This window comes from Streptomyces sp. CS113, assembly GCF_002188365.1.
Classification (GTDB): domain Bacteria; phylum Actinomycetota; class Actinomycetes; order Streptomycetales; family Streptomycetaceae; genus Streptomyces; species Streptomyces tendae.
The window spans coordinates 3970249-4027581 of the sequence record NZ_KZ195574.1 but is presented as its reverse complement, the minus strand read 5'-3'; the positions used below and the strand labels follow the sequence as shown (position 1 = coordinate 4027581).

The window sequence follows — 57333 nt, the reverse complement described above, 5'->3', positions numbered from 1 at the left end:
CCGGCGCAATCTCTCACGGCAGAAATGCCGCTGGAAATCGAATCGGCGAGGGCGGTGCGAAAACGGTAGGGCACGATCGGCGGTTGACCAAATAGTTGCCCCGCATTCCGAGCCAGAAGGATCACATCCGGAAGCCGTTGACACCCCGCGAGCGGCGAAGCTACAACACAACACCCCACGTCAAAGGGGGTCTCTGGTGCTGGGACCCGTGCGGGGATCCGGCCTTGCGCAGCACCCCGACCGCCTCGCTCACCGATTGAGCGCGGCGCAACATAGCCGACGATCGCCGGTTAACCAAACCGGCGAATGCACGCTACAACTGGAGCCATGGCAGCACGATCTCTGGAAATAGGACCCGCAGGAATACTGGCGGCTCGCGCCATCGAAATCCTCCGTACGGAACGCGGCCTTGGGCAGCGCCAACTCGCCGCGCGGTGTACCGCTTTGGGCCGTCCTATGTCCAACACGATGCTGTCCCGCATCGAACTCGCCAAGCGGCGATGCGATATCGACGACCTCGTCGCCATCGCCGAAGCCCTGCAGGTATCGCCCGTCGCACTCCTCCAGGGCCCGGGCGCCACCTGAGCCGCCCACGCATCCCCCCCGCCCTCGCGACCAGGAGCCGCCCCCTTGCACCGACCCACGCCCGCGCCCGTCCCCCACAGGCCGTCCGACGCCCCTCCACCCCGCCTCTACCGCCCCGAGGAGATCGCCGACACCCTCGGCTGCTCGTCCTGGTGGGTCAAGGACCGAGCGCGACGGCGTCTGATCCCGCACACCCGGGTCGGCCGCGCCTACCGCTTTACCGCCGAGCACCTCGCCGAGATCATCCGCCTTTACGAGGAGCGGCCGGCGCAGCCCGCGCAGACAGCCGCCCGGGCGACCGAGCCGCTCTCCGAGCCCGGTACGCAGACCGACTCCGCGCAACGTCGTCGCCCCGCCGTGGCGCCGGCGACTCGCCTGCGGGCCCGCCCGCCGCGTCGACAGCAGCAGTACAGCACTGTCGCGTGACCCGATCGCATCTGCAGTAGCCGAGGACAAGGAAGAGGGGGGCAGCGGGACTTGGGTTTCGCGGAGAAGCGAGGAAACTACTGGCGCGGCCGGTACAAGGTCGCGCCCGGCAAGCACAACACGGTCGTCGACAACAACGGCAAGGCGATCCGGTTCGCCACCAAGGGCGAGGCCAAACGGGCAGCGGCCGAGGCCGAGAACAAGTACCGTCGCGGCGACTGGCGCGACCCGGCCCTCGGCCAGGAGACCTTCGGCGAGTACGCGAACCGCTGGTACGAGGCCCAGGACCTGGCTGCCTCCACCATGCAGAACTACAAGCGCCACATCGAGGAGCACCTCCTCCCCGAGTTCGAGGACAAGGCACTCGCCGGCATCCTGCGCACGGACGTCGACCTGTGGGAGAAGAAGGAGAAGGCCCTCTACGCGGCATCCAGCGTCAAGACCTGGCGCTCGACGCTTCACCTGATCTTCGAGGACGCGATCGACGAGGGCCTGATCACGTCCAACCCGGCCGCTCGGCGGCGCGGACGGGGTAAGCGCGCCGGCCGCTCCCGAGACCGTGGTCCGGAGAAGGTGGTCACCGACGCGCTCGGCATCCTGCTGACCGCCGAGCGCGCCGCCCTCCTCTCGGGCCGTGACGACGAGTTCGTCGCCGTGGTCCTCAAGGGCTACACCGGCATGCGCTGGGGCGAGATCGTCGGCCTGGAGACCGCGTTCGTCCGCCCTGGAGCCGTCCGGGTCGAGTGGCAGCTGTACGAACTCGACACAGGGGAGTTGGTGCGCTGCCCGCCGAAGGACGACAGCTACCGCACCATCGACTCGATGGACTGGCTGTCCGCGCTGGTCGCCAACCACATCGCCCGCACGAAGCCCAAGCCGTGCCCCTGCCACGGCAAGACCTACGTCTTCCGAGGGCAAGGTGCGGCGCGCACGGGCGGTCACCAGGGCGCGAAGCTTGTCGACGTCGCCCGTCGTGCCGGCGTTTCGACCGGCACGGTGTCCAACGTCCTCAACCACCCGGAACGGGTCACCGAGGCCACGCGAGAGAAGGTCGAGCAGGCCATCGCGGACCTCCGGTTCGTCCGGGGCGGCGTCGTACCGGAGCATGCCGCCCACTGGCGCAGGAACGGTTTCGCAACCTGGCTGTTCACGCCGGCGGTCTCCGGCTGGTACCCGAAAAAGGCGCCGCAGGAGCCACGGCCGGTGCCCTTGCTCGGCGAGCCGTGGCCTGGCGTCCCGGCTCGGGGGCGAGGTGCCACCGACCGGGCCGACACCTGCTGGCTCCCGATAGCCAAGGGACTCACGCCCCACGGCCTTCGCCACACTCACCGGACGATGATGGAGGACCTGGGAACCGAGAAGGTGCTCATGGACGAACGCATGGGCCACATCGACGGCTCGGTCTCGGCACGCTACGCCCACGTCACCCCGGGCATGCGGCAGCGCCTCAAGCTCGGGCTGACCGAGCAATGGGAGTCGGCGCTCGACGCCCGACTGGCGCTGTCTCCGGCGTCGCCGGTGCGCGTGCTCAACGATCTCCTACGCGCTCGCGCGGTCGCCGTTCGGTAGGTCTACGTTTGCCCCGTAGCGTGCCTGCGGTGCAGTGTCATTGCCGCTGGGAGCGGCTTCGGGTCCGGTACCTGCGTCTTACCTCTTGACCTTCCGGGCTCGCTGCCGGGATACATGGCATCGGCGCGGTGATCCCCGTCAAGGCTCGCCCTTATGAGCCGCTTCCTTGTAGTGCTAGCTGTGCGGCTGGACGGCAAGGGCGGCCTGCTAGGGCACAGCGCTGCTCGAAGTCCGGCGGCACCCAGCCACGGCTGAGCAGGCGTGGATGTGCGGGAAACGCGGTGATCGCGGCGAGCGCGAAGGCGAGCGATGCCCACGGTGTCTGCACACGAACGGTGGTATGAGCGCCGTGTGTGTTCACGAAACTCGTCTGGAAAACATCAGCAGCTACGAGTTCGATCGACCCCAACGCGCGCCATTCAAGGTCCAGTTCACAGGCGTGGTTGGCGAAGTGCAGCCTTTGAAGGGTAAGGGTCACTTCGCCGGCCCCGTCCAGTACCCACCGGGGCTGGGCATCGTGGGCTGCTTGGCGACGGCGAGCGGCATTGCCGATCGCATTCGCTGCGAGGGTTCCGAGCACCACTCCAGGGTTGCCGAAGGCGAAGACATCGTTGCGCCTGTAGCGTCCATTGCCGAGAGCCCGCCAGGTCAGACGCTGTCCAGGTCCAACAGCGACGGCCCGGTCGCCGTGATGCAGTCGCGCCGTCGTGGCTACAACCGGCCGTCGGGCCACTTGCCCTTCGAGAATGTCGGCGAGGATGTCGCAGGTGTGCCAGAGGTACTCGTCCGGCGGAGACCATAAAGGCTGACCGGAGATCTCTGGCGGCGGCGCAAAGGGGTTGACCACTGCTGCTCCAACCTCCCATCGAGGGCCAGGGGCATGATTCGCGATCAAGCCTACTCAGGCCGCTCTGGGGCGACCGCAGAATCGATAGACGGGGGAGGCGGTTCTGAGTCGATCGCGGTTGCTGCTCCTCGCTCCTGTACCGCCTCTAGCCGTACTGGGCCGGTGTCCGGCCGGTACGATGCGCAGGCTGGGCAGTGGCCACACGATGGGGGAGGGACAATGAGGATCAAGGACCCGGAGTACCCGGCAGCGGTCGAAGCAGCCGTGGAGATCCTGCGCAAGCGAGCCAGGCAGGGACAGACCATCACGTACGGGGAGCTGAGCGCCGAATTGGCGGCACAGGGCTTCGACTCCATCCCGCCTCACCGCGGAGTCATGACCTACCTGCTCAAGGATGTCTGCCTTCATTGCAACGAAGACGGACGAGCACCGATGCTCTCGGCGATCGTGGTCAACAAGGCCAGCCGGGAGCCATCCGACCAGTTTTCCGACCTTGCCAGAAGCCTACCCTTCTCTCGGTCGGCGAACTGGAGCTGGCGGGACGAGCAACAGCAGGTATTCGCTCAGCATCGCGAGGAATGACGTCGGCCCTGGTCACTGGCTGAACCTCCCGCCGACCTCCAGCACCGTTGCCAGTGTCGTCGCCCAGAGCGAGCTTTAACGGTCGGCTGAGTTCGGGGCACGGGAGCACTCGAATTGGCCGAGAACCGGCGTACCCATGACCCCGGTCCACAACAACGGACCGCTATGCCGCTGACGAGACCTCGATACTCTCTACGATCCGCGGCGGCAGGACGGCACGTGCAGCGCCGCTTTCAGGGGAGGCGAGGTACTGCAAAAGCCCTACTGGCTGTTCCGGCCGGCCTAGGGGAACAGGTTCGACACGGCGCCACCCCCTGGCGGACGCCGCCTTGATCGCCGTCAAGTATGTGCTCTCGCTCATGCGGCCCAGCGTCCGTGCACGCATCAGCAGGGCAGCCAAAGACACCTGCCAACGTCGCTTCAGTTCGAAGAGGGTTGGCCACTCAACCCTAGTCGGCAGCTGGTCGTAGATGTCCTCGGCGGGCATGAGGAAGGCTGCCGCGAACTGGTGGGCCTGCGTCTCGACCTCTTTGACGCCCCAGATCTGCTCACCATGCAGTACGAGATGGGCCAGTTCGTGTGCGGCATCGAACCGGGATCGGGCGCGGTCGTCCTTGTCGGTGCCCAGAACGACGACAGGGTGGTCGGCGAAGGGTAGAGAGAAGGCATCGACGTCTGCGCTGTCGAGGGGAAGTCGGATCACGGCGACCCCATGTGCTTCCAGTAGCTCAACGACATTCCCGACCGGGCCCGAGGGAAGCTCCCATAGAGACCTGACGCGGGCGGCGGTCTGCTCGATCTCGGCTGCAGGGACGTCCAACCCGCTCACGGGAATCACGGGCACGTCGCTTGCGCAGAACCGCTGCGCGGCTGAGGCCCGGACGGCCAAGTCGTGTGCGACATGAGCGATCGCTCGGGCGCGGCGGCGGTCAACCACCGATGTTCGGCGCAGCGACCGGAAGAAGCCCTCGTGGCTCTCGGTCATCGCCTCGTGGAAAAACGCGGGGGGTACCGCGAGGATCTCGGCCAGAGTGCCGACGGACTCTGGGCTCGGGCGCGCCGCCCCGCTCTCGAACTGACTGATCGCGGCAGGTGTGAGGCCAGCCTCTCTGGCCAGCTGTGCCTGGGTCAGCCCGGCCAGCTCGCGGGCTGTTCGAAGTCGAGTGCGCTCGAACGCCTGCGTGCTCATCTCTCCCCTTGTCTGTCCTTGCTTGATCTCGGCCCCCACATCTTGGCGGATCGCGGAAGCCACGCACGCCCCAGGGGGCGCCACCGGCATAAGCACTACGATCTGAGTGTAGAAGGACGCGCGGAAAGTCGTGCTGTGATATTAAGTACTCTCGAAAGTGAAGATCCGGCTCGGTGGGCCGGATCTTCTGGGAGCCGTGGAGCCGGGGGCGGTTGAACTGACAGAGCGTTTCCAGATCTTGGCCTTGGACGGCGGCGGATTTCGCGGCATGTTCTCCGCAGCGGTCCTGGCCCGCTTGGAGGAAGATCTTGGCATCCGGATCGTCGATCACTTCGACCTGATCGCGGGCACCTCTACGGGTGGCATCATCGCGCTGGGTCTCGGCCTCGGGCTGTCGCCCCGGGAGATCCTCACCTTCTACACCGAGCACGGCCCGCGGATCTTCCGGGATCGCAGCCGGATGCGCGGTATCCGGCACCTGTTGCGGGCGAAGTACGGCTCCGAGCCCTTGAAGGCAGCGCTCACGGAGGTGTTCGGTGACCGAACCTTCGGGGAGAGCACGAAACGACTCGTGATCACCTCGTACAACGTCGCCGCCGATGATGTTTACCTGTTCCGGACCCCGCATCTGCCCACCCTGAAGCGGGACTGGCGCGAGAAGGCTGTGAACGTCGCACTATCCACCTCTGCCGCGCCGACCTACCTGCCCGGGATGCCGTTGGACGGAGCGCGCCTCATCGATGGCGGCGTGTGGGCGAACAACCCGACCATGGTCGCGCTCACCGAGGCGGTGGGGCCGCTCTCGGTTCCGCTCAATGCAATCCGGGTGTTCAGCCTGGGGACCACGATCGATGTCCGCAGCCGCCATCGCCGTTTGGACCGTGGCGGCATGCTCCCATGGGCTCGCGACGCCGTGGAGGTGCTTATGCGGGCACAGAGCGAGAGCGCCGCCAAACAGGTGAAGCACTTCGTCGGGAAGGCCAACGTGCTCCGCCTCAATCCGACGGTACCGACCGGCGCCGTCGCGCTGGACAAGGTCGACACCGAGACCCTCTATGGGCTCGCCGGCCATGTCAGCCGCGACGCTTCGCCCACCGTCCATCGCATGTTCTGCGATCACCGCGCTCCGGTGTTCGCGCCCTTCTACCCCGCACGTGAGGAATGACGTGGACTCGCTCGATGAGATGCTGTCGATGCTGCTCGACGGCGCGGTGGAGGTGCTCGACATCTCCCCCGAACTGCATGACAACGCTGTTGAACGCTACGAGGAGGTCGGCACCTGGCTTGCCGAGAACGGCAGCCCGGGGTGGCAGATTTATCCCCAGGGTTCCTTCCGCCTGGGCACCGTGGTGCGCCCAGGCACACCCGGTGGCGAGTACGACATCGACTTGGTCTGCCGCCTGCCCTTGCGCCCGGAGAGCACTACGCAAGAGCGGCTCAAGCAGCGGGTCGGCGATCAGCTGACTGCCTACCTTAAGTGGAAGCAGGACCGAGGCCACACCGACGGCCCGGAATCTATCGAGTCTCGCCGCCGCTGCTGGACCCTGGGATATCCGGGGTTCCACCTCGATGTCCTGCCCGCCATCCCGGACGAGGACCGCCCGCCCACCGGCATCCGCCTGACGGACAAGGATCTCTGGCAGTGGCAGCGCAGTAACCCCATCGGATACGCGGACTGGTTCCGGCGACGATCGGAGCTGTCCCGCCAGATTCTGGAGAAGCGACACGCCAACGTCGCGGACGTTCCCACCTGGCCAGTTCGCAGTCCGCTGCAACGCGTCGTGCAGATCCTCAAGTGGCACTGCATGATCATGTTCGCGGAGGACATCGACAACCGGCCGCCGTCGATCCTCATCACCACGCTCGCCGGACACGCGTACAGCGGCGAGGATGATCTGTTCACTGCCGTGCGCAGCGTGCTTGACAACATGCTGACCTTCATCGAGAGACGCGACGGCCAGTGGTGGGTGCCCAACCCGGCGCACAAGGCAGAGAACTTCACCGACAAGTGGAACGAGTACCCCGAGCGCCGGAAGGCTTTTCACGCCTGGTACGACGAGATCGCCACGACCGTGAGCGAACTCGCCGGCATGGAGACCAAGGGCCTGGACGCAGTCTTCGAGCGACTCGCAAAGTCCTTCGACCCCGCCCCCGTCCGCCGGTCCTACGAGCGCTACGCCGCCCGCGTGAGTGCATCCACCAACAACCGAATGGGCTCCACCGGACTGCTCTCCCCGACCACGGCTGGCCCCCGCAAGCTGAAGAACACCTTCTATGGCCAGCATTCCTCACCGCGCAATTAACCTCGGTCGGCAACTGGCCGCGATCAAGGCCGTCCTTCCCGAGGCTAAGGGAACGGTGCGGAGCGGTGAGCTCGTCTGCACGGTCTTCCTCCAACCCACCCCCGCCAGCAGGCGCTACACGGTACGGATCACCTACCGGCACCGACACCGACCGCGCGTGATGGTAATCGACCCGCCCCTGGCCCTGCACCCGCGTGCCACCGCCTTGCCGCATGTCTATGCAGGCGGCGACCTGTGCCTGCATCTGCCTGGGGAGTGGAAGGAGGACATGCTCCTTTCACGCACGATCCTGCCGTGGGCCTCGGAGTGGCTCCTGCACTACGAGGTTTGGCGGGTCGTGGGGCGCTGGACTGGCAGCGGCCACGACTATGCCGTGCCGCCGCCCGCTGAGCCCGACGATGGGGAGCAGCCGACCGTCGGGCGGCGTGAGCCGACCAGCTCCTGATCTCGAAGAGTGGCCGCCAGGGGAGCCGCATTCCGAAGTCGGCTCCCAAATGGCTCCCAGAATGGTCCCCGGAACCACTCAGGGGCCCGACCCGCTAAACGGATCAGGCCCCTGACCTGGTACTTCACTGTCGGGGTGGCGGGATTTGAACCCACGACCTCTTCGTCCCGAACGAAGCGCGCTACCAAGCTGCGCCACACCCCGATCGTCGCTGCTTGTCGCGGCGACGTCGTTTACTTTAGCCCACCGGTGGCCGGAGACGAAATCCGGTTTATCGGGGGCGGCGGAGCGGGTCCGGGCGGATGTGGTCCAGGGCTACGAGGAGTACGGCCAGGGCGTAGAGGGCGAGGCCGATGAGGAGGGCGTTGCCCAGGGCGATCTTGTAGCCGTGCTGGTCGACGTCGAGGAAGGGATAGAGGTAGCGGTCCTGTGAGCCGGGGAGGAGCAGCTCGCCGCGGGCCAGGGTGAAGGCGAGGTAGGCCAGGGGGTACAGGAGCCATACGGGGGCCTGGCGCAGGTGCAGACGGCCGGCCGGGGTGAGGAGGAGCCAGTCCAGGATCGCGGCCACCGGTACCGCCGTGTGGAGGATGTGGGTCGCGGCGGTCTGCCAGGCCATGCCGGTGTCGTCCTGAACGGCGAACGGGCTCGACGCGTGGCCCAGGAGCAAGTGGTGGACCAGGCCCGCGGTGACGACGTAGAACAGGGCCGCGCCCGTGAGGGCACCCGGCAGGGGGTGGTGGGCGGACCAGGCGCACCGGGCGGAGGCGAGCATGACCAGTGCCAGCAGGATGCCGCTCTGGATCGTGAAGTGGCTCAGGGCCGTGGTGGGCGCACCCCCGGCGAGCAGTTCGATCGCCACGCCGGTCAGGGCCAGCAGGGCGATCAGGCCGCGGAAGGCGGCGACCGTGCGACGGCGGGCCGGGATCAGCACGGCACGGGCCGGTACGACGGTGGGCGGGAGGACGACGTGGCCCGGAATCGGGGGGAGGTCCGGGATGTCCCGGGGTATCGGGGCTGTCATGGCCTCAACGTAGGCAGACCGGGCATAGCGGGCTATGTGGGTGAGCCGTGTGGGTTACGCGTCGGGCCAGGCAGCCCCGGCTTGCTGGTGACCGCTTGGTTCCTCCTGGTGCTCCCTAGTGCCCCCGGGGCCCCCGGGACCGGTCAGTTCTCCCGGCCCACCAGCGTCAGCAGCGTCGCCTCCGGGGGGCAGGCGAAGCGGAACGGGGTGTATCGGTTCGCGCCGCAGCCGGCCGAGACGTGGAGGTAGGACGTGTGGCCCCCGGACGTGTGCGTGGACAGGCCCTTCACGCGGTCGGTGTCCAGGTCGCAGTTGGTGACCAGGGCGCCGTAGAAGGGGATGCACAGCTGGCCGCCGTGGGTGTGGCCTGCCAGGACCAGGGGGTAGCCGTCCGCCGTGTAGGAGTCCAGGACACGCAGGTAGGGAGCGTGGACCACGCCCATCGAGAAGTCGGCCGCGCCGGACGGGCCGCCGGCCACCTCCGCGTACCGGTCTCGCTTGATGTGCGGGTCGTCCAGTCCCGTCAGCTCGACCGACACACCCTCGATCTTGAGCGTGCCCCGGGTGTTCGTGAGGTTCTGCCAGCCCGCGGCGTCGAAACCGTCGCGCAGGTCCTCCCACGGGTTGTGGACGGCACCGACGACCGGCGGGTTGCCGTTGAGACCGTGGCGGCCCTGGACCTTCTCGAGCAGGTACCGGGCGGGGTTGCGGGGCCTGGGGCCGTAGTAGTCGTTGGAGCCGAAGACGTAGGCGCCCGGGAACTCCATCAGGGGGCCGAGGGCGTCCAGGACCTCGGGGACGCCCTCCGGGTCGGACAGGTTGTCGCCGGTGTTGATCACGAAGTCGGGGCGCAGCCCGGCCAGTGAGCGCAGCCAGCGCTGCTTCTTGCGCTGACCGCCGACCATGTGGATGTCGGAGACCTGGAGCACGCGCAGCGGGCGCATTCCGGACGGGAGGACGGGGACCGTCACCCGTCGGAGACGGAAGGAGCGGGGCTCGATGCCCGCCGCGTAGATCAGACCGGCGGTGCCAACCGCCGTGATTCCCAGGGGTACTCCGTATCGCGCGCGCATATGTCCATCGTGTCAGAAGCGGCGGACCGAGCGGTGGTGGGAGGCCCCGCGCGGCCACCCGCACCGGCGGCGGGCAAATCGACGGGCGCCGATCCGCGCGCACCTGCGACAATCAGGTCCATGACCACGCTCAAGTCGAAGCTGTACGACGACCTCAACTCCGCGATCAAGGAACGCGACGAGCTCCGCTCCTCGACGCTCCGGCTGACGCTGGCCGCGATCACCAAGGAGGAGGTCGCCGGGAAGGAGAAGCGGGAGCTCTCCGACGACGAGGTGCAGAAGGTGATCACCCGCGAGGCGAAGAAGCGCCGCGAGGCCGCCGAGGCCTTCGCCCAGGGCGGCCGCGCCGAGCAGGCCGAGCGGGAGAAGGCGGAGGGCGTGGTGCTCGCCGCCTACCTGCCGAAGCAGCTCTCCGACGACGAGCTGAACGCGATCGTCGCGCAGGCCGTCGAGGAGGCGAAGGCGGCCGGTGCCGAGGGGCCGCGGGCCATGGGTGCCGTGATGAAGATCGTGAACCCGAAGGTGGCCGGGCAGGCCGAGGGCGGCCGGGTCGCCGCCGCGGTCAAGAAGCTCCTGGCCGGCTGAGTCGCCGCCGCGTTCATGCGACGCCGGCAACGCCGGCGCACATCTGATGAGGGCCCCCACCGCGACCGCGGTGGGGGCCCTCATCAGGTGAAGGAACGTGTCAGCGGCGTCCGCCGGGGCCGTTGCCCGGGCCCTGGATCAGGTTGCCCGGGAAGCCGCCGCCCCCGCCGTCCCCGCCGCCGTCGCCGGCGCCGCCGTTGGTCAGGCCGGCGATGAAGCCGTCGTCGTCGCCGTTGTTCCCGTCGTCGGGCTTGTCCTCGTCGCGGCCCTTGTCCTTGTCCGGGTCCTTGTCCTTGTTCTTGTCGCCGTCCGGGATGTCGACGAGGTTGAACGAGGGGGACTCCTTGCCCTCCAGGGCGCCGGTCATGGCGTCCTTCCAGATCGGGCCCGGGACCGCGCCACCGAAGACGAGGGGGTGGTAGACGCCGCCGATCGTGATGTTCTTCATCTCGACCTTCTGGCTGGCGCTGCCGACCCAGACGGCGCCCGACATGTTCGGCGTGTAGCCGACGAACCAGGCGTTCTTGCGCTCGTCGGTCGTACCCGTCTTGCCGGCGTTGTCGCGGTCGCTCAGCCCGGCCGCCTTACCGGTACCGGAGTCGACCACGCCCTGCAGCAGGGTGTTCACGCTGTCCGCGGTCTTCTCCGTCATGGCGCGGGAGCACGTCGACTTCGGCACCTCCAGCGACTTCTGCTTGTTGCCGACCTTCTGGGTGATCGACTCGATCGCGACCGGCGTGCAGTACATGCCGCGCGAGGCGAAGGTCGCGTAGGCGCTCGCCATCGTCAGCGGCGACATACCGACCGAGCCGAGGGCGAGGGCGGAGGGGTTCTGCGGCAGCTTGTCGCCGTTGCCCTGGTGGACGTGGAGCTTGTCCGCCATGGACGCGACCGGGCACAGACCGATGTCGGCGAGCATCTGGACGAAGTAGGTGTTGACCGACTTGGCCATCGCCTCCTTCAGCCGGTACGGGCCGACCTCCGACTCGTTCTCGTTCTCGACCCGGTAGCCCGAGTCGTTGATCCAGGGCTTGTCGCAGGTCTGGATGGGGCTCGGGTAGTCCATGTCGTACGGCGACGAGTACTCCTTCGTCGCCGGCACGTTCTCCTCCAGGGCCGCGGCCGCGAGGAACGGCTTGAACGTCGAACCCGTCGGGAAGCCGTAGTTGGAGCCGCCCACGGCGTGGTCGACCGAGTAGTTGATCTCGGTCTCGTCCTTGCCGTAGCCGTACGGCTTCGACTGGCCCATCGCGACGATCCGGCCGGTGCCGGGTTCGACCAGCGTGCTCGCCGCGGCGACCGAGTCCGACTTGTTGACGTGGTCCTTGAGCGACTGGTGCACCGACTCCTGGGCCTTGGGGTCGAGCGTCGTGCGGATGGTGAGGCCGCCCTGGTTCCAGATCTTGGCCCGGTCCTTGCGGGTCTTGCCGAAGACCGGTTCGCTCAGGAACACCTCGCGCACGTAGTCGCAGAAGAAGCTCGCGTCGTTCACGGCCGTGATGCAGCCGTTCTTCGGCTTGCTGACCTTCAGCCCGAGCGGTGCCTTCTTCGCCTTCTCGGCCTCGGCGGTGGAGATGTCGCCGACCTGGGCCATGCGGTTCAGGACGATGTTGCGGCGCTTGGTGGCCTCCGCCTCGTCGTTGACCGGGTCGTAGCGGCTGGGCGACTGGACGATGCCGGCCAGGAGGGCGGCCTCCTGGACGCTGAGGTCCTTGGCGTGCTTGGAGAAGTAGCGCTGGGAGGCCGCCTCGACGCCGTACGCCTGCTGGCCGAAGAACGTGATGTTCAGGTAGTTCTCGAGGATCTTCTTCTTGCCCAGCTCCTCCTCGACCTGGATCGCGAGCTTCAGCTCCTGGATCTTGCGGCCGATGGTCTGCTGGGTGGCCTGGGCGACCTTCGTCGCGTCGTCGCCCGCCTCCTCCACGAAGACGTTCTTGACGTACTGCTGGGTGAGCGTGGAGGCGCCCTCGGAGACCTCGCCGCTGCGTGCGTTCTTGTTCAGGGCGCGCAGGACGCCCTTCAGGTCGATCGCGCCGTGCTCGTAGAAGCGGGAGTCCTCGATCGCGACGATCGCCTTCTGCATGTACGGCGAGATGTCCTTGAGGTCCACCACCGTCCGGTCGCGCGAGTAGACCGTGGCGATGGTGCCGCCCTCGGCGTCGAGGATGGTGGTGCGCTGGCTCAGCGGGGGAGTCTTCAGGTTGGTCGGGAGGGCGTCGAAGCCCTCCACCGACCCCTTGGCGGCCAGCCCCAGCGCGCCCACGGCGGGCAACGCGATGCCGGCCAGCACTGCTCCCGCGAGCACACTGACACCGAGGAACTTGGCGGCCTGCTGCGTTGGCGACAGACCACCGCCCGAGCGCTTCTTTGGCATGGAGGCAGCCTACGTTCTCATTCGCCGGACACGCGTATATGCCTTGGCCTAAGCTGCACTCAACTGTCACAGCAGTGAGGCCACGTATCAATACGTCCGGCGACCCCGAATCGTTCCGGATCCGCTCGAATTTTTTTCGAGGGGCCCCGCTGGGGGGCGCGTTGGTGCGTACCGGCGCGTGCCGCGGCGTGTGGGGTGCGTGTCCGAATCCGCCTTGTGTGTCAATCGGTGTCCGTTGTGGCGCAACAGAGATGACCCGAATGTCGGGATCGTCGCGCATGTCGCCAGCTCACTCCCCCGGGTGATCTGCCGCTTACCCATAGTCCGTTCGGGCCATTCAAGATTGGGCCCGAAGGGGGTGTTGCGCTGTGCCCACCTTCCGTAACGTCCTCAACTGGCGGCGGTGAATATGCCGCTGCCGCCGTGGGGGAGCCTCGATTCGGGAGAGGACGGCGCCGGTATGGGCTGGGTAACCGACTGGAGTGCGCAGGCCGCCTGCCGCACTACCGATCCGGACGAACTGTTCGTTCAGGGAGCAGCGCAGAACAGGGCCAAGGCGGTGTGCACCGGGTGCCCGGTGCGGACCGAGTGCCTGGCCGACGCGCTCGACAATCGCGTCGAGTTCGGCGTCTGGGGAGGCATGACGGAACGGGAACGCCGCGCACTGCTGCGCAGGCGGCCCACCGTGACCTCCTGGCGCCGGCTGCTCGAGACGGCGCGGACGGAGTACGAACGAGGGGTCGGCATCGTGCCCCTCGAGGACGACGAGGTGTACGAGAACTACGCGGCCGTGGGCTGACCCCCGCCCCCGCATGGGCCCCGCGGGGCCCGGGGCAGGATCAGGCGCCCGGCTCGGGCAGCTCGGGACGGCCGGTGGCCAGGCGTGCCCCGATGTCCCGCAGCCCCGCGAGATCGTGCACGTCGCCGGGCAGCGCGGCCACCTCGGTGACCGCCACCTCGGGATGACGCGCGGTGAAGCGGTCACGTGTGCGCTGCTCGCGGGCGAGCAGGTGCATGCGCTCGGCGTGCAGTCGCAGCAGACCGGCCGCGAGGGCGTCGACGGACCGCTCCGGTGCGTCGGGAGCCTCGGCGGAGGTGTCGGTGCCCTCCGAGGACATCTCCGAAGACGCGTCTGGAGCCTCCGGATAGGTGTCTGGAGCCTCCGGAGGGGTGTCGGGAGCCTCCGAAGAGGTGCCGGAGGCCGCGTCGCCGGGGACGGCGTCGGCCGGTCCTGAACTGCCGTGGGAGTCGGGAGAGTTGCCGGGGGAGGTACGAACTCCAGCTTTCCCGCCGTCCTGATCCACAATGCGGGGATCCTCAAGATTTTCCGCGGCGGCGAGTGCCCGCTCGGCCGACAACCGGTCGGCGCCGCTGCCGTGGACCCGGTTGAGCACCAGACCGGCCAGCGGCATGTCCTCGGCGGCCAGCCGCTCCACGAAGTACGCGGCCTCGCGCAGTGCGTCCCGCTCCGGGGCCGCGACCACCAGGAACGCCGTCCCGGACGCCTGGAGCAGCTTGTACGTCGCGTCCGCGCGCGTACGGAACCCGCCGAACATCGAGTCCATCGCGGCCACGAAGGTCTGCACGTCCTTGAGGAACTGCCCGCCCAGCACCTTCCCCAGGACGCCGGTCATCATCGACATGCCGACGTTCAGGAACTTCATGCCCGCCCGGCCGCCGACCTTCGCCGGGGCCAGCAGGACGCGGATCAGCTTGCCGTCCAGGAAGGAACCAAGGCGCTTGGGGGCGTCCAGGAAGTCCAGCGCCGAGCGGGACGGCGGCGTGTCGACGACGATGAGGTCCCACTCGTCCCGCGCCCGCAGCTGCCCCAGCTTCTCCATCGCCATGTACTCCTGCGTGCCCGCGAAGCCGGCCGACAGGGACTGGTAGAACGGGTTGCCCAGGATCGCCGCGGCCCGGTCGGGGTCCGCGTGGGACTCGACGATCTCATCGAAGGTCCGCTTCATGTCGAGCATCATGGCGTGCAGCTCACCGCCCGCCGCGTCGTCGACGCCCTTCACCCGGCGCGGGGTGTTGTCGAGGGAGTCGATGCCCATGGACTGCGCGAGCCGCCGGGCCGGGTCGATGGTGAGGACGACCACCTTGCGGCCGCGCTCGGCCGCGCGCAGGCCCAGCGCCGCCGCCGTGGTCGTCTTGCCGACCCCGCCCGAACCGCAGCACACCACGATGCGGTTGCGCGGGTCCTCCAGCAGGGCGTCGACGTCGAGCACCCGCGCGGGGGTCAGACGGCGCGCGCCCTCCTGGTGGCGGGCCCGGTCGCCGTCCTCGTGGCGGGCCCGGTCGCCCTTCTGGTGGCGGGCCGGGTCGTCCGGACTCATGCGATCCCCTGCTTCCGCAGCTCGGTGGCCAGTTCGTACAGACCCGCCAGGTCCATGCCCTCCGCGAGGAGCGGCAGCTCGTGCGTCGGCAGGCCCAGCTCGCCGAGGGCCGCCCGCTGCTCCTCCTCCAGCGCGTGCCGCTCGGCGTACTCCCCGGCCTGGGCGAGGAGCGGGTCCACCAGCCGCTCGGCGTGCCCGCCCCGCCGCGCCCCGCCGAGCCCCGCACCGGACAGCGACCGGGCCAGTTCCGTACGCGGGGTCTCCCGGACCAGCTCCAGGTCGGTGGCGTCCAGGACCTGGGGCCGCACCATGTTGACGACGACCCGGCCCACCGGGAGCCGCGCCGTCCGCAGCTCGGCGATGCCGTCCACGGTCTCCTGGACCGGCATCTCCTCCAGCAGCGTCACCAGGTGCACGGCGGTCTCCCGCGACTTCAGCACCCGCATCACGGCCTGCGCCTGATTGTGTATGGGGCCGACCCTCGCGAGCCCGGCCACCTCGTCGTTGACGTTGAGGAAGCGCGTGATGCGGCCGGTCGGCGGGGCGTCCATGACGACGTAGTCGTACACGAACCGCCCCCGTTTGTCCTTGCGCCGGACCGCCTCGCACGCCTTGCCGGTCAGCAGGACGTCCCTGACCCCCGGCGCGATGGTGGTCGCGAAGTCGATCGCGCCGAGCTTCTTCAGGGCCCGTCCGGCGCTGCCCAGCTTGTAGAACATCTGGAGGTAGTCCAACAGGGCCAGTTCGGCGTCGATGGCGAGGGCGTACACCTCCCCGCCCCCGGGAGCGACGGCGATCTTCCGCTCCTCATAAGGCAGCGCCTCCGTTTCGAAGAGCTGCGCGATGCCCTGGCGGCCCTCGACCTCGACGAGAAGCGCGCGCTTCCCCTCGGTGGCCAGGGCCAGCGCGAGGGCCGCGGCCACCGTGGTCTTGCCGGTACCGCCCTTGCCGCTGACGACCTGGAGCCTGCTCACGTCTTCGAGCGTAACCAGTCCGCGCGCCGAGTACGCCGGAGGCTGTGGACAACGTCGCCGCGACCGGCACGCGCAGGGGCCCGGGCGGCGGCCGCGGACGGCTCCCGGAGCGCGGTTGCGAAGGGCCCCGGACAGCGGCTGCGGAGGTGCCCCGGCCAGCGGCTAGAGTCGGCCGCATGACCAAGTGGGAATACGCAACCGTGCCGCTGCTCGTCCATGCCACGAAGCAGATTCTGGACACCTGGGGCGAGGACGGCTGGGAGCTCGTCCAGGTCGTGCCCGGGCCGAACAACCCCGAGCAGCTCGTCGCCTACCTGAAGCGGGAGAAGCAGGCATGAGCGCCGTCGAGGCGAAGCTCGCCGAGCTCGGTCTGACACTGCCCGAGGTCGTTCCGCCGCTGGCCGCCTACCAGCCCGCCGTGCAGTCCGGCCCGTACGTCTACACCTCCGGCCAGCTGCCCATGCTCGGGGGGAAGCTCCCGGTCACCGGCAAGGTCGGCGCCGAGGTCACCCCGGACGAGGCCAAGGAACTGGCCCGCACCTGCGCGCTGAACGCCCTGGCCGCCGTGAAGTCCGTCGCCGGTGACCTCGACCGTGTCGCGCGTGTCGTCAAGGTCGTCGGCTTCGTCGCCTCCGCCGCCGACTTCACCGGCCAGCCGGGTGTGATCAACGGCGCCAGCGAACTCCTCGGCGAGGTCCTGGGCGACAAGGGCGTGCACGCCCGCAGCGCGGTCGGCGTGGCGGTCCTCCCGCTGGACGCGCCGGTGGAGGTCGAGGTCCAAGTGGAGCTGGTCCAGCCGTAGCGGACCGGGCCCCCGTGGCCGTCGGACGGGTTTCCCGCCGTACGCCGACGGAGCGGGGGCGGACGCCGGGTGCGGTACGCGTTCGGCGGACACGGGGTGCGGTACGCGTTCGGCGGACACCGGGTGCGGCGCGCGTTGCCAGGCCGGCAACAAACCTCGCCCCCGCCGCTGCGACCTCGCAGGATCGGTTCCGTACCCCGTACGGGACGGGTGCCGGCCCCGGCCGGCGGTCCCGGCCCGTACCGGGGCCGTACCGACCGTATGCCCCAGGAGGAGCCATGCCGCAGCCGCCCGTGACCGACCCGCAGGCCCACCGACCCGACCAGGCCGCCCACGGGACCGTCCCCGCGTCCGCCGGCCGGCCCGTCCACCGTCTGGTGTCCGCGCCCGCCGGCCGGATCCACCTGGTCGAGCAGGGCAGCGGGCCGCTGGTCCTGCTCGTGCACGGCTTCCCCGAGTCCTGGTACTCCTGGCGCCACCAGCTGCCCGCGCTGGCCGCCGCCGGGTTCCGCGCCGTCGCCGTCGACGTACGCGGCTACGGGCGCTCCTCGCGGCCGGACGCCGTCGAGGCCTACCGGATGCTCGACCTCGTCGCGGACAACGTCGCCGTGGTGGAGGCGCTGGGAGAACGCTCCGCCGTGGTGGTCGGCCACGACTGGGGTTCGAACATCGCCGCCCACTCCGCGCTGCTGCGACCGGACGTCTTCCGCGCGGTGGGCCTGCTGAGCGTGCCGTACACCCCGCCGGGCGGCCCGAAGCCCAGCGAGGTCTTCGCCGGCATGAGCGACCCGGCCGGACCCTTCGCCGGGCAGGAGTTCTACGTCTCCTACTTCCAGGAGCCCGGCCGCGCCGAGGCGGAGATCGAGCCGGACGTCCGCGGCTGGCTCGGCGGCCTCTACGCCGCGCTGTCCGCCGACACCATGCCCGGCCCCGAGGAGCCCGACCCGCACTTCGTCGCCCCCGGCGGCCGGATGCGCGACCGGTTCCCGGCCGCCGGGCGGCTGCCCTCCTGGCTGACCGAGCAGGACCTCGACGTCTACGCCGGGGAGTTCGAGCGGACCGGCCTGACCGGCGCCCTCAATCGCTACCGCAACATGGACCGCGACTGGGCCGACCTGGCCGCCCACGAGGGGGCCCCGATCACCCAGCCGTCGCTGTTCCTCGGCGGCGGCATGGATGCCTCCACGACCTGGCTGTCCGACGCGATCGAGGCGTATCCGGCCACCCTGCCCGGTCTGAGCGCCTCGCACGTCCTCGACGGCTGCGGCCACTGGCTCCAGCAGGAGCGTCCCGAGGAGACCAACCGGCTGCTCATCGAGTGGCTGACCGGCCTGCCCTCCTGACGCCCGCCCGGCCCCGGGGGCCACTCGAACATCCGCCCGTCACCGGATAGCCTCCGGCCATGGCGAATGGTCAGGCGAATGGTCAGTGGTACCCACCGGAGTGGCCGGACCGCATCCGCGCGCTGGCGGCCGGCACCCTCACGCCGGTCACCCCGAAGCGCGCGGCCACCGTCATGCTGCTCAAGGACACCGGCACCGGCCCCACGGAGCCCGGCTCCGGCCCCGTCGTCCACATGCTGCGCCGCCGCACCTCCATGGCGTTCGCCGGGGGCGCGTACGCCTATCCGGGCGGCGGGGTCGACCCGCGCGACGACGACCGCGCCATCGGCTGGGCGGGCCCCACGCGCGCGTGGTGGGCGAACCGGCTCGGCGTTGACGAGGCGGGCGCCCAGGCGATCGTGTGCGCGGCCGTACGGGAGACGTACGAGGAGGCCGGCGTCCTGCTCGCCGGGCCGACCGGGGACTCGGTGGTCGGCGACACGACGGGCGCGGACTGGGAGGCCGACCGGGCCGCCCTGGTCGACCGCGAGCTGTCCTTCGCGGAGTTCCTGGACCGCCGGGGCCTCGTCCTGCGCTCCGACCTGCTGGGCGCCTGGGCGCGCTGGATCACCCCGGAGTTCGAGTCGCGGCGCTACGACACGTGGTTCTTCGTGGCCGCGCTCCCCGAGGGCCAGCGCACCCGCAACGCCTCCACCGAGGCCGACCGCACGGTGTGGATCACGCCGGCGGACGCGGCGGCCGGGTACGACAGGGGCGAGCTGCTGATGATGCCGCCCACCGTCGCGACCCTGCGCGGGCTGGCGGAGTGCGCCACGGCGGCCGAGGCGCTGGCGTCGGCTCCCGGCCGCGACATGACACCGGTACTGGCCCGCGCGCGGCTGTCCGGCGACGAGGTCGTCCTCTCCTGGCCGGGACACGACGAGTTCACCAAGCGCGTCGCGAGCGCGGCGCCGGCGACACCTTCCGACCCGACCGGGGGAGCTCCCGCATGACGGACGCAGCAGCACTGCCCGGACAGCCGCGGGGCGGTGTCCTGTCGGGTCCGGCCACCGCGCGCGCGGTGAACGTCCTCGCGCCCAACGCCTCGGCGATGACCCTGGACGGCACCAACACCTGGATCCTCGCCGAACCCGACTCCGACCTGGCCGTCGTCGTCGACCCGGGTCCGCTGGACGACGCCCACCTGCGGCATGTCGTCGACACGGCCGAGCGGGCCGGCAAGCGGATCGCGCTGACGCTGCTGACGCACGGTCACCCGGACCACGCGGAGGGCGCGGCGCGCTTCGCCGAGCTGACCCGCACGAACGTACGGGCCCTGGACCCGGCGCTGCGGCTGGGCGACGAGGGGCTGGCCGCCGGTGACGTGATCGGGGTCGGCGGTCTGGAGCTGAGGGTCGTGGCGACGCCGGGGCACACGGCGGACTCGCTGTGCTTCCATCTCCCGGCCGACCAGGCGGTCCTGACGGGCGACACCGTCCTGGGCCGCGGTACGACGGTGGTGGCCCACCCCGACGGCCGTCTCGGCGACTACCTGGACTCCCTGCGCAGGCTCAGGTCGCTCACGGCCGACGACGGGGTGCACACGGTGCTCCCGGGCCACGGGCCCGTCCTGGAGGACGCCCAGGGCGCCGTGGAGTACTACCTGGCCCATCGCGCCCACCGCCTCGCCCAGGTCGAGACGGCGGTGGAGGACGGCCACCGCACGCCGGGCGAGGTCGTCGCCCGCGTGTACGCGGACGTCGACCGCTCGCTGTGGCCGGCGGCGGAGCTGTCGGTGCGCGCGCAGCTGGAATACCTGGGCGAGCACGGGATCGTCCAGCTGCCCGAGTAGGAGCCCCGGGCAGACCCCGGGGGGCCGGTACGGGGCGGTGGGTCAGCGGGAGCGCTTGGCCAGCCGCTCCACGTCCAGCAGGATCACCGCGCGGGCCTCCAGCCGGAGCCAGCCGCGCTGGGCGAAGTCCGCCAGTGCCTTGTTGACCGTCTCGCGGGACGCGCCGACCAGCTGGGCCAGCTCCTCCTGCGTCAGGTCGTGCACCACGTGGATGCCCTCCTCCGACTGCACGCCGAAGCGGCGGGAGAGGTCCAGCAGGGCGCGGGCGACGCGGCCGGGGACGTCCGAGAAGACCAGGTCGGACATGGCGTCGTTGGTCTTGCGCAGGCGGCGCGCGACGGCGCGCAGCAGCGCGGTGGCCACCTCGGGGCGGACGTTCAGCCAGGGCTGGAGGTCGCCGTGGCCGAGGGCGAGCAGCTTGACCTCGGTCAGCGCGGTGCCGGTCGCCGTGCGCGGGCCCGGGTCGAAGAGCGACAGCTCACCGATCAGCTCGCTGGGGCCGACGACGGCCAGCATGTTCTCGCGCCCGTCGGGGGACGTGCGGTGGAGCTTGACCTTGCCTTCCGTGACCACGTAGAGGCGGTCTCCGGGGTCCCCCTCGTGGAACAGGGTGTCGCCGCGGGCGAGGGTCACCTCACTCATGGAGGCGCGGAGCTCCGCGGATTGCTCGTCGTCGAGCGCCGCGAAGAGCGGGTTGCGCCGCAGAACGTCGTCCACGAGTTCTCTCCTTGTCGACCGGCTCAGAGGATCTTGTTCCCCCGGTGTACCAGGGGTCCGTGGTGCCCATTTTGCCGGACAGTCCAAACAGTGTGATCTGTCACAAGGATGCCGCACTGATGTCCCGGGGTACGCGGCAGGGGTCCAATTGGACGCCGATCTTCGAGGTCCGGGGCGGATGTCGGTGCCGGGTCGTAGGCTGGCCGGGTGTCCAAATCGCCGGTGAGAGCACAGGCCTGGGGGGCTGCGCGGGTGAGTGTACGTCGCGATTCCGCTGTGGGCGAACAGGGTCCCGATGGCGGTAGGAAAACGGCGAAAGCGACAAAGAAGGCAGCGCCTGCCAAGAGGGTGACTGCGGAGAAGGGTGCCGTGAAGAAGACCGCCGCGAGCAAGAAGTCGGCCACGGCCGACAAGACCTCCGCGCCTGAGAAGGCTCCCGCGGCGAAGAAGTCCGCTGCGCCGGAGAAGGTCCCAGCGGCGAAGAAGTCCGCTGCGCCGGAGAAGGTCCCAGCGGCGAAGAAGTCCGCCGCGCCCGAGAAGTCCGCCGCGGCCAAGAAGTCCGCCGCGGTCAAGAAGGCTCCCGCCAAGAAGGCCCAAGCGGCCAAGAAGGCTCCCGCCCTGAAGAGGCAGGCGCCCGCCAAGAAGCCGGCCGTCGCCCCGAAGAAGGCCACCGCCGCCGTCAAGGGCGTCGCCCCCGCGAAGACCGTCGCCCCGAAGCCGCCGCGCGGCGAGTCGCGCACCGCGCTGGTCCGCCGCGCCCGCCGTATCGACCGCGAGCTGGCCGAGGTCTACCCGTACGCCCACCCGGAGCTGGACTTCGAGAACCCGTTCCAGCTGGTCGTGGCCACGGTGCTGTCCGCCCAGACCACCGACCTGCGCGTCAATCAGACGACGCCCGCCCTGTTCGCCAAGTACCCCACCCCCGAGGACCTGGCCGCCGCCGTCCCCGAGGAGGTCGAGGAGATCCTGCGCCCGACCGGCTTCTTCCGGGCCAAGACCAGGTCGGTCATAGGGCTCTCCAAGGCCCTGACGGAGGACTTCGGCGGCGAGGTCCCCGGACGCCTCGAAGACCTCGTCAAGCTGCCCGGCGTCGGCCGCAAGACCGCCTTCGTCGTGCTCGGCAACGCGTTCGGCCGCCCCGGCATCACCGTGGACACGCACTTCCAGCGCCTGGTGCGCCGCTGGCGGTGGACCGAGGAGACCGACCCGGACAAGATCGAGGCCGCCGTCGGCGCGCTCTTCCCGAAGAGCGACTGGACCGACCTCTCCCACCACGTGATCTGGCACGGCCGGCGCATCTGCCACGCCCGCAAGCCCGCCTGCGGCGCCTGCCCCATCGCCCCGCTGTGCCCGGCGTACGGCGAGGGCGAGACGGACCCGGAGAAGGCGAAGAAGCTGCTGAAGTACGAGAAGGGCGGCTTCCCGGGCCAGCGGCTGAAGCCCCCGCAGGCGTACCTGGACGCGGGCGGCAAGCCGGCCCTGCCGCTGGGGGCCGGGTGACGGAACGATCTCGGGGGCGTCGGGCGTTGGAGTCGGCAGGACGGGGGTGGAGATGACACGGGCGAGCGACACGCAGGGTCCCGCCAGGGACCGCACGCGGGACGGCGCGGTCCTCAGCAAGGAGGGCCTGCCCGGCTGGCTGGACCCGGTGGTGCGGGCCGTCGAGACGGTCCGGCCCACCCAGCTGAGCCGCTTCCTGCCGCCGGCCGACGGCGCCGGCCGCCAGTCCGCCGTCCTGATCCTCTTCGGTGACGGCACCCGCGAGGGCGGCGAGGAGGCGGGCCGCGGCCCGGAGCTGCTGCTCATGGAGCGCGCCGGTTCCCTGCGCTCCCACCCCGGCCAGCCCGCCTTTCCGGGCGGTGCCCTCGACCCCGAGGACGGTGACCCGCGCGGTGACGGTCCGCTGCGGGCCGCCCTGCGGGAGGCCGAGGAGGAGACCGGGCTCGACCCGGCGGGCGTCCAGCTCTTCGGCGTCCTGCCCAAGCTGTACATCCCGGTGAGCGGGTTCGTCGTCACCCCGGTGCTGGGCTGGTGGCGCGAGCCCTCCCCGGTCGGTGTCGTCGATCCGGCCGAGACCGCGCGCGTCTTCACGGTCCCCGTGGCGGATCTCACGGACCCGGCCAACCGGGTGACGACCCTTCACCCCAGTGGTCACCGGGGCCCGGCATTCCTGGTCGAATCGGCACTCGTCTGGGGCTTCACCGCCGGCATCATCGACCGGTTGCTGCACTTCGCGGGCTGGGAGCGGCCCTGGGACCCGGACAAGCAGGTCCCGCTGGACTGGCGCGCATGACAGGGTGGCCTGCGTACCGCAGACGACAAGGCGAGGCCTGAATCAGTGAACGTGCTGGACATCCTGTTGCTGCTGGCCGCCGTCTGGTTCGCGATCGTCGGCTTCCGGCAGGGCTTCGTCGTCGGCATCCTGTCGGTGATCGGCTTCCTCGGCGGCGGTCTCGTCGCCGTCTACCTGCTGCCGGTGATCTGGGACGCCCTGACGGACAACGCTGAGGTGAGCACGACCGCCGCCGTCGTCGCGGTCGTCGTCGTCATCGTGTGCGCCTCCGTCGGCCAGGCCCTGACGACCCATCTGGGCAACAAGCTGCGCCGCTACATCACGTGGTCCCCGGCCCGTGCCCTGGACGCCACCGGGGGCGCCCTGGTCAACGTCGTCGCCATGCTGCTGGTCGCCTGGCTGCTGGGCTCCGCCCTCGCGCGGACCACGATGCCGACGGTCGGCAAGGAGGTGCGGCAGTCCACGCTGCTGGCCGGGGTGCAGGAAGTGCTGCCGGCGGGGGCCGACAGCTGGTTCGACAGCTTCACCTCGGTCCTCGCGGAGAACGGCTTCCCGCAGGTCTTCAGCCCCTTCGCCGACGAGTCGATCCCTCCGGTGCAGGCGCCCGACCCGGCGCTGGCGGGCAGCCCGGTCGCCGTCAAGGCCAAGCGCTCCATCGTCAAGGTCATGGGGACCGCACCGGACTGCGGCAAGGTCCTGGAAGGCACCGGTTTCGTCTTCTCCGACCGCCGCGTCATGACCAACGCCCACGTCGTGGGCGGCGTCGACGAGCCCACGGTGCAGATAGGCGGCGAGGGCCGGAAGTACGACGCGACGGTCGTCCTCTACGACTGGCGGCGCGACATCGCCGTACTGGACGTACCGGAACTGGACGCGCCCGCGCTGCGGTTCACCGACGAGGACGAGGACGCGCAGCGCGACGACGGCGCGATCGTCGCGGGCTTCCCGGAGAACGGGGCGTACGACGTCCGGGCCGCGCGGGTGCGCGGGCGCATCACGGCCAACGGACCGGACATCTACCACCGGGACACCGTCCGCCGGGACGTCTACTCGCTGTACGCGACCGTCCGTCAGGGAAACTCGGGCGGCCCGCTGCTGACGCCGGAGGGCGAGGTGTACGGCGTGGTCTTCGCCAAGTCCCTGGACGACCCCGACACCGGTTACGCGCTCACCGCGGACGAGATCCGCGAGGACATCAGCAAGGGCCGCACCGCCGGCCAGCAGGTGGACAGCGACAGCTGCGCGCTCTGAACCTGCGTACGCCTCAGGTCCGTGGATGGCGCAGGCGTACGGAGACCCAGCGGGCCCGGCGGCGCAGGATGCGCGGAATGCCCACCCGTGGGTCCGCACCCGCGAGTTGCGGGGTGCCGCCGCGTCGGTGGGTACTGCTCACGCCGCTCGTGGAGCGGCCGTCGCGTGCTACGTCACTGTAGTCGTGCGTCCAGCCCATACCCGGACGTGTGCCCCCGCCCCAAGGTCGATAACCGTGCCCGGGGCGCCCAATTGGCCTATGCGCCGGGCAAGTGGCCGTTCATAGGACAAGCGTTCCGGTTCGGATACCGGGCGCGTCCGTTCGGTGACCGATCGCTTACCAAACCCTCACCGATCGGGTTCGGGATCCTTCAGCCAGTTGATCAGTTCGGTCGAGAAGGCGACCGGGTCCTCTTCGTGCGGGAAGTGCCCGAGCCCGTCGAACAGCCGCCAGCGGTACGGCGCTTCGACGTACTGCCCGGACCCGGCGGCGCTCCGCGTGCGCATCACGGGGTCGAGGGAGCCGTGCAGGTGCAGGGTCGGCACGCGCACCGGACGCTTCATCCGGCGGTAGAACTGGATGCCGTCCGGACGGGCCAGGGAGCGCACCAGCCAGCGGTACGGCTCGACCGAGCAGTGCGCCGTGGAGGGGATGCACATGGCGCGCCGGTACGCCGTCACCGCCTCGTCGTCCAGGAGTCGCGGCCCGGACCAGTCGTGCAGCAGCCGGCCGACCAGCGCGCCGTCGTCCGCGGTCAGTTGACGCTCCGGCACCCAGGGGCGCTGGAAGCCCCAGATGTAGGAGCCCGCCCGGCTCTGGCGGACGTCCCCGAGCATGGCCGAGCGCCAGCGCCGGGGGTGCGGCATCGAGGAGACCGCGAGCCGCCGTACGAGCTTGGGCCGCATCGCGGCGGCCGTCCAGGCCAGGTAGCCGCCGAGGTCGTGGCCGACCAGCGCGGCGTCCGGCTCGCCGAGGGAGCGGACCACCCCGGTGATGTCGAGGGCGAGGCCCGCGGGGTCGTAGCCGCGCGGGGTGCGGTCGCTGCCGCCTACGCCGCGCAGGTCCATGGCGACCGCGCGGAAACCGGCGTCGGCGAGCGCCACCAGCTGGTGCCGCCAGGTCCACCAGAACTGCGGGAAGCCGTGCAGCAGCAGCACCAGCGGCCCGTCGCCCAGCTCGGCGATGTGGAAGCGGGCACCGTTGGCCGCGACGTCCCGGTGGGTCACCTCGGGGCCGCCCGGGATACCGAGACGTACGACCGAGGTGGGGTGGGGGTGCTGCGGCGAGGGGGAGTGCCCCGAAGGGGTGGTGGAGCCCGTCATGAGGTCGAGCGTGCCACAGCCTCGATCGCTTCGGGGGACCGGTCCGCGGGCAGTTCCGGGCGCGGGTGCGGCTTGGCGTTCTGCAACACGCCCGCGGACTGCTTCACCGAGGCGGCGACCTTCTGGGGGCCGCGGCCCTTCTTGGCCTTCTTCGCGAAGACGATGCCGATCAGCGCGAGGAGGCCCGCGACCAGCACGTTCGCGGCGAAGGACAGCAGGAAGCAGACGGCCATGTTCCAGCCGCTCCAGGTCCGGATGCCGTAGGCCAGCGCGAAGCTCAGCATCGGCAGCGAGAAGAGCAGGAGCAGGCCCGCGGCGGAGAACGCGCCGCCGCTCGTCGCGCCGCGCTTGACGTCCTGCTTCAGCTGCGCCTTCGCCAGCGCGATCTCGTCGTGCACGAGCGCCGACATTTCGGTGGTCGCCGAGGCGAACAGCTGGCCGATGCTGCGTTCGGTGCCGACCGGGCTGCCGTCGGGTGCGCTCATCGCGGTCTCCCTCTTCTGCTGGCTCATCTGAGTACGGTTCCGTCTTTTGTACCGTCTCGTCAGATCATGCCGGACGGTCGTCCTCATCGCCTGCCCCGCCCTTCACTTCGGCAAGCCGTGCCGACTCCATCTCCTCGGCGATCCGGCGGTGCTCGGCGGCCTTCCTCTCGTAGACGGCGGCCACCCGCAGGTGGTAGGCGGGGTCGTCCTCCTCGTAGATGTCCGGCACACCGCTGAGGTCGTCGTCGCGCTCCTCCTCGGCGACCATCCCCCGGTACTTCGCGTTCCGTATCTTCAGCAGTACCGTCGCCAAGGCCGCCGCGACGAGCGAGCCGGTCAGTACGGCGGCCTTGACCTCGTCGGTCATCGCCGCGTCGCCCTCGAAGGCCAGCTCACCGATGAGCAGCGAGACGGTGAACCCGATGCCGGCCAGCGTCGCCACCGCGAACACGTCCGCCCACTGCAAGTCGTCGCTGAGCGAGGCCCTGGTGAAGCGCGAGGTCAGCCAGGTGCCGCCGAAGATGCCCAGCGTCTTGCCGACGACGAGCCCGAGCACGACACCGAGGGTCTCCGGCTTGGTGAAGACGTCCGCCAGCGCCCCGCCGGAGATGGCCACCCCGGCGCTGAACAGCGCGAACAGCGGAACGGCCAGGCCCGCCGACAGCGGGCGCACCAGGTGCTCGATGCGCTCGCCGGGGGAGTGCTCCTCGCCCTCGCGCCGGTGGCAGCGCAGCATCAGGCCCATGGCGACGCCGGCGATGGTGGCGTGGACGCCGCTGTTGTACATCAGGGCCCAGATCACCAGGCCGAGCGGGACGTACACGTACCAGCCGCGCACGCCCTTGCGCAGCAGCAGCCAGAAGACGACGAGTCCGACGGCCGCGCCGCCCAGGGCGGCGAAGTTCAGGGTGTCGGTGAAGAAGACCGCGATGATCAGGATGGCGAACAGGTCGTCGACGACGGCGAGCGTCAGCAGGAAGGCGCGCAGGGCGCTCGGCAGCGACGTGCCGATGACGGCGAGCACGGCCAGCGCGAAGGCGATGTCTGTGGCGGTCGGCACCGCCCAGCCGGCCAGGGAGCCGCCGCCCGCGATGTTGGTGACGGTGTAGACGACCGCCGGTGCGACCATGCCGCACAGCGCCGCCACCACCGGGAGCGCGGCGGCCTTGGGGTCCTTCAGGTCACCGGCGACGAGTTCGCGTTTGAGTTCGATGCCGGCGACGAAGAAGAAGATCGCGAGGAGTCCGTCGGCGGCCCAGTGCGCGACCGAGAGATCGAGACCGAGCGCCGCGGGGCCGAAGTGGAAGTGGCTGACGCTCTCGTAGCTGTCGTGCAGCGCCGGAATGTTCGCCCACACCAGGGCGGCGATCGCGGCGACGAGCAGCAGGACGCCGCCGACCGTCTCGGTGCGCAGCGCGTCCGCGAGGTAGGTGCGCTCCGGGAGGGAGAGCCGCCCGAAGGCCTTGCGGGGGGTGCGGGGCGCGGTCACGAGGAAAACCTCCGGTGGGTGGGCAGCACGGAACACATGCCGACCAGACTTCCCGGCGCACCATGAAGATCTTGATGAAACTCGTACGTCCGTCCACCTTACCCGGGCCCCGGGCGCCGCACAGGGCGAGGGCACCCGGCGCGCGTCCGGCGCCGGGTGCCCTCGGTGTGCTTGTCGCTCTCGGTGCCCGCGGGCTCAGTCCTCGCTGGGCGCGGCCGGGAGCTTGGTCTGGATGAGGTCCATGACGGTCGAGTCCGTGAGGGTCGTGACGTCCCCGAGCTGGCGGTTCTCCGCGACGTCGCGCAGCAGGCGCCGCATGATCTTGCCGGACCGGGTCTTCGGCAGCTCCGCCACCGGCAGGACCCGCTTGGGCTTGGCGATCGGGCCGAGGGTGGCACCGACGTGGTTGCGCAGCTCGGTGACCAGGTCCTCGCTCTCCGCGGCCGTGCCGCGCAGGATCACGAAGGCGACGATGGCCTGACCGGTGGTCTCGTCCGCCGCGCCGACCACGGCCGCCTCGGCGACCGACGGGTGGGAGACGAGCGCGGACTCGACCTCGGTGGTGGAGATGTTGTGGCCGGAGACGAGCATCACGTCGTCGACGCGGCCCAGCAGCCAGATGTCGCCGTCGTCGTCCTTCTTGGCGCCGTCGCCGGCGAAGTACTTGCCCTCGAAGCGCGACCAGTACGTGTCGATGAACCGCTGGTCGTCGCCCCAGATGGTGCGCAGCATCGACGGCCACGGCTCGGTGAGGACCAGGTATCCGCCGCCGCCGTTGGGCACCTCGTTGGCCTCGTCGTCGACGACGGTGGCCGCGATGCCGGGCAGCGGGCGCTGCGCGGAGCCCGGCTTGGCCTCCGTGACGCCCGGCAGCGGCGTGATCATCATCGAGCCGGTCTCGGTCTGCCACCAGGTGTCGACGACCGGGGTCGCGTCCGCGCCGATGTTCTTGCGGTACCAGATCCACGCCTCGGGGTTGATCGGCTCGCCGACCGAGCCGAGGACGCGCAGGGAGGACAGGTCGAACTTGGCGGGGATGTCGTCGCCCCACTTCATGAACGTCCGGATCGCCGTGGGCGCGGTGTAGAGGATGGAGACCTTGTACTTCTGCACGATCTCCCAGAACCGGCCCTGGTGCGGGGTGTCCGGGGTGCCCTCGTACATGACCTGGGTGGCGCCGTTGGCGAGCGGGCCGTAGACGATGTAGGAGTGCCCGGTGACCCAGCCGACGTCGGCGGTGCACCAGAAGACGTCGGTCTCCGGCTTGAGGTCGAAGACGGCCCAGTGCGTGTACGCCGTCTGCGTGAGGTAGCCGCCGGAGGTGTGCAGGATGCCCTTGGGCTTACCCGTCGTGCCGGACGTGTACAGGATGAACAGCGGGTGCTCGGCGTCGAACGCCTCGGGGGTGTGCTCGGCGGACTGCCGGTCGACGGCCTCGTGCCACCACTTGTCGCGGGAGTCGTCCCAGGCGACGTCCTGGCCGGTGCGGCGGACGACGAGCACGTGCTCGACGATTCCGGCGCGCTCCACGGCCTCGTCGACGGCCGGCTTGAGCGCGGACGGCTTGCCGCGCCGGTAGCCGCCGTCGGCGGTGATGACGACGCGGGCGTCGGCGTCCTGGATGCGGGTCGCGAGGGCGTCCGAGGAGAAGCCGCCGAAGACGACCGAGTGCGCCGCGCCGATGCGGGCGCAGGCCAGCATCGCGACCGCGGTCTCGGGGATCATCGGCATGTAGATGGCGACCCGGTCGCCCTTCTGCACGCCCAGTTCCAGCAGGGCGTTGGCGGCCTTGGAGACCTCGTCCTTGAGCTGCGCGTAGGTGAGGGCGCGGCTGTCGCCGGGCTCGCCCTCGAAGTGGATGGCGACGCGGTCGCCGTGGCCGGCCTCCACGTGCCGGTCCACGCAGTTGTAGGCGACGTTCAGCGTGCCGTCCTTGAACCACTTGGCGAACGGCGGGTTCGACCAGTCGAGCGTCTCGGTCGGCTCCTTCGCCCAGGTCAGCCGGCGGGCCTGCTCGGCCCAGAAGCCGAGCCTGTCAGCCTTGGCCTGTTCGTACGCCTCCGCCGTGACGTTGGCGTTCGCGGCCAGGTCGGCGGGGGGTGCGAACCTGCGTTCTTCCTTGAGCAGGTTGGCCAAGGATTCGTTGCTCACGACATCTCCCTTTCTCAGGGTTGTCCGTTGTGTCCCAGGCCACAGCTCATCAGACCCGGGGGGCCGATGACAAGGGTCGACGGGCAAATGGTTTAGACCTGTTCTGGTCGTCGCCGGCCTCGTGACTCCTTCGTGGTCCGTGGTCACCCGTACCCACGGAAGCCGACGACGCGGGGTTCAGCGTGTGTAACGCCTCTCACACGCCGGCCCGCGCCGCGGCTCTCCCGGACCACCCCGGTCTCACGGGAGGTCAGGCGGTTCAGACCGTCAGGTTCGTCTCCCGGACCAGCTCGAACACGCCGCCGTCCGTGTCCTCGGACAGCAGGTACGACTGGGCCTCGCCCACGTGGAAGTACATGCCCTGTAGCTCCAGGTCCCCGGCGCCCAGCGCGCGGGCCACCGACTCGTGGGCGCGCAGGTGCTCCAGCTGCTGGACCACGTTGGCCAGGCACAGTCGCTCGGCGGCGTCGGCGGGTGCGCGCCCGGCCAGCCGGGGCCGTTCGCGGCCGTCCTCGGCCGCGTCCGCGGGCACGCGCTCCAGGCTGGGCAGCCCGTGCCGCAGCCACCGCTGGAGCGGTGTGTGCGCGCCCCCCGGGTCGGCGCCGAGCAGCGCCTGCATCGCCCCGCATCCGGAGTGTCCGCACACCGTGATGGACCGCACCTTCAGGATGTCCACGGCGTACTCGATCGCAGCGGCCACCGAGTCGTCGCCGCTCTCCTCGCCGGGCAGGGGCACGAGATTGCCGACGTTGCGTACGACGAAGAGGTCGCCGGGGCCGCTGGAGGTGATCATCGACGTCACCACCCGCGAGTCGGCGCAGGTCAGGAAGAGCTGGGAGGGCTGCTGCCCCTCGCGGGCCAGCCTGGCCAGTTCGCGGCGCATCAGCGGGGTGGTGTTGCGGTGGAAGGCGCTGATGCCACGGGCGAGTTCGTGTCCGGGGGGTTGGCCGGTCGCACCGGTCGCACCGGGTGCGCCGTACGGGTCGGCAACACCGGATTCACCGGTTCCGCCGGATCCGCCGGACGGGTTCGGGCCGGTCGTGGTGGCGCGGGACTTCCCGGTGGGCTCCCCGGCGGCGGCCTGTCCGTCCGTGCCGGACGCGGGTGCCTTCGAGGGGCGTTCGCACTGGTGGTTGCGCCAGGGGGTCCAGGGCCGGCAGCGGCAGCCGTCCACCTCCGCCGGTTCGGAGATGCGGGTGCCGGGCCGTCGGCCGGTGATGTCGACGGAGCCGCCCTGGGCGGTGTGCGTCTTCTGCCAGTCCTGGAGCGTCTCGTACGCCGCGTGGTCCATGAAGGACCCGTCCAGCTCCACGACGGCGTCCGCCCCGTGCGGCACCTGGTGCAGGACCCGGCTGAGCCGCGGCACGGCGAGGAACGTCAACTGCCCCCGCACGTGGACGTGGTGCACTCCCTCGATGTCGTCGTGGGTGATCCGGGTGCGGGTGAGACGGTGCAGGGCGACGCCGACGGCGACGGCGATGCCCAGCGCGACGCCCTCCAGGACGCCGAGGAACACCACGCCGCAGGTGGTGACCGCGTAGACCAGCACCTCACGGTGGCGGGTCACCGTACGAATGTGGTTCAGCGACACCATCTTGAGGCCGACGGCCATGACCAGGGCGGCGAGCGAGGCGAGCGGGATGAGCTCCAGGGCCGGGACCATCAGCAGTGCGGCGATCACTACGAGAACGCCGTGCAGCATCGTGGAGTTCCGGCTGACGGCACCCGCCGCCACGTTCGCGGAACTGCGCACGGCCACACCGGCGATGGGCAGCCCGCCGAGCGACCCGGAGACGATGTTGGCGGCGCCCTGACCGAGCAGCTCCCGGTCGAGGTCGGAGCGCTTGACGCGGCCGGTCAGCGCGGGCCGGGCGGCGACCAGTTTGTCCACGGCGACCGCGCCGAGCAGGGACTGCACGCTGCACACGAGTGTGGTGGTGAGGACGGCGGCGACGAGACCGAGTACGGGCCCGTCGGGCAGCGAGGCCAGGGCGTGGCTGCTCCAGGACGGCAGGTCGACCTTGGGCAGCCGGAGCCCGGTGAGGGCGGCGACGGCGGTGGCGCCGCCGACGGCGATCAGGGCCGCGGGCAGCTTGCCCAGGACGTCCCCGGCCCGGCCGGGGAGGCGGGGCCACAGCAGCAGGAGGGTCAGCGTCAGCACGCTCACGGCCACGTCGGCGGGGTGGAGGTTCGCCAACTGGGCGGGCAGCGCGACCAGGTTGTCGGGCACGGAGCTCTGCGGGGTGCCGCCGAGGACGATGTGCAGCTGGGCGACGGCGATGGTGACGCCGATGCCGGCGAGCATGCCGTGCACGATGGCGGGGCTCACGGCGAGCGCCGTGCGCGCCACGCGCAGGCAGCCGAGCCCCAGTTGGGCGATCCCGGCGAGAACGGTGATGGCGCAGGTCGTCCGCCATCCGTACTGCTGGATGAGGTCGGCGGTGACCACGGTGAGTCCGGCGGCGGGGCCGCTGACCTGGAGCGGGCAACCCCCGATGCGTCCGGCGACGATCCCGCCGACCGCGGCGGCGACGAGGCCGGCCTGGAGGGGGGCGCCGGTGGCGAGGGCGATGCCCAGGGAGAGCGGCAGGGCGATCAGGAAGACCGCGATCGCGGCCGAGACGTCGGCGCCCGCGACGCGGAAGCGCCGGGGGCCGCCGGGCGGCGGGCTGTGGGGTGGATGGACGTGCTTGGTCCGGGCCGAATCGGCGCGGGCGGGGACGCAGGCTGACATGTTCCCGTCTCCTGAGGATCCGTCGATTACAGCGAGTAAATAGAGAGTAATTCAGAGTAAAGAAGAGGCATAGGTTTTTAGCGCGAATGGAGTAATGCCCGGCGTATTCGAGTGAACGAGGCATTTCATCGGCTTGTCGTACTAATTCCTTCTCATTTCCGTGTCACCTTGACGGCGCTGACGGCACGGCCCGGCTCAGCACCCGACATCGCCTAGTCGGCGTTGGCACGAGAGAAGGAAGAAGGTGGGCGGACATGGCCGCCACCCGCAGGATGGCCTCCCACAGGATGGCCGCGCGCGCCGTGGTCGCCGCGGTCTGCGCGGCGGCGCTCGCCGGTTGCGCGATCGACAGCGGCACCGGTTCCGGCGAAGGGACGCGCGGTGCGGAGAAGGAGAAGGGGAAAGCGGCACCGGCGCCCAAGAACGCGGTCCGGCTGATCGGTGACGGTTCCACCGCCTACACCGGGGCCCAGCCGCACCTGCCCCGGCCCGAACGCCTCAAGCCCGGTCAGAAGCCCCCGCAGTTCGTGGTGTTCTCGTGGGACGGCGCGGGTGAGGACAGTCAGAAGCTGTTCTCGCACTTCCGCGAGGTGGCCAAGGAGAACAACGCCACGATGACGTACTTCCTGAGCGGCGTGTACATGCTGCCGTCCGAGAAGCGGGATCTGTACAGCCCGCCCCAGCACTCCCCGGGCCGCTCCGACATCGGTTTCAACGACGAGCAGGGCATCGCCGACACCGTCAAGCAACTGCGGCTGGCGTGGCAGGAGGGCAACGAGATCGGCACTCACTTCAACGGGCACTTCTGCGGCGCGAACGGCGGGGTCGGCGAGTGGTCGGTCGAGGAGTGGAAGGAGGAGATCCAGCAGGCCAAGCAGTTCGTGAAGACCTGGAAGACCAACACCGGGATGAAGAACGCCGCGCCCCTGCCCTTCGACTACGACAAGGAACTGATCGGCGCCCGCACCCCGTGCCTGGAGGGCCAGAAGAACTTCGTGAAGGCGGCGAGCCAGATGGGCTTCCGCTACGACAGCAGCGGCGTGAACAACCAGGTCTGGCCGGCGAAGAAGGAGGGCCTGTGGGACCTGTCCATGCAGCTCGTGCCGTTCCCCGGCCACTCCTACGAGCAGCTCACCATGGACTACAACTACATGGTGAACCAGTCGGGCACCGCCACCCAGGGAGACCCCGCCAAGCGCGAGTTCTGGGGCGACCAGATGCGTGACAGCCTGCTCAAGGGCTTCGAGCGGGCCTACGACGGCAACCGCGCGCCGCTGATCATCGGCAACCACTTCGAGTCCTGGAACGGCGGCACCTACATGCGCGCCGTGGAAGAGGTCGTCGAGACGGTGTGCACCAAGGAGGAGGTGCGCTGCGTCTCCTTCCGGCAGCTCGCGGACTGGCTGGACGCCCAGGACCCCAAGGTCCTGAAGAAGCTGCGCACCCTCGGCGTCGGCGAGGCTCCGAAGAAGAGCTGGGCGTCCTTCCTCTCGGCCGCGCCCGCACCGGCGCCGAAGGGTGTGCCCGGGGCTCCGGCCGCCAAGCCGTAGCGCCGGGCCGCCGCCGGGCGCCGCCGGTCCGCAGGCCGCTCCCGGGGGTAGGAGGGTTGCGGTGACCGGCGGGTCACGCGGGGGCGGCGACCTCCTCGCCGAGGACGAAACCGGGGTCGACCTGCGCCGCCAGGTCGTCCCCGGTGCGCTCGTTGCCCCAGCTGTGGGCGTTCTTCAGGTGGAAGTGGACCATCTGCCGCGTGTAACGCGCCCAGTCCCGCAGCTCGTACGTCGCGTCGACGGCCGTGTGCAGTGCGCGCAGCGCCCGGTCGTTGGCCTCCTCCAGCAGCTCGAACCGGGGCGGGCGGCCCTTCTCCATGGCGCGCACCCAGTCCGAGTGGCCGACGGTGACCAGCAGGTCGTCCCCGACCTGGTCGCGCAGGAAGTCGAGGTCGTCCTGCCCCTGCACCTTGTTGCCGACGACCTTCAGGGTGACGCCGAAGTCGCGGGCGTACTCCTTGTACTGGCGGTAGACGGAGACGCCCTTCCGGGTCGGCTCGGCGACGAGGAACGTGATGTCGAAGCGGGTGAACATGCCGGAGGCGAACGAGTCCGAGCCGGCGGTCATGTCCACCACGACGTACTCGTCACGGCCGTCGACCAGGTGGTTCAGACACAGCTCCACCGCTCCGGTCTTGGAGTGGTAGCAGGCGACTCCCAGGTCGGCGTCCGTGAAGGGCCCGGTGACCATCAAACGGACGGCTCCGCCGTCGAGTTCCACCGGGCGGGCGCAGGCGTCGTAGACCGGGTTGTCCTCGCGCACCCGCAGCAGGCGCGAGCCCCCGCCGGGCGGCGTCGTCTTGATCATCTTGTCGGCGGAGGGGATGCGCGGGTTGCTGCCGCGCAGATGGTCCTTGATCAGCGGGAGGTGCTCGCCCATCGCGGGCAGCGCGGCCGCCTCCGCGTCGTCGAGGCCCAGCGCGGCCCCCAGGTGCTGGTTGATGTCGGCGTCGATCGCGACGACGGGCGCGCCGGTGGCGGCGAGGTGGCGTACGAACAGGGAGGACAGGGTGGTCTTGCCGCTGCCGCCCTTCCCGACGAAAGCAATTTTCATGTTCACCAAGCGTAGTGGTCCGATAGCTGTAGGTGGCATTCGAGACGGGTGAGGGGTGAAGAAGACCACTCATTCGTGGGGCGCGGCGCAGGGTTGCGTAGGGTCTTACTCATGAGTACGACAGGCGCGAACGCCGATCCGCTCGCGGCCCTGGGCGCCCTGCCCGGAGTGGCCGAGTCCGTGGAGTCCGTACGCAAGGCCGTGGACCGCGTCTACGGCCACCGGATCATGCGGCGCCGCAGCAACGAGATCACCGGCGAGGCGGCACTGCGCGGCGCCCGGGGCTCGGCGGCGCTGTCCGGGGCGGACTGGGCCCTGGAGGAGGTGCGCCGGCGCAGCGACTTCAGTGGCGACGGCGAGGCGCGTGTGGTGGGCGCCGCGCTGCGGCTGACCGCCGAGGCGGGGCAGCTGCTGTCCATCTGGCGCCAGTCGCCCCTGCGGGTGCTGGCCCGGCTGCATCTGGTGGCGGCCGCGGACCAGGCCGACGTGGTGGGGCGCCCCCGTCAGCAGGGCGAGCCGGTGGACGAACCGCTCGTCGAGCTGCCGCTGCCCGACGCCGAGGAGGCGCACGGTCGTCTGGAGGGCCTGGCGGCACTGGTCACGGCCGGCGGTTCGGCGCCCGCGCTGGTGACGGCCGCCGTGGTGCACGGGGAACTGCTGGCGCTGCGCCCCTTCGCCTCCCACAACGGCCTGGTCGCGCGCGCCGCGGAGCGGATCGTCCTGGTCGGCAGCGGCCTGGATCCCAAGTCGGTGTGCCCGGCCGAGGTCGGCCACGCCGAGCTGGGGCGTGCCGCCTACCTCGCGGCGCTCGACGGCTACGTCTCCGGAACCCCGGAGGGCATGGCCGCCTGGATCGCCCACTGCGGCAAGGCCGTCGCGCTGGGAGCCCGCGAGTCGACGGCGGTGTGCGAGGCGCTCCAGCGCGGGGCGGCGTAGGGCGGCGGACGGTGGGCCGTCCGGCGGACGGTACAGAAATGCGGCGGTACGAGTGCTCGTACCGCCGCTGGCACGTCCGCCGGGTTACCAAGCGTCCTCGTGATGTGCCCATCAGGCCGGGAACTTCGCCCGTCACCTGGTGCGGCTGGCCCGTAATCGACGGGTCGACGTCGCGTGGGTGCCCGGTGTCCGTGCTCGGTCCGTGGGGCCAAATGCGTGTTTAAGGTGATCCTTTCGGATGTCCCTGGTCTCGCGGGCCGTTGAAACCTTTGTACTACTGGGCCCGGGTAAGCGGAAGTGCTCGCCGCACTTCTTTACTTTCCCGCTCATACGCGGGTGAAAGGGTCGCTCGCGCGGCCGGGCGTACGACGGATGGTGCGGCCGACCGCACGGCAATCGGGGCCGGGTTGGCAGCTCGGTCGGCCGGACGGGCGGGGTCCGTCAGGCCGCTGCCCGGGCTGCCGTGGAACGCCGTCGGCTCGCGTACCAGACGAGGCCCGCGGTCGCGGCCGCGGCGCCTATCGCGGCGGCGGCGACGAGCGCGGGCCGCGGCGGCACGGAGAACCCGCCGATCCGCTGCTTGAGCCGCACCGGACGGTGGAAATCGAGGATCGGCCACTCGCGCGCGAGGGCCTCCCGGCGCAGCGCCCGGTCCGGGTTGACCGCGTGGGGGTGGCCGACGGCCTCCAGCATCGGCAGGTCGGTAGCCGAGTCGCTGTAGGCGTAGCAGCGGGCCAGGTCGTACCCCTCGGATGCGGCCAGCTCCCGGATCGCCTCCGCCTTGGTCGGGCCGTACGCGTAGTACTCCACCTCTCCGGTGAAGCAGCCGTCGTCACCCACGATCATGCGGGTCGCCACCACCCGGTCCGCGCCGAGCAGCTCGCCGATCGGTTCGACGACCTCGGCGCCCGATGTGGAGACGATCACGACGTCCCGCCCGGCGGTGTGGTGCTCCTCGATCAGGGAGGCCGCCTCGTCGTAGATGATCGGGTCGATCAGGTCGTGCAGGGTCTCGGCGACCAGCTCCTTGACCAACTGGACGTTCCACCCCCGGCAGAGTGCGGAGAGGTACTCGCGCATCCGCTCCATCTGGTCGTGGTCGGCACCGCCGGCGAGGAAGACGAACTGGGCATATGCGGTACGCAACACAGCCCTGCGGTTGATCAGCCCGCCTTGGTAGAACGACTTGCTGAACGTGAGCGTGCTCGACTTCGCAATGACCGTCTTGTCCAGGTCGAAGAAGGCCGCCGTGCGGGGCATGGAGTGAGACGCGGAGTGGGATGAGGAGTGGTTTTCCACAACCCTGAGCATAGGCGCAGCCCATTCGGCGTAAGGTGGGGCGCGTGGGTTTGCCTGAGAAGGCTCTCGGGTACACCATGGAAGTCACGGATCGTTCGCGACCGTGCTAACCCGGTCCGACTCCTCCCCCCCCGAGTCGGCCGTGGAGACGACCCCCGCTCTCCCCCCCGGCGGGGGTCGTCGCATGTCCGGACGGGTTTTTCCGCTCTTTCCATGATCTGGGCCCCGCGCCGTGTCGGCGCGGGGCCCAGCTGTCGTGCCGACCGGATTCGACTACACAGCGTAGCCGTCGGACTGCTCTGCGGGAGTCGCACGCGGGGCGGAGAAGGGCCGGACGAGGCTCACCGGTTCGGGTGAGTCGATATTCACAATCGTCGAGTTGTCCACAGTTTTTGACCAAGATCCACACGATTTCCCGGATCGCTGCACCGTGATTCCCATGCGTCCGGGCCGTGCCGAGTTCCCTGTCCGGAACTTTTGCCGGACGCGTGCCGCCGGCCGCTCGGGCGGAGACCGGTTTCCGGTTCTTCCCACGGCCGCACATCGCGGGGCCGCGGGGGCCGTGCGAGAGACCACGAGACACCGGGCGCGACCGCGGGAGCCGCACCGCGCCGAAGGGGGAAAGACCATGACCGGAACCATCACGCACGACCCACCGCCCACCGCCGGAGGACGGCAGGGCGGACCCCTCATCGTCACCGAGGACACGGAACTCCTCGACGACCTGCTGCGCCTGTGCGCCGCCGCCGGTGCCACGCCGGAGGTGCACCACTCGGTGCCCGTGGCGCGGCCTTCGCCGCCTCCGGACCCGACCGGGGCGGCCACGTCCCCGGCACCCGCGCCACCCGCGGCGTCCGGACGACGGAGCGGTTGGGAGACCGCGCCACTGGTCCTCGTCGGGGACGACGCGGCCCGGCGCGTGCGCGGAGCGGTGCGGAGGCGGGGAGTGGTCCTCGTGGGCCGCGACCAGGACGACTCGGGGATCTGGCAGCGGGCCGTCGAGATCGGCGCCGACCACGTCCTGATGCTGCCCGACGGCGAGCAGTGGCTGGTCGACCGCATCGCCGACGTCGCCGAGGGCGTCGGCCGGCCGGCCCTCACCGTCGGCGTCATCGGCGGCCGGGGCGGTGCCGGAGCGTCCACGCTGGCCTGCGCGCTCGCCGTCACCTCCGCGCGGGAGGGGCTGCGCAGTCTGCTGGTGGACGCCGATCCGATGGGCGGCGGCCTCGACGTCCTCCTCGGCGGCGAGACGGCCGACGGGCTGAGGTGGCCGGCGTTCGCGGCCTCGCGCGGACGGGTCGGCGGCGGCGCCCTCGAGGAGTCGCTGCCCGAGCTGCATTCGCTGCGGGTGCTCAGCTGGGACCGGGGCGACTGCGTCGCGGTACCGGCACAGGCCGTACGCGCGGTGCTGGCGGCGGCCCGGCGAAGGGGCGGCACGGTCGTCGTGGACCTGCCGCGCCGCATCGACGACGGCGTCGCCGAGGTCCTCGCACAGCTCGACATCGGGATCCTCGTGGTCCCCGCCGAGCTGCGGGCCGTCGCGGCGGCGGGCCGGGTGGCGGCCGCGGTCGGCATGGTCCTGCGCGACCTGCGGGTCGCGGTGCGCGGGCCCTACGCCTCCGGACTCGACGACCGCGAGGTGGCCAGGCTGCTCGGCATGCCCCTGGTCGGTGAGGTGCCCGTCGAGTCGGGGCTCCTGCGCGCCACGGAGAGCAGACGACCTCCGGGCACCCCTTCCCGAGGCCCGCTGGCGCGTTTCTGCCGGGGGTTCTGGGAGCGGGCGCTGGCGGAGACGGACGGACGGGGCGGGAGCGGTTCATGAGGTGCGTGACGGAATCCGTCGTGAGCGGCGGAAGGCGGGACGGGGTGCATGCAGTGGACCGGGCGGACATCGTGATCGTGGGCGAGCAGGGCCGGGCCTCGGACGCTCCCACCGGGCCGGCCTCGGGGTACGGAACGGGCGGCACGGGGCTGGAGGCGTTCGACGGTCCGGCCGCTCGGGACGGTTCGGGCCGGGCGGTCCGGCCGTGGGGCGGAGCGACCGGGGGATCTACCGCCGAAGGGGCAGCACGCCCGGCCTCCGGGACATCGGCCTCCGAGGCACCGGCACGACCGGCATCCGCCGGATCGCCGGGCTGGGCCTCCGGGCGGGCCCGGACGCGGGCCCGGGATGCCGGTCGGGCAACGGCGACGGCCGCGCAGAGGAGCCCGGACACCGCGGCCGGGATGCTCGACGGTGTGCGGCGGTGGCTCGCCGAGAGCGGTGCGGAACCGACGCCCGCGCGTGTGGCGCAGGCACTGCGGGAGCAGGGGCGGGTGCTGGGCGACGCCGAGGTTCTCGGTGCCGCCCAGCAGCTCAGGTCGGAGCTGGTCGGCAGCGGTCCACTCGAACCGCTGCTCGCCGACCCCTCGGTGACCGACGTCCTGGTGTCCGCCCCGGACCGGGTCTGGGTGGACCGGGGCGGCGGCCTGGAGCTGACGCCGGTCTCCTTCCCCGACGCGGGGGCGGTGCGGCGGCTCGCGCAGCGCCTGGCCACCGTCGCCGGGCGCCGGCTGGACGACGCCCGGCCCTGGGTGGACGCCAGGCTGCCCGACGGCACCCGACTGCACGCGGTGCTGCCACCGGTCGCCGTCGACTGCACCTGCCTGTCGCTGCGGGTGGTACGGCCGCGCGCCTTCACCCTCGACGAGCTGACGGCGGCGGGCACCGTCCCGCCCGGCGGCGACCGCGTGCTGCGCGCCCTGCTGCGGGCCCGGCTGTCCTTCCTCGTCAGCGGCGGTACCGGCAGCGGCAAGACGACACTGCTCAGCGCCCTGCTCGGGCTCGTCGGACCGGACGAGCGCATCGTGCTGGCCGAGGACTCGGCGGAACTGCGGCCCGACCATCCGCACGTCGTCCGTCTGGAGACCAGGCCGGCGAACCAGGAGGCCGCCGGCCTGGTCACTTTGGAGGACCTGGTGCGCCAGGCGCTGCGCATGCGGCCGGACCGGCTGGTCGTGGGCGAGGTGCGCGGCCCCGAAGTGGTCCATCTGCTCGCCGCGCTGAACACGGGGCACGAAGGCGGGTGCGGGACGGTGCACGCCAACACGGCCGTGGACGTACCGGCCCGGCTGGAGGCGCTCGGCACGGCCGCGGGCCTGGACCGTGCGGCTCTGCACAGCCAGCTCGCGGCGGCCCTCTCCGTGGTCCTCCATCTGGTCCGTGACCGCGCGGGACGGCGTCGGATCGCCGAGGTGCACGTGCTGGAACGGGACCCGTCGGGGCTGGTGCGGACGGTGCCGGCGCTGCGATGGGGCGCGGAATCCTTCGTCGCCGAACGCGGCTGGCCGCGGCTGCGGGCGCTGTTGCGCGGTGCGGGGCCCGAGGCACGGGCCGTCGGACGGGAGGCGCAGGGATGCTGAGCGCGACGGGGACGACGGGCGTGCCGGGGGTGGGCGAGCTGTCGACGGGCGTGGCCCTGGTGTGCCTGGGATCAGCCGCCTGGTTGGCCGGCGGGTGGCACTCCGGCGTACGGCGGGCGCGGACGGTCCTCGCCGAAGGCCGGAAGGGCGGGTCGCATGGGACGAGCGGGACGAGCAGGGCTGACGGGGCTGACGGGACGGGCGGGTCGGGCGGAGCGGGAGGGTCGGGCGGAACGAGCAGTACCGGGCCGCCTGCGGCGCGTTGGACGGCGGACGGTTTGCGACGCGTCCGTGGCCGGCTGCGGCCCGAGTGGTGGTCGGTGGCGGCCGGGCTGATGCTGGCGCTCCTGGGCCACTCGGTGCTGCCGATCGTCGCGGGCGCGGCCGGAGTGCCGGTGCTGCGGCGGGTGCGCCTGGCCGGCCGGGAGCGGCGGGCCAGGGAACGCCGGCAGGACGCGGTGATCGCCCTGTGCGGGACGCTTGCCGGGGAGGTGCGGGCGGGGCGGCAACCGGGCGAGGCGCTCCTGTACGCCGCGCACGACTCCGGCGGGCTCGGTGACGCCCAGGCGGCGGTGCTGGCGGCCGCCCGTTTCGGCGGGGACGTCCCCGGCACGCTGGCGGCGGCGGCCGGGCAGCCCGGGTCCGAGGGACTGCGCGGGCTCGCGGCGTGCTGGCGGGTCGCGGTCGACCAGGGGGCCGGGCTCGCGGCCGGGCTCGACCGGCTGGAGGGCGCGCTGCGCGCCGAGCGGGACCAGCGTGCGGATCTGCGCGCCCAGTTGGCGGGCGCGCGGGCCACCGCCGTGATGCTCGCCGGTCTGCCGGTCCTGGGCCTCCTGCTCGGTGTCGCCCTCGGGTCCGACCCGTTGCACGTGCTGCTGCACACCGGAGCCGGGCTGGGCTGTCTGCTGGCCGGTGGGGTCCTGGAGAGCCTGGGCGTGTGGTGGGTGGCGCGGATCGTGCGCGGGGCCGAGGCGGCGTCGTGAACGGCGACCTTGTCCACAGGCTGGGGGCAGTGGTGGGGACGGTACTGGTCGCCGCCTGGCTGGCGCGCGGTTTTGGAGCCGCACGCCGGGAGCGGGCGGTGCGCAGACGGCTCACGGCCCTGCTGGCACCGGAACCGGTCCGTCCCGGCGCACGACGCGCCGAGGTGCTGAGCACCGTCCGCCCCTGGCTGCCGCTGGTCGGCATGTTCGGCGCCGGTTGGGCCCTGGTCGGCGGTGTGGCCGGGGTACTGGTGGGGCTGGTCGGCGCGGCCGCGCTGTGGCGGTGGAGCGCCCGGCGTGCGGCGGCCGGTACGTCGGCGGCCGAGGCTGCTGCCGCTGCGGCCGCCCGTCAACTGCCGTTGGCGGCCGATCTGCTGGCGGCGTGTGTCGCGGCGGGCGCGAGCCCGGTCGCCGCGGCTCGGGCGGTCGGTGATGCCCTGGGCGGACCGGTCGGGGACGCGCTGGGGCGCGGTGCCGCGGAGGTGCGTCTGGGCGGCGAACCGGACGGCGCCTGGCGCGGGTTGGCCGCCGTCGAGGGGGCGGTTCCCCTGGCGCGGCTGCTGGAGCGGGCCGAGGTGTCCGGCCTGGCCGCGGCGGGTCCGGCCGCCCGGTTCGCCGCCCAGGCCCGTGCCGACTGGGCCCGCACCACGACGGCCCGGGCCCGTCGAGCGGCCGTCATGGTCACCGTCCCGGTGGGTTTGTGCTTCCTGCCGGCGTTCATCGCGGTGGGCGTGCTGCCGGTGGTCATCGGGCTGGCCGGCGGGGTGCTGGGACACGGGGGAGGCGGTGGCTGAGGAGACGGGTCGGGCCGGGCCGGCGACGGGGTCGGCGAGTGAGTGTCCGGCGCACGAGCGACGGGCGAGCGAGTGAACAACGGGATCAAGCCTTACGGGGGTTGCGATGTATCAGATGGTGCGGGCACGGCTGGGTGCCCTGGTGGGCGGAGTCGGCACGGCGCTGCGGAGGCGGGCCGCCCGACAGGGCCTTCGCAGGGACGCGGGAATGGTCACTTCCGAGTACGCGATGGGGATCGTCGCCGCGGTGGCCTTCGCCGTCATCCTCTACAAGGTCGTGACCAGCGGCGCGGTCAGCGCGGAGTTGCAGGGCATCGTGAAGGGGGCGCTCGATGCGCGGATGTGAGCGGGCGGCGAGGACGCGGGCGCGAGTACGGGCACGGGCACGGGCCCGTGGCAGCGGACCGGACGGCGGCTTCGTGACGGCGGAGGCGGCCGTGGTGCTGCCGGTGCTGGTGGTGTTCGCGATGGCGCTGGTGTGGGGACTGCTGGTGGTGGCCGCCCAGATCCAGTGCGTGGACGCGGCCCGGACGGGCGCCCGTGCGGCGGCACGGCAGGACCCGGTCGACGAGGTCGTGCAGGTCGCCCGCGAGGCGGCCCCGAGCGGGGCGCGGGTCACGGTGAGCCGGGAGGCGGGGCTGGTCCACGTGGTCGTGGTCGCCGACCCACCGGCTCTGCACGGACTGCCGTTCCAGGTACGGGAGGAGGCCGTGGCTTCGGCGGAGCAGATGACGGAGTCGGAGCCGGACCCGGAGCCGGCACCGGCGGCTGCGGCACCGGCGAGACCGCGGGTGGGGCGGTGAGGGGCGGTGCCTGGCCCCGGCCGACGATCGGCCGGGGCGGCACCGGAGCGGCGGCCGGCCCGGCCCCCGCGGCCGGCCCGGCCCCAGCGGGCGGCCACGATCAGGGTCCCGTGTCCGGGAACGCTCCCGCCCTGGACGGCTGCCAGGGTCGGCCCTTCGCCCCCGCACCTGCCTCCGCACCTGCCCCCGCGCAGGCGTCTGCTCTCCGCACGGCATCCGACCGGGGCTCGGCGACCGTGTGGAGCGTTGTCGCCGTCGCCGTTCTGTGCCTGGTCTTCGGCGTGGTGCTGGCCCTGGGGCAGGCCGTCATGGCCCGCCATCGGGCGGCCGGCGGCGCCGATATGGCGGCACTCGCGGCGGCGGACCACTGGGCACTGGGCGGCACGGCGGCGTGCGAGCGGGCGAGCCGGGTCGCGCGGGCGCAGCGGGTGCGGCTGGTGAGGTGTGTGATCACTGGGCAGGTCTCGGACGTGACGGCGGCGTCGGGCAGGGGCCCGTTCACGGCGGAGGTCCGGGCGAGGGCGGGCCCGGCCGCCTCGCTCACGACACCGGCACCAGTCCCGCCGCCCCAGCCCTCCGCACCGGCTGCGCCTTCCGCAGCGACTGCGCCCTCCGCACAGAATGTGCCTTCCGCAGCGACTGCGCCCTCCGCGCCGAACGCGCTCCCCGCAGCGACTGTGTACTCCGTAGCGGCTCCGCCCTCCGCACCGTCTACCCAGCCTCCGCCGCCTCAGCCGACTCCTCCGCCCCTCGCAGCAGCACCGTGAGGAGCCGTACGGCCCCCCGCTTGTGCAGCGGATCGTTGCCGTTGCCGCACTTGGGGGACTGGATGCACGACGGACAGCCCGCGTCGCACTCGCAGGAGGCGATGGCCTCCCGGGTGGCCGTGAGCCAGTCGCGGGCCGTGTGGAAGGCACGCTCGGCGAAGCCCGCGCCACCGGGGTGGCCGTCGTACACGAAGACCGTCGGCAGCAGCGTGTCCGGGTGCAGGGGGATCGACACGCCGCCGATGTCCCAGCGGTCGCAGGTCGCGAACAGGGGCAGCATGCCGATGGAGGCGTGCTCGGCGGCGTGCAGGGCCCCGCCGAGGATCTCCGGGTTGATCCGGGCCGCGTCCAGCTGGTCCTCGGTGACCGTCCACCACACCGCGCGGGTGCGCAGCGTCCGGGGCGGGAGGTCGAGCTTCGTCTCGCCCAGGACCTCGCCGGTGATCAGGCGCCGGCGCAGGAAGGAGACCACTTGGTTGGTGACCTCGACGGAGCCGTAGCAGAGGCGGCCGTCGCCCCAGGGGACCTCGACGTCGGTCTCCAGGACCGAGATCGCCGTCGTGTCGCGGGCCACGGTCGAGTAGGCGGGGGTCGCCTGCTCGACCAGCGCGACGGAGTCCTCCAGGTCGAGGGAGCGGACGAGGTACGTGCGCCCCTGGTGGAGGTGGACGGCGCCCTCGTGGACGGACGTGTGGGCGGCACCGGCGTCGACGGTGCCCAGCAGCCGTCCCGTGCCGTCCTCGACGACCTGGACCGGACGTCCGCCCTCGCCGCGGATGTCCGTGAGGTCGGCGGCTCGCTCGCGGCGTGTCCAGTGCCAGGCACGGGTCCGCCGGCGCAGCAGCTTCGCCGCCTCCAGCTGGGGCAGCAGTTCCTCGCAGGCCGGACCGAAGAGCTTCAGGTCCTCCTCCGTCAGGGGCAGTTCCGCCGCTGCCGCGCACAGATGGGGGGCGAGGACGTACGGATTGTCGGGGTCGAGGACCGTGGACTCCACCGGCTGGTCGAACAGCGCCTCCGGGTGGTGGACGAGGAAGGTGTCCAGCGGGTCGTCACGGGCGACCAGCACGGCCAGCGCCCCTTGCCCGGACCGGCCCGCCCGGCCCGCCTGCTGCCACAGCGAGGCCCGCGTGCCCGGGTATCCGGCGATCACCACGGCGTCCAGGCCGGAGATGTCGAGGCCGAGTTCCAGGGCGTTCGTCGCCGCGAGGCCGAGGAGGTCGCCGGAGTGCAGGGCGCGTTCCAGGGCGCGGCGCTCCTCGGGGAGGTAGCCGCCGCGGTACGCCGCCACGCGCCCGGCCAGGGAGCGGTCGACCTCGGCCAGGCGCTCCTGGGCGATCACGGAGATCAGCTCCGCGCCGCGCCGGGACCGCACGAACGTGATCGAACGCATGCCCTGCACGGTGAGGTCGGTGAGCAGGTCGGCGGCTTCGGCGGTGGCCGTGCGGCGGACCGGCGCGCCCTTCTCGCCCTCCAGCTCGGTCAGCGGCGGCTCCCACAGGGCGAACACCAGTTCACCGCGCGGTGACGCGTCGTCGGCGACCTCGATCACCGGGACCCCGGTGAGCCGGCGGGCCGCCACCGCGGGCTCGGCGGCGGTGGCGGAGGCGAGCAGGAACACCGGCGACGCGCCGTACCGGGCACACAGTCTGCGCAGTCGGCGCAGCACCTGGGCGACGTGGGAGCCGAAGACGCCCCGGTAGGTGTGGCACTCGTCGATGACGACGTACTTCAGCGCCTTCAGGAAGGACGACCAGCGGGGATGCGAGGGCAGGATGCCGCGGTGCAGCATGTCCGGGTTGGTCAGCACGTACGTTCCGTACTGGCGGATCCACTCGCGTTCCTCGAACGGGGTGTCGCCGTCGTAGACCGCGGCCCGGACGGATGTGCCGAGAGGATGTGAAATTTCCTTCACGGACCGGCACTGGTCGGCCGCGAGTGCCTTGGTGGGGGCCAGGTAGAGCGTGGTGGCGCCGCGCCCGTTCGGTGCCTCTGAGCCGTCCACGAGGGCCGACAGGACCGGCACCAGATAGGCCAGGGACTTGCCCGACGCGGTGCCCGTGGCGACGACCACCGAGTCGCCGTCCAGCGCGTGCTCGGCCACGCGTGCCTGGTGGGCCCAGGGGTGTTCGATGCCCGCGGCACGCACCGCGGCCAGCACCTCCGGCCGAATCCGGTCCGGCCAGACGGCATGACGGCCCGCACGCGGGGGCAAGTGCTCCGTATGAGTGATGCGCGCAGCCCGGCTCGGTCCCGCGGCGAGCCGGTCCAGGAGCATGCCTGGTTCCGGCCGGGAGCCGGGCTCCGCCGGGGATCGATCGGGTCGGTGATTCTTGGCCATCGGCACCGAGTCTGTCACTGGCGTGACGGACAATGGGACCAAGGCGTCGTGCACGCCTGCCGGTAAGTGATTGAATGCCATCGCGGCTGGCGAACCGTCCTGGGGGCTTCAAGCCGAGGTGTCCCGAGGGACGACCGCTCGATAGCAAGGTGCTGGAGGATCCGTGGACCTGTCCCTGTCGACCCGTACCGTCGGCGATCGTACGGTCGTCGAGGTCGGTGGCGAAATTGACGTATACACCGCGCCCAAGCTGCGTGAGCAGCTGGTCGAGCTCGTGAACGACGGGAGTTTCCACCTCGTCGTCGACATGGAGGGCGTGGACTTCCTCGACTCCTCAGGGCTCGGCGTGCTGGTGGGTGGACTGAAGCGGGTGCGTGCCCATGAGGGCTCGCTGCGCCTCGTCTGCAACCAGGAGCGCATTCTCAAGATCTTCCGTATCACCGGCCTCACCAAGGTGTTTCCCATTCACACCTCGGTCGAGGAAGCGGTGGCGGCCACCGACTGACGACCGGCCCCGGGTCCTGTGCGGCCCGGGGCAGCAAGCGAACGAAGGGGGTCCGGGCTGTCGGCGGCCCGGACCCTCGAAAGCACGCCCGTAGTTCCGAGGGGGATGCATGGCCACCGTCGAACTCCGCTTCAGCGCGCTGCCCGAGCACGTCCGCACCGCCCGTCTGGTGGCGGCCGCGGTGGCGCGCAGGGCCGGAGTGGACGAGGCCGTCCTCGACGAGGTCAGGCTCGCCGTCGGTGAGGCCTGCACCCGGGCCGTGGGCCTGCATCAGCATGTCGGCATCACGGCGCCGGTCAAGGTGGCGCTGATCGAGGAGGAGAAGCAGTTCTCCATCGAGGTCGGCGACGAGGCGCCGCACGCCGTCCCCGGGGTGAAGACCTCGGGGGACGCCGCCGACGAGCTGGAGGCCGAGGAGGACGAGATGGGCCTCGCGGTCATCAGCGGACTCGTCGACGACGTGGAGGTCACGGCGGGCGAGGACGGCGGGCTGATTCGCATGACCTGGCCGACCGCGCCGGCGATGCTGCCGCCGGTCTGATCCCCGCGCCGACCCCGTATCACCCGAAGGGCCCCACCTGGTGGGGCCCTTTGTCATGTGCGGACATACATTGGGGTCGTGCGCGCGCCAAGTGAATTCCTTCACGATCAATCGTCCGAGAATTGATCACGGCATTAATGCCGGAGGGGCATTACTACTTCCGGCCCCCGTGCGGTTGACAGGTCAATTCTATTTGTCGTGCACTGTTTTGATCAGGTTCCGGTCCCTACAATCCCGTCCACATCTTGAGCTCAGCCCAAGCGTCAAGGAGGACGAATGGCGGAGCTTTCCACCCCTCATCAGTTGGGCGATCCCTCCCACCTCGCAGCCGCCGTGCTGACCGACTCGAACCGCGTCCTGGTCGCGGTGATCGCGGTCGTCGCCCTGGCCGCGCTGGCGCTCGCCGGAGTCCTGGTGCGCCAGGTGCTCGCGGCGGGCGAGGGAACCGACAGCATGAAAAAGATCGCGGCGGCCGTCCAGGAAGGCGCGAACGCCTACCTGGCCCGGCAGTTGCGCACGCTCGGCGTATTCGCCGTCGTCGTGTTCTTCCTGCTCATGCTGCTGCCCGCGGACGACTGGAATCAACGTGCCGGACGTTCGATCTTCTTCTTGATCGGCGCGGCGTTCTCGGCGGCCACCGGCTATATCGGTATGTGGCTCGCCGTGCGCAGCAATGTACGCGTCGCCGCGGCGGCGCGGGAAGCGACACCGGCCCCCGGCGAACCGGAAAAGGATCTCACTCTCGTCTCGCACAAAGCGACGAAGATCGCGTTTCGCACGGGCGGCGTCGTCGGCATGTTCACGGTGGGGCTCGGTCTGCTGGGCGCCTGCTGCGTGGTGCTGGTGTACGCGGCCGACGCGCCGAAGGTCCTGGAGGGCTTCGGCCTCGGTGCCGCGCTGATCGCGATGTTCATGCGGGTCGGCGGCGGCATCTTCACCAAGGCCGCCGACGTCGGCGCCGACCTGGTCGGCAAGGTCGAGCAGGGCATTCCGGAGGACGATCCGCGCAATGCCGCGACCATCGCCGACAACGTGGGCGACAACGTCGGCGACTGCGCGGGCATGGCGGCCGACCTCTTCGAGTCGTACGCGGTCACCCTGGTGGCCGCGCTGATCCTCGGCAAGGTGGCGTTCGGGGACTCCGGGCTGGCGTTCCCGCTGCTGGTCCCGGCGATCGGCGTGCTCACGGCGATGATCGGGATCTTCGCGGTGGCGCCCCGGCGGTCCGACCGCAGCGGCATGAGCGCGATCAACCGGGGCTTCTTCATCTCCGCGGTGATCTCGCTGGTGCTGGTGGCGGTCGCCGTCTTCGTCTACCTGCCCGGCAGCTACGCCGACCTGGACGGCGTCACCGACGCGGCGATCGCCGGGCGGGACGGCGACCCGCGGATCCTCGCGCTCGTCGCGGTCGCGATCGGCATCGTGCTCGCCGCCCTGATCCAGCAGCTCACCGGCTACTTCACCGAGACCACCAGGCGCCCCGTCAAGGACATCGGCAAGACCTCGCTCACCGGTCCCGCCACCGTCGTCCTCGCCGGAATCTCGCTCGGTCTCGAATCCGCCGTCTACACCGCCCTGCTGATCGGCCTCGGTGTCTACGGGGCCTTCCTGCTCGGCGGCACGTCGATCATGCTGGCGCTCTTCGCGGTGGCGCTGGCCGGCACCGGCCTGCTCACCACGGTCGGCGTCATCGTCGCCATGGACACCTTCGGGCCGGTCTCCGACAACGCGCAGGGCATCGCCGAGATGTCCGGCGACGTCGAGGGCGCCGGCGCGCAGGTCCTCACCGACCTGGACGCCGTCGGCAACACCACCAAGGCCATCACCAAGGGCATCGCCATCGCCACCGCCGTACTCGCCGCCGCGGCCCTGTTCGGGTCGTACCGCGACGCCATCACCACCGGCGCGGCGGACGTGGGCGAGAAACTCAGCGGCGAGGGCGCGCCGATGAACCTGATGATGGACATCTCACAGCCCAACAACCTCGTCGGGCTCATCGCCGGGGCAGCGGTCGTCTTCCTCTTCTCGGGGCTGGCGATCAACGCGGTCTCGCGGTCGGCGGGCGCGGTGGTCTTCGAGGTGCGCCGGCAGTTCCGGGAACGGCCCGGAATCATGGACTACAGCGAGAAACCCGAGTACGGCAAGGTCGTCGACATCTGCACCAGGGACGCCCTGCGGGAACTCGCCACGCCCGGACTGCTCGCCGTGATGGCGCCCATCTTCATCGGGTTCACGCTCGGCGTGGGCGCGCTCGGCGCGTTTCTGGCGGGCGCGATCGGCGCCGGGACGCTGATGGCGGTGTTCCTCGCCAACTCCGGCGGTTCCTGGGACAACGCCAAGAAACTCGTCGAGGACGGCCACCACGGCGGCAAGGGCAGCGAGGCCCACGCCGCCACCGTGATCGGCGACACGGTCGGCGACCCGTTCAAGGACACCGCGGGTCCGGCGATCAACCCGCTGCTGAAGGTCATGAACCTGGTGGCGCTGCTCATCGCGCCCGCGGTCATCAAGTTCTCGTACGGAGCCGACAAGAGCGTCGGTGTACGGGTGCTGATCGCCGTCGTCGCGTTCGTCGTCATCGCGGCGGCGGTCTACGTGTCCAAGCGGCGCGGGATCGCGATGGGTGACGAGGACGACTCCGACCAGGAGCCCAAGTCGGCCGACCCTGCGGTGGTTTCGTAGATTTCGCCCTGGGTCCCGCGGTACCGCCGCGCGTGAGGTGCGGCTCAAAGGACGGGCGGGCGGCGCGTGTTGACGCGTCGTCCGCCCGTCTCGCGCGTGCGCGCATCCGTCACCGTGAGCCTTCTCTCTCTTGGTGCAAATGGCTTCAATACGGTCTTAACGGATGTTCGTCCGGTGGATGTCCTCCATCCGGCGTGTATGTTCCGGGGCCGAGAGCCATGGAAGGGACCAATCCGGTGAACAAGAAGCTCGCGGCCGCACTGTCCGGCGGTGCGGTACTGGTACTGGCGCTGACGGGATGCAGCAGCAGCGACGACAACGAGAAGCTGGACTCCTGGGCCAAGGAGGTCTGCCAGGGCGTGCAGCCGCAGGCCAAGAAGATCGAGGCGGCCAACGCGGCGATCCAGAAGGAGACCTCGGACAACAGCACCCCCGCCGAGGTCCAGAAGACCGACGCCAAGGCGTTCCAGGACATGTCCGACGCCTACAAGGCGATGGGCGCCACCGTCCAGAAGGCCGGCCCCCCGGACGTCGACGACGGCGAGAAGAAGCAGAAGGACGCCGTCACCGAGCTGAACGGCCTCTCCTCCTCCTACGCCTCCCTGCGCAAGCAGGTGGAGGACCTCAACACCAAGGACCAGGCCGAGTTCGCCGACGGCCTCAAGGACATCGCCACCGAGCTGAACAAGCTCAGCAAGAGCGGCAGCAACGCGCTGAAGACCCTGGAGGAGGGCGACGTCGGCAAGGCGATGGCCAAGCAGCCCAGCTGCAAGTCGGCCTCGGTGACGCCGTCGGCCGCCCAGGGCTGACGGGGGCCGACGTCCCCGCGCGGACACGCGGACACGGGGCGGGGCGGTGACCGCCGGGCCACAATGGGGGAGTGAGTAACGCCAGCCTGTCCCCCCTGCCCTCCACCGACCGCCCCGACGTCACCGCCCGGCTGCGGGACGCCCTGCTCGGGGCGTCCTTCACCGCCGACGGACTGCTGGAGCTGCTCGGCGCCCCCGCGTACGCGGCGCTGTCGCGCAGCGAGACCGTGCCCGCGCTCCGGGCGACCCGCGGCGACACGCCGCTGGAACTGCTCGTCCGGCTGTTCCTGCTCCAGCAACCCGTCCCCCACGCGCGCGTAGGGGGCGTCCTGCCCGTCGACGCCTGCCTGGAGAGCGGATGGCTCGACCGCGCGGGCGACGACGAGGTCGCGGCCACCGTGGACGTGCGGCCCTACGGCGGCCCCGGCGGCGAGGACTGGTTCATCGTCTCCGACCTGGGCTGCGCGGTCGGCGGCGCGGGCGGCATCGGCAACCACGCCGAAGGCGTCGTCCTCGGCGTCGGCGGCGCCTCCACGACCCTGGCGGGCCTCACCGTCCGTACGCCCGTCTCCGCCGCCCTCGACCTCGGCACCGGCTCCGGCATCCAGGCGCTGCACGCCGCCGTGCACGCCACCCGCGTGACGGCCACCGACGTCAACCCGCGCGCGCTGCACATCGCCGCGCTCACCCTCGCCCTGTCTGGAGCCCCGGCCGCCGACCTGCGCGAGGGCTCCCTCTACGAGCCGGTCGCCGACGACGAGACGTACGACCTGATCGTCTCCAACCCGCCGTTCGTGATCTCGCCCGGCGCCCGACTCACCTACCGCGACGGCGGGATGGGCGGGGACGATCTGTGCCGCTCGCTCGTTCAGCAGACGGGTGAGCGCCTGAACGAGGGCGGGTTCGCGCACTTCCTCGCCAACTGGCAGCACGTGGAGGGGGAGGACTGGACGGACCGGCTGCGCTCCTGGGTGCCGCGCGGCTGCGACGCCTGGATCGTGCAGCGCGAGGTGCAGGACGTCACCCAGTACGCCGAGCTGTGGCTCAGGGACGCGGGCGACCACCGCGGCGACCCGGCCGAGTACCAGGCCCGGTACGACGCCTGGCTGGACGAGTTCGAGGCGCGCAAGGTCAAGGCCGTCGGCTTCGGCTGGATCACGCTGCGCCGCACCGGGGCCGCGGAGCCCTCGGTCGTCGCCGAGGAGTGGCCGCACCCGGTCGAGCAGCCGCTCGGCGAGACCGTGCGCGCCCACTTCGACCGCGTCGACTACCTGCGCGCCCACGACGACGCCGCTCTGCTGGAGGCGCACTTCACGCTGTCCGGCGAGGTCGTCCAGGAGCAGGTCGGGCTGCCCGGTGCCGAGGACCCGGAGCACGTCGTCCTGCGCCAGAACCGCGGCATGCGCCGGGCCACCCGGGTCGACACCGTCGGCGCCGGGTTCGCGGGCGTCTGCGACGGCACCATGAGCGCGGGCCGGATTCTGGACGCCATCGCCCAGCTGGTCGGCGAGGACCCGGTGGCCCTGCGCGACCGCACGCCCGCGCAGATCCGGCTGCTGGTGGAGCAGGGGTTCCTCGAACCGGCGTAGGACCGGCGTAGCGGGGCCGAGCCGCCGGGCGTGGGTGCGCGCAGCGCCGTCGGGTGGGTGCGCGCACTGCCGCCGGGCGAGGGTGCGCGCACCGCCGCGAGGCGTGGGTGTGCGCACCCATTTCTTTTTCCGCGGCCGCCGGTGCCGCCCGCCCCACCCGACGTACGGGGAACCGGCCACGCCCGACGACATCCGGCGGATCCGTCGGCTCCCCGTTCACCTCGGGTTCGTCTGTCCGCCGCCCGCGCGTGACAGCCTCCCGGAGGCTGGACACGCGCGGGCTGGAGAAAAGGGGCACGGGGACCATGGAGAGCGGGCCGGCGATCTTCGCGGGAGTGGTGTTCGCCCTGTTCGGGGCCGGTCTGCTGGTGTGGACCACGACGCGGGTGCGGCACGGCCGGCCCGTCGCGCACGGTGTGAGCCCCGTCGCATCGGTGACCGTCGCGAGCGTCGCCGCCGTGGTCGCGCTGGCCCTCGGGGCCTGGTGCCTGACCCAGGCGTGAGGGGCCGGTTCCGGACCCCGGACGGGGTGCGGCCCGGGTAACCGGGGGATAGCGCTCCGGATATGCGCGTCGGGGCAGGTGAGCACTCCGGGCGGCAGGAACAGGGTTCGTCGGGTTACCGTTCGAGTGGCCGTTGCGGGCTTTTCCCGTTTGACACGGGGGCGGGAGGTACCGTCACACTCCGCAGCGTCACGATCGAAACACAGAACGACCCGACCCGGGACCACGGCCTGGGGAGGCCCAGCGTCGACCGGAGAGAAGAGCGAAGTTGTCCCCGACCAGCGAGACCGCGAAGGGCGGCCGCCGACTCGTCATCGTCGAGTCGCCTGCCAAGGCGAAGACGATCAAGGGCTATCTCGGCCCTGGCTACGTCGTCGAGGCGAGCGTCGGGCACATTCGCGACCTTCCCAGCGGCGCGGCGGAGGTGCCGGAGAAGTACACCGGCGAGGTCCGCCGCCTCGGTGTGGACGTCGAACACGACTTCCAGCCGATCTATGTGGTCAACGCGGACAAGAAGTCCCAGGTCAAGAAGCTCAAGGACCTGCTGAAGGACTCCGACGAACTCTTCCTCGCCACCGATGAGGACCGCGAGGGCGAGGCCATCGCCTGGCACCTCCAGGAAGTCCTCAAGCCGAAGATCCCGGTCAAGCGCATGGTGTTCCACGAGATCACCAAGGACGCGATCCGCGCCGCCGTCGCCAACCCGCGCGAGCTGAACCAGAAGCTCGTCGACGCCCAGGAGACCCGCCGCATCCTCGACCGCCTCTACGGCTACGAGGTCTCGCCGGTCCTGTGGAAGAAGGTCATGCCGCGCCTGTCGGCCGGCCGCGTCCAGTCCGTCGCCACCCGGCTCGTCGTCGAGCGGGAACGCGAGCGCATCGCGTTCCGCTCCGCCGAGTACTGGGACCTCACGGGCACCTTCGCGACGGGCCGCGCGGGAGACGCCTCCGACCCGTCGTCGCTGGTCGCGCGCCTCCAGACGGTCGACGGCCGGCGTGTCGCACAGGGCCGCGACTTCGACTCCCTGGGGCAGATCAAGAGCGCGAACACCCTCCACCTCGACGAGGCGAACGCCCGCGCGCTCGCCGCCGCGCTGGAGAACACGCGGTTCGCCGTCCGCTCGGTCGAGTCCAAGCCGTACCGCCGCTCGCCCTACGCCCCGTTCCGTACGACGACGCTCCAGCAGGAGGCCTCGCGCAAGCTCGGCTTCGGCGCGAAGTCGACCATGCAGGTCGCCCAGAAGCTGTACGAGAACGGCTACATCACCTACATGCGTACGGACTCCACGACCCTGAGCGACACGGCGGTCTCCGCCGCCCGCGCCCAGGTGACGCAGCTGTACGGCGCCGACTACCTGCCGCCCCAGCCGCGCACGTACGCCGGCAAGGTCAAGAACGCGCAGGAGGCGCACGAGGCGATCCGCCCCTCCGGCGACCGCTTCCGTACGCCCGCCGAGACCGGCCTGACCGGCGACCAGTTCAAGCTGTACGAGCTGATCTGGAAGCGGACCGTCGCCTCCCAGATGAAGGACGCGACCGGCAACAGCGTCACCGTGAAGATCGGCGGCGCCGCCTCCGACGGCCGGGACGTCGAGTTCAGCGCCTCCGGCAAGACCATCACCTTCCACGGCTTCCTCAAGGCCTACGTCGAGGGCGCCGACGACCCGAACGCCGAGCTGGACGACCGCGAGCGGCGACTGCCGCAGGTCGCCGAGGGCGACGCGCTGACGGCCGAGGAGATCACGGTCGACGGCCACGCCACCAAGCCCCCGGCCCGCTACACCGAGGCGTCGCTGGTCAAGGAGCTGGAAGAGCGCGAGATCGGCCGCCCGTCGACGTACGCGTCGATCATCGGCACCATCCTGGACCGCGGCTACGTCTTCAAGAAGGGCACGGCCCTCGTCCCGTCCTTCCTCTCCTTCGCCGTGGTCAACCTCCTGGAGAAGCACTTCGGGCGGCTCGTCGACTACGACTTCACCGCCAGGATGGAGGACGACCTCGACCGCATCGCCCGCGGCGAGGCCCAGTCGGTGCCGTGGCTGCGCCGCTTCTACTTCGGCGAGGGCGACGGCACGGGCGGCGGCGCGGCCGACGCGGGCAACGGCGACGGCGACCACCTCGGCGGCCTCAAGGAGCTGGTGACCGACCTCGGCGCGATCGACGCGCGCGAGGTGTCCTCCTTCCCCGTCGGCAACGACATCAAGCTGCGCGTCGGCCGCTACGGCCCCTACGTCGAGCGCGGCGAGAAGGACGCCGAGAACCACCAGCGCGCCGACGTCCCCGAGGACCTGGCGCCCGACGAGCTGTCCGTCGAGCTGGCGGAGGAACTGCTCGCCAAGCCGAGCGGCGACTTCGAGCTGGGCACCGACCCGGCCACCGGCCACGCCGTCGTCGCCAAGGACGGCCGCTACGGCCCCTACGTCACCGAGGTCCTCCCCGAGGGCACCCCGAAGACCGGCAAGAACGCCGTGAAGCCGCGCACCGCCTCGCTGTTCAAGTCGATGTCGCTGGACACGGTGACCCTCGACGACGCCCTGAAGCTCATGTCGCTGCCCCGCGTCGTCGGCGCCGACGCGGAGGGCGTGGAGATCACCGCGCAGAACGGCCGCTACGGCCCGTACCTGAAGAAGGGCACGGACTCGCGGTCCCTCCAGACTGAGGAGCAGCTCTTCGACATCACGCTGGAGGAGGCGCTGGCGATCTACGCCCAGCCCAAGCAGCGTGGCCGGGCCGCGGCCAAGCCGCCGCTGAAGGAGCTGGGCACCGACCCGGTCAGCGAGAAGCCGGTCGTCGTCAAGGACGGCCGCTTCGGCCCCTACGTCACCGACGGCGAGACCAACGCGACCCTGCGCTCCGGCGACAGCGTCGAGGACATCACGCCCGAGCGGGGCTACGAACTGCTTGCCGAGAAGCGTGCCAAGGGGCCCGCCAAGAAGACGGCGAAGAAGGCCGTGAAGAAGACGGCCGCCAAGAAGGCCCCCGCCAAGAAGGCGACGGTCACCAAGAAGACGGCCGCCGCGAAGACCACGGCGGCCAAGAAGACCGCCGCCAAGAGCACGGCGAAGAAGGCGACCGCCAAGACGGCGGCGAAGAAGGCGACCGCGTCGAAGGCGTCGGAGGACTGAGCCCGGCTCAGGCCCGCCCGCTCCTCCTCACGCCCGCACGCCCGCACGCGCGCACTTCGCAAAACGAACGCCCCGGCATCAATTCGGTGTCGGGGCGTGCGTACGTTCGGCCGGGCACACCGGACTGTCGGCGGCGACCGATAGGCTGAACGCATGACGCGAGCCGAGCAGCCAACGGCCCCTCACCCCGCCCCGGACGACGCGCTCGTCGCGGACTCCCGCGAGCGCGCCGTCCGCGCCCTGCTGCGCCGCCCGCAGCTGAGGCGCTTGTGGAGCGCACAGCTGGTGGGGGGTGTCGGCGACATCCTCGCCCTGCTGGTGCTGGTCCTCCTCGTGGTCCAGGCCGCGATCGGCGCGGGCTCCTTCGGCGGGGGCTACCGGGGCGTGGCGTTCGCAGTGGCGACCGTTTTCGGCGTCCGCATCCTGGCGACGCTGCTCTTCGGCGCGGTCCTGCTCGGGCCCCTGACCTCCCTCACCTCGCAGGACGGCCCGCTCGACCGGCGCTGGACCATGGTCGGCGCCGACGGGCTGCGGGCCGCCCTGCTGATCGTCGCGCCCCTGTGGATCGACTGGACGCCCGACGACGCGCTCGCCGTCCTCCTGGTGACCGTCTTCGTCACCGGCGTCGCCGAGCGCTTCTGGACGGTGTGCCGGGAGAGCGCGGCCCCGGCGCTGCTGCCGGCCCCGCCCCTGGAGGGCGCGACGGTACGGCCGCTGCCGGACCACATGGACGCGCTGCGCCGCCTCTCGCTGCGCACGAGCTTCGTGGCGATCCCGCTGGCGGCCGTCGTGCTGGTCGTCGCCGGGCTCCTGAACAACCTCCTGGGCGCCGGCATCGACTGGTTCGCCGAGCACCAGGCGGCCCTCGGCTCGTACGTGGCGGCCGGACTGTTCGCCGCGTCCCTGTCCGTGGTGACCTTCCT

The 57333-nt window shown here is 71.2% G+C and carries 50 protein-coding genes, 1 tRNA gene and 1 pseudogene (1 of these 52 only partly in view); 34 read left to right on the top strand and 18 right to left on the bottom strand.

The features are described 5' to 3' along the window. Nucleotides 1–327: 327 nt before the first annotated feature. Genes B9W62_RS17745 through B9W62_RS17735 form a run of 3 tightly spaced genes read left to right on the top strand, consistent with a single transcriptional unit; the run spans nt 328 to nt 2580 of the window. Entirely contained in the window at nt 328–585 is a 258-nt protein-coding gene (locus tag B9W62_RS17745) for a helix-turn-helix domain-containing protein (protein WP_053637907.1), read from the top strand. A gap of 45 nt (nt 586–630) precedes the next feature. Continuing rightward, nucleotides 631–1011: a helix-turn-helix domain-containing protein gene (locus B9W62_RS17740; protein WP_053637906.1), complete on the top strand. Its 381-nt coding sequence runs from the start codon at nt 631–633 to the stop codon at nt 1009–1011. Between the two features lie 51 nt (nt 1012–1062). Continuing rightward, nucleotides 1063–2580 (top strand): LacI family DNA-binding transcriptional regulator, encoded by a 1518-nt coding sequence (locus B9W62_RS17735; protein WP_087808058.1) that lies wholly within the window; start codon nt 1063–1065, stop codon nt 2578–2580. Between the two features lie 151 nt (nt 2581–2731). Here B9W62_RS17735 and B9W62_RS40740 read toward each other — a convergent pair whose 3' ends face one another. Further along, on the bottom strand, nt 2732–3427 hold the full coding sequence (locus tag B9W62_RS40740; RefSeq protein ID WP_256976465.1) for a hypothetical protein: 696 nt from the start codon (nt 3425–3427) through the stop codon (nt 2732–2734). Between the two features lie 219 nt (nt 3428–3646). On the opposite strand from B9W62_RS40740, the gene B9W62_RS17725 reads away from it, so the two are divergent. Next, complete coding sequence (locus B9W62_RS17725; protein ID WP_053637903.1) at nt 3647–4009, top strand: hypothetical protein; 363 nt, start codon at nt 3647–3649, stop codon at nt 4007–4009. 163 nt (nt 4010–4172) lie between these two features. Here the strand turns inward: B9W62_RS17725 and B9W62_RS17720 are convergent, their stop codons facing one another. Beyond that, the gene (locus B9W62_RS17720) at nt 4173–5198 is read right to left on the bottom strand and encodes a helix-turn-helix domain-containing protein (RefSeq protein ID WP_053637902.1); all 1026 of its coding nucleotides are present in this window, start codon (nt 5196–5198) and stop codon (nt 4173–4175) included. A 157-nt stretch (nt 5199–5355) separates the two neighbouring features. Here B9W62_RS17720 and B9W62_RS17715 point away from each other — a divergent pair, with 157 nt between their 5' ends. Genes B9W62_RS17715 through B9W62_RS17705 form a run of 3 tightly spaced genes read left to right on the top strand, consistent with a single transcriptional unit; the run spans nt 5356 to nt 7946 of the window. Beyond that, entirely contained in the window at nt 5356–6363 is a 1008-nt protein-coding gene (locus B9W62_RS17715) for a CBASS cGAMP-activated phospholipase (RefSeq protein WP_218781988.1), read from the top strand. Nucleotide 6364: 1 nt separating this feature from the next. Next, nucleotides 6365–7501 carry a nucleotidyltransferase domain-containing protein gene (locus B9W62_RS17710; protein WP_256976464.1) on the top strand — a complete coding sequence of 379 codons (1137 nt, stop codon included), beginning with the start codon at nt 6365–6367 and terminating at the stop codon, nt 7499–7501. After that, nucleotides 7473–7946, top strand: coding sequence for a type II CBASS E2 protein (locus B9W62_RS17705; RefSeq protein ID WP_199826742.1), 474 nt, complete (start codon nt 7473–7475; stop codon nt 7944–7946). Before B9W62_RS17710 ends, B9W62_RS17705 begins: the two co-directional genes overlap by 29 nt. A 130-nt stretch (nt 7947–8076) precedes the next feature. Here the strand turns inward: B9W62_RS17705 and B9W62_RS17700 are convergent. The 3 genes from B9W62_RS17700 to B9W62_RS17690 form a co-directional block, all read right to left on the bottom strand. Then, nucleotides 8077–8150, bottom strand: a tRNA-Pro gene (locus B9W62_RS17700). Nucleotides 8151–8217: 67 nt separating this feature from the next. Further along, a complete protein-coding gene (locus B9W62_RS17695; RefSeq protein ID WP_087808057.1) occupies nt 8218–8967 on the bottom strand; it encodes a Pr6Pr family membrane protein in 750 nt (249 codons plus the stop codon). A 143-nt stretch (nt 8968–9110) separates the two neighbouring features. Then, on the bottom strand, nt 9111–10040 hold the full coding sequence (locus tag B9W62_RS17690) for a metallophosphoesterase (RefSeq protein WP_087808056.1): 930 nt from the start codon (nt 10038–10040) through the stop codon (nt 9111–9113). Between the two features lie 120 nt (nt 10041–10160). Between B9W62_RS17690 and B9W62_RS17685 the strand changes: the two genes are divergently transcribed. Then, a complete protein-coding gene (locus B9W62_RS17685; protein WP_087808055.1) occupies nt 10161–10625 on the top strand; it encodes a GatB/YqeY domain-containing protein in 465 nt (154 codons plus the stop codon). Nucleotides 10626–10725: 100 nt separating this feature from the next. Here the strand turns inward: B9W62_RS17685 and B9W62_RS17680 are convergent, their stop codons facing one another. After that, nucleotides 10726–12999 carry a transglycosylase domain-containing protein gene (locus B9W62_RS17680; RefSeq protein ID WP_087808054.1) on the bottom strand — a complete coding sequence of 758 codons (2274 nt, stop codon included), beginning with the start codon at nt 12997–12999 and terminating at the stop codon, nt 10726–10728. Between the two features lie 460 nt (nt 13000–13459). Here B9W62_RS17680 and wblA point away from each other — a divergent pair, with 460 nt between their 5' ends. Continuing rightward, a complete protein-coding gene (wblA, locus tag B9W62_RS17670) occupies nt 13460–13798 on the top strand; it encodes a transcriptional regulator WblA (RefSeq protein ID WP_179235539.1) in 339 nt (112 codons plus the stop codon). 40 nt (nt 13799–13838) lie between these two features. Here wblA and B9W62_RS17665 read toward each other — a convergent pair whose 3' ends face one another. Beyond that, on the bottom strand, nt 13839–15338 hold the full coding sequence (locus B9W62_RS17665) for an ATPase BagB (protein WP_087808052.1): 1500 nt from the start codon (nt 15336–15338) through the stop codon (nt 13839–13841). Then, entirely contained in the window at nt 15335–16312 is a 978-nt protein-coding gene (locus tag B9W62_RS17660) for an ATPase BagA (RefSeq protein WP_087808051.1), read from the bottom strand. The genes B9W62_RS17665 and B9W62_RS17660 overlap by 4 nt, the downstream gene beginning before the upstream one ends. Before the next feature lie 176 nt (nt 16313–16488). On the opposite strand from B9W62_RS17660, the gene B9W62_RS17655 reads away from it, so the two are divergent. From B9W62_RS17655 to B9W62_RS17635, 5 genes are all read left to right on the top strand, one after another. Further along, nucleotides 16489–16650 (top strand): Sp36 family protein, encoded by a 162-nt coding sequence (locus tag B9W62_RS17655; RefSeq protein ID WP_003975360.1) that lies wholly within the window; start codon nt 16489–16491, stop codon nt 16648–16650. Further along, nucleotides 16647–17114, top strand: a complete 468-nt coding sequence (locus B9W62_RS17650; RefSeq protein WP_059301710.1) for a RidA family protein — start codon at nt 16647–16649, stop codon at nt 17112–17114. The genes B9W62_RS17655 and B9W62_RS17650 overlap by 4 nt, the downstream gene beginning before the upstream one ends. Nucleotides 17115–17392: 278 nt before the next feature. Next, nucleotides 17393–18457, top strand: coding sequence for an alpha/beta fold hydrolase (locus tag B9W62_RS17645; RefSeq protein ID WP_087808050.1), 1065 nt, complete (start codon nt 17393–17395; stop codon nt 18455–18457). Nucleotides 18458–18516: 59 nt separating this feature from the next. Beyond that, the gene (locus tag B9W62_RS17640; protein ID WP_087808049.1) at nt 18517–19449 is read left to right on the top strand and encodes an NUDIX hydrolase; all 933 of its coding nucleotides are present in this window, start codon (nt 18517–18519) and stop codon (nt 19447–19449) included. Next, a complete protein-coding gene (locus B9W62_RS17635; RefSeq protein ID WP_087808048.1) occupies nt 19446–20288 on the top strand; it encodes an MBL fold metallo-hydrolase in 843 nt (280 codons plus the stop codon). Before B9W62_RS17640 ends, B9W62_RS17635 begins: the two co-directional genes overlap by 4 nt. A gap of 42 nt (nt 20289–20330) precedes the next feature. Here B9W62_RS17635 and B9W62_RS17630 read toward each other — a convergent pair whose 3' ends face one another. Continuing rightward, nucleotides 20331–21005: a Crp/Fnr family transcriptional regulator gene (locus B9W62_RS17630; protein WP_003975365.1), complete on the bottom strand. Its 675-nt coding sequence runs from the start codon at nt 21003–21005 to the stop codon at nt 20331–20333. 369 nt (nt 21006–21374) lie between these two features. Here B9W62_RS17630 and nth point away from each other — a divergent pair, with 369 nt between their 5' ends. The 3 genes from nth to B9W62_RS17610 are packed head-to-tail and all read left to right on the top strand — an operon-like array spanning nt 21375 to nt 24549. Further along, entirely contained in the window at nt 21375–22505 is a 1131-nt protein-coding gene (gene nth / locus B9W62_RS17620) for an endonuclease III (RefSeq protein ID WP_179235538.1), read from the top strand. 52 nt (nt 22506–22557) lie between these two features. Beyond that, complete coding sequence (locus tag B9W62_RS17615) at nt 22558–23298, top strand: NUDIX hydrolase (protein WP_087811960.1); 741 nt, start codon at nt 22558–22560, stop codon at nt 23296–23298. Nucleotides 23299–23343: 45 nt separating this feature from the next. Then, entirely contained in the window at nt 23344–24549 is a 1206-nt protein-coding gene (locus tag B9W62_RS17610; RefSeq protein ID WP_087808047.1) for a MarP family serine protease, read from the top strand. 13 nt (nt 24550–24562) lie between these two features. On the opposite strand, the gene B9W62_RS40735 is transcribed toward B9W62_RS17610, so the two are convergent. The 6 genes from B9W62_RS40735 to B9W62_RS17580 all read right to left on the bottom strand — a co-directional run bounded on the left by B9W62_RS40735 (nt 24563) and on the right by B9W62_RS17580 (nt 32731). Then, the gene (locus B9W62_RS40735; RefSeq protein ID WP_087808046.1) at nt 24563–24748 is read right to left on the bottom strand and encodes a hypothetical protein; all 186 of its coding nucleotides are present in this window, start codon (nt 24746–24748) and stop codon (nt 24563–24565) included. 149 nt (nt 24749–24897) lie between these two features. Beyond that, the gene (locus B9W62_RS17600; RefSeq protein WP_087808045.1) at nt 24898–25872 is read right to left on the bottom strand and encodes an alpha/beta fold hydrolase; all 975 of its coding nucleotides are present in this window, start codon (nt 25870–25872) and stop codon (nt 24898–24900) included. After that, on the bottom strand, nt 25869–26357 hold the full coding sequence (locus tag B9W62_RS17595) for a phage holin family protein (protein WP_087811959.1): 489 nt from the start codon (nt 26355–26357) through the stop codon (nt 25869–25871). The genes B9W62_RS17600 and B9W62_RS17595 overlap by 4 nt, the downstream gene beginning before the upstream one ends. 64 nt (nt 26358–26421) lie before the next feature. Then, complete coding sequence (gene nhaA / locus B9W62_RS17590; protein ID WP_087808044.1) at nt 26422–27846, bottom strand: Na+/H+ antiporter NhaA; 1425 nt, start codon at nt 27844–27846, stop codon at nt 26422–26424. Between the two features lie 195 nt (nt 27847–28041). Then, nucleotides 28042–29997: an acetate--CoA ligase gene (gene acs / locus B9W62_RS17585; RefSeq protein ID WP_087808043.1), complete on the bottom strand. Its 1956-nt coding sequence runs from the start codon at nt 29995–29997 to the stop codon at nt 28042–28044. A 259-nt stretch (nt 29998–30256) separates the two neighbouring features. Beyond that, nucleotides 30257–32731: a SulP family inorganic anion transporter gene (locus B9W62_RS17580; protein WP_087808042.1), complete on the bottom strand. Its 2475-nt coding sequence runs from the start codon at nt 32729–32731 to the stop codon at nt 30257–30259. A 254-nt stretch (nt 32732–32985) separates the two neighbouring features. Here B9W62_RS17580 and B9W62_RS17575 point away from each other — a divergent pair, with 254 nt between their 5' ends. Then, entirely contained in the window at nt 32986–34281 is a 1296-nt protein-coding gene (locus B9W62_RS17575; RefSeq protein WP_087808041.1) for a polysaccharide deacetylase family protein, read from the top strand. A 73-nt stretch (nt 34282–34354) separates the two neighbouring features. On the opposite strand, the gene B9W62_RS17570 is transcribed toward B9W62_RS17575, so the two are convergent. After that, nucleotides 34355–35335, bottom strand: coding sequence for an ATP-binding protein (locus B9W62_RS17570; protein WP_179235537.1), 981 nt, complete (start codon nt 35333–35335; stop codon nt 34355–34357). 111 nt (nt 35336–35446) lie between these two features. Here B9W62_RS17570 and B9W62_RS17565 point away from each other — a divergent pair, with 111 nt between their 5' ends. Next, a complete protein-coding gene (locus B9W62_RS17565; protein WP_087808039.1) occupies nt 35447–36271 on the top strand; it encodes a Fic family protein in 825 nt (274 codons plus the stop codon). Nucleotides 36272–36712: 441 nt separating this feature from the next. Here the strand turns inward: B9W62_RS17565 and B9W62_RS17560 are convergent, their stop codons facing one another. Further along, nucleotides 36713–37582, bottom strand: a complete 870-nt coding sequence (locus tag B9W62_RS17560) for an HAD family hydrolase (protein ID WP_179235536.1) — start codon at nt 37580–37582, stop codon at nt 36713–36715. Nucleotides 37583–38198: 616 nt separating this feature from the next. Between B9W62_RS17560 and ssd the strand changes: the two genes are divergently transcribed. The 7 genes and pseudogenes from ssd to B9W62_RS40495 all read left to right on the top strand — a co-directional run. Further along, nucleotides 38199–39392 carry a septum site-determining protein Ssd gene (ssd, locus tag B9W62_RS17555; protein ID WP_087808037.1) on the top strand — a complete coding sequence of 398 codons (1194 nt, stop codon included), beginning with the start codon at nt 38199–38201 and terminating at the stop codon, nt 39390–39392. Nucleotides 39393–39796: 404 nt separating this feature from the next. Continuing rightward, a complete protein-coding gene (locus B9W62_RS17550) occupies nt 39797–40972 on the top strand; it encodes a TadA family conjugal transfer-associated ATPase (RefSeq protein ID WP_179235535.1) in 1176 nt (391 codons plus the stop codon). Between the two features lie 20 nt (nt 40973–40992). After that, complete coding sequence (locus B9W62_RS17545) at nt 40993–41955, top strand: type II secretion system F family protein (RefSeq protein WP_373433739.1); 963 nt, start codon at nt 40993–40995, stop codon at nt 41953–41955. Beyond that, entirely contained in the window at nt 41952–42749 is a 798-nt protein-coding gene (locus tag B9W62_RS17540) for a type II secretion system F family protein (RefSeq protein ID WP_087811958.1), read from the top strand. Before B9W62_RS17545 ends, B9W62_RS17540 begins: the two co-directional genes overlap by 4 nt. Nucleotides 42750–42855: 106 nt before the next feature. Continuing rightward, the gene (locus B9W62_RS17535) at nt 42856–43095 is read left to right on the top strand and encodes a DUF4244 domain-containing protein (RefSeq protein WP_087808035.1); all 240 of its coding nucleotides are present in this window, start codon (nt 42856–42858) and stop codon (nt 43093–43095) included. Beyond that, a complete protein-coding gene (locus B9W62_RS17530; protein WP_256976462.1) occupies nt 43082–43552 on the top strand; it encodes a TadE family type IV pilus minor pilin in 471 nt (156 codons plus the stop codon). The genes B9W62_RS17535 and B9W62_RS17530 overlap by 14 nt, the downstream gene beginning before the upstream one ends. Before the next feature lie 110 nt (nt 43553–43662). Continuing rightward, nucleotides 43663–44121 (top strand): annotated as a pseudogene (locus B9W62_RS40495) (Rv3654c family TadE-like protein); the annotation flags it as partial. Between the two features lie 142 nt (nt 44122–44263). Here B9W62_RS40495 and B9W62_RS17520 read toward each other — a convergent pair. Next, complete coding sequence (locus tag B9W62_RS17520) at nt 44264–46738, bottom strand: DEAD/DEAH box helicase (protein ID WP_179235533.1); 2475 nt, start codon at nt 46736–46738, stop codon at nt 44264–44266. Between the two features lie 82 nt (nt 46739–46820). Between B9W62_RS17520 and bldG the strand changes: the two genes are divergently transcribed. From bldG to tmk, 8 genes are all read left to right on the top strand, one after another. Continuing rightward, nucleotides 46821–47162, top strand: a complete 342-nt coding sequence (gene bldG / locus B9W62_RS17515) for an anti-sigma factor antagonist BldG (RefSeq protein WP_087808032.1) — start codon at nt 46821–46823, stop codon at nt 47160–47162. Between the two features lie 109 nt (nt 47163–47271). Then, complete coding sequence (locus B9W62_RS17510; RefSeq protein ID WP_087808031.1) at nt 47272–47703, top strand: ATP-binding protein; 432 nt, start codon at nt 47272–47274, stop codon at nt 47701–47703. Between the two features lie 276 nt (nt 47704–47979). Further along, nucleotides 47980–50385, top strand: a complete 2406-nt coding sequence (locus B9W62_RS17505; protein WP_087808030.1) for a sodium-translocating pyrophosphatase — start codon at nt 47980–47982, stop codon at nt 50383–50385. Nucleotides 50386–50603: 218 nt separating this feature from the next. After that, the gene (locus tag B9W62_RS17500; protein WP_087808029.1) at nt 50604–51194 is read left to right on the top strand and encodes a small secreted protein; all 591 of its coding nucleotides are present in this window, start codon (nt 50604–50606) and stop codon (nt 51192–51194) included. Nucleotides 51195–51265: 71 nt separating this feature from the next. Further along, nucleotides 51266–52783, top strand: coding sequence for a DUF7059 domain-containing protein (locus tag B9W62_RS17495; protein ID WP_087808028.1), 1518 nt, complete (start codon nt 51266–51268; stop codon nt 52781–52783). A gap of 305 nt (nt 52784–53088) precedes the next feature. Beyond that, complete coding sequence (locus B9W62_RS17490; protein ID WP_087808027.1) at nt 53089–53286, top strand: hypothetical protein; 198 nt, start codon at nt 53089–53091, stop codon at nt 53284–53286. 268 nt (nt 53287–53554) lie between these two features. Next, a complete protein-coding gene (gene topA / locus B9W62_RS17485; protein WP_087808026.1) occupies nt 53555–56410 on the top strand; it encodes a type I DNA topoisomerase in 2856 nt (951 codons plus the stop codon). 153 nt (nt 56411–56563) lie between these two features. After that, nucleotides 56564–57333: the 5' portion of a dTMP kinase gene (gene tmk, locus B9W62_RS17480; protein ID WP_087808025.1), read on the top strand. 2509 nt of this gene lie beyond the right edge of the window; 770 of the gene's 3279 nt are visible here — the first part of the coding sequence; it begins with the start codon at nt 56564–56566; its stop codon lies beyond the right edge, outside the window.

Excerpts from the sequence above, each read along its gene's own strand:
- B9W62_RS17570 (WP_179235537.1), bottom strand. The coding sequence starts at position 35,335 with ATGAAAATTGCTTTCGTCGGGAAGGGCGGCAGCGGCAAGACCACCCTG.
- B9W62_RS17530 (WP_256976462.1), top strand. The coding sequence starts at position 43,082 with ATGCGCGGATGTGAGCGGGCGGCGAGGACGCGGGCGCGAGTACGGGCA.
- B9W62_RS17500 (WP_087808029.1), top strand. The coding sequence starts at position 50,604 with ATGGAAGGGACCAATCCGGTGAACAAGAAGCTCGCGGCCGCACTGTCC.
- B9W62_RS17650 (WP_059301710.1), top strand. The coding sequence starts at position 16,647 with ATGAGCGCCGTCGAGGCGAAGCTCGCCGAGCTCGGTCTGACACTGCCC.
- B9W62_RS17580 (WP_087808042.1), bottom strand. The coding sequence starts at position 32,731 with ATGTCAGCCTGCGTCCCCGCCCGCGCCGATTCGGCCCGGACCAAGCAC.
- B9W62_RS17690 (WP_087808056.1), bottom strand. The coding sequence starts at position 10,040 with ATGCGCGCGCGATACGGAGTACCCCTGGGAATCACGGCGGTTGGCACC.
- B9W62_RS17600 (WP_087808045.1), bottom strand. The coding sequence starts at position 25,872 with ATGACGGGCTCCACCACCCCTTCGGGGCACTCCCCCTCGCCGCAGCAC.
- B9W62_RS17505 (WP_087808030.1), top strand. The coding sequence starts at position 47,980 with ATGGCGGAGCTTTCCACCCCTCATCAGTTGGGCGATCCCTCCCACCTC.
- B9W62_RS17520 (WP_179235533.1), bottom strand. The coding sequence starts at position 46,738 with ATGGCATTCAATCACTTACCGGCAGGCGTGCACGACGCCTTGGTCCCA.
- B9W62_RS40735 (WP_087808046.1), bottom strand. The coding sequence starts at position 24,748 with ATGGGCTGGACGCACGACTACAGTGACGTAGCACGCGACGGCCGCTCC.
- B9W62_RS17640 (WP_087808049.1), top strand. The coding sequence starts at position 18,517 with ATGGCGAATGGTCAGGCGAATGGTCAGTGGTACCCACCGGAGTGGCCG.
- B9W62_RS17645 (WP_087808050.1), top strand. The coding sequence starts at position 17,393 with ATGCCGCAGCCGCCCGTGACCGACCCGCAGGCCCACCGACCCGACCAG.
- B9W62_RS17685 (WP_087808055.1), top strand. The coding sequence starts at position 10,161 with ATGACCACGCTCAAGTCGAAGCTGTACGACGACCTCAACTCCGCGATC.
- B9W62_RS17705 (WP_199826742.1), top strand. The coding sequence starts at position 7,473 with ATGGCCAGCATTCCTCACCGCGCAATTAACCTCGGTCGGCAACTGGCC.
- B9W62_RS17695 (WP_087808057.1), bottom strand. The coding sequence starts at position 8,967 with ATGACAGCCCCGATACCCCGGGACATCCCGGACCTCCCCCCGATTCCG.
- B9W62_RS17490 (WP_087808027.1), top strand. The coding sequence starts at position 53,089 with ATGGAGAGCGGGCCGGCGATCTTCGCGGGAGTGGTGTTCGCCCTGTTC.
- ssd (WP_087808037.1), top strand. The coding sequence starts at position 38,199 with ATGACCGGAACCATCACGCACGACCCACCGCCCACCGCCGGAGGACGG.
- wblA (WP_179235539.1), top strand. The coding sequence starts at position 13,460 with ATGGGCTGGGTAACCGACTGGAGTGCGCAGGCCGCCTGCCGCACTACC.
- B9W62_RS17595 (WP_087811959.1), bottom strand. The coding sequence starts at position 26,357 with ATGAGCGCACCCGACGGCAGCCCGGTCGGCACCGAACGCAGCATCGGC.
- B9W62_RS17565 (WP_087808039.1), top strand. The coding sequence starts at position 35,447 with ATGAGTACGACAGGCGCGAACGCCGATCCGCTCGCGGCCCTGGGCGCC.
- B9W62_RS17745 (WP_053637907.1), top strand. The coding sequence starts at position 328 with ATGGCAGCACGATCTCTGGAAATAGGACCCGCAGGAATACTGGCGGCT.
- B9W62_RS17560 (WP_179235536.1), bottom strand. The coding sequence starts at position 37,582 with ATGCTCAGGGTTGTGGAAAACCACTCCTCATCCCACTCCGCGTCTCAC.
- B9W62_RS17535 (WP_087808035.1), top strand. The coding sequence starts at position 42,856 with ATGTATCAGATGGTGCGGGCACGGCTGGGTGCCCTGGTGGGCGGAGTC.
- B9W62_RS17680 (WP_087808054.1), bottom strand. The coding sequence starts at position 12,999 with ATGCCAAAGAAGCGCTCGGGCGGTGGTCTGTCGCCAACGCAGCAGGCC.
- B9W62_RS17655 (WP_003975360.1), top strand. The coding sequence starts at position 16,489 with ATGACCAAGTGGGAATACGCAACCGTGCCGCTGCTCGTCCATGCCACG.
- B9W62_RS17615 (WP_087811960.1), top strand. The coding sequence starts at position 22,558 with ATGACACGGGCGAGCGACACGCAGGGTCCCGCCAGGGACCGCACGCGG.
- B9W62_RS17665 (WP_087808052.1), bottom strand. The coding sequence starts at position 15,338 with ATGAGTCCGGACGACCCGGCCCGCCACCAGAAGGGCGACCGGGCCCGC.
- B9W62_RS17510 (WP_087808031.1), top strand. The coding sequence starts at position 47,272 with ATGGCCACCGTCGAACTCCGCTTCAGCGCGCTGCCCGAGCACGTCCGC.
- B9W62_RS17550 (WP_179235535.1), top strand. The coding sequence starts at position 39,797 with ATGCTCGACGGTGTGCGGCGGTGGCTCGCCGAGAGCGGTGCGGAACCG.
- B9W62_RS17720 (WP_053637902.1), bottom strand. The coding sequence starts at position 5,198 with ATGAGCACGCAGGCGTTCGAGCGCACTCGACTTCGAACAGCCCGCGAG.
- B9W62_RS17575 (WP_087808041.1), top strand. The coding sequence starts at position 32,986 with ATGGCCGCCACCCGCAGGATGGCCTCCCACAGGATGGCCGCGCGCGCC.
- B9W62_RS17725 (WP_053637903.1), top strand. The coding sequence starts at position 3,647 with ATGAGGATCAAGGACCCGGAGTACCCGGCAGCGGTCGAAGCAGCCGTG.
- B9W62_RS17635 (WP_087808048.1), top strand. The coding sequence starts at position 19,446 with ATGACGGACGCAGCAGCACTGCCCGGACAGCCGCGGGGCGGTGTCCTG.